At 61.6% G+C, this 57,242-nt stretch carries 47 protein-coding genes (2 of these 47 running past the window's edge); 23 read left to right on the top strand and 24 right to left on the bottom strand.

Translation table 11 applies throughout. The annotated features are described in order from the left end of the window. Together K6T12_RS00510 and K6T12_RS00505 are read right to left on the bottom strand one after the other, a co-directional pair. On the bottom strand, nucleotides 1-358 hold the 5' end (the start) of the coding sequence (locus tag K6T12_RS00510) for a universal stress protein (protein ID WP_222218376.1). 392 nt of this gene lie to the left of the window's left edge; the window shows 358 of its 750 coding nt (coding positions 1-358); its start codon is at nucleotides 356-358; its stop codon lies off the left edge, out of view. Between the two features lie 4 nt (nucleotides 359-362). Beyond that, nucleotides 363-2,768 carry a Lon protease family protein gene (locus K6T12_RS00505; RefSeq protein WP_222218374.1) on the bottom strand — a complete coding sequence of 802 codons (2,406 nt, stop codon included), beginning with the start codon at nucleotides 2,766-2,768 and terminating at the stop codon, nucleotides 363-365. A 205-nt stretch (nucleotides 2,769-2,973) separates the two neighbouring features. Here K6T12_RS00505 and K6T12_RS00500 point away from each other — a divergent pair, with 205 nt between their 5' ends. From K6T12_RS00500 to K6T12_RS00490, 3 genes are read left to right on the top strand one after another with little or no spacing between them, the layout of a single operon-like run. After that, nucleotides 2,974-3,906, top strand: a complete 933-nt coding sequence (locus K6T12_RS00500) for a universal stress protein (RefSeq protein WP_222218372.1) — start codon at nucleotides 2,974-2,976, stop codon at nucleotides 3,904-3,906. A gap of 25 nt (nucleotides 3,907-3,931) precedes the next feature. Then, nucleotides 3,932-4,852 carry a universal stress protein gene (locus tag K6T12_RS00495; RefSeq protein ID WP_222218370.1) on the top strand — a complete coding sequence of 307 codons (921 nt, stop codon included), beginning with the start codon at nucleotides 3,932-3,934 and terminating at the stop codon, nucleotides 4,850-4,852. Between the two features lie 15 nt (nucleotides 4,853-4,867). Further along, nucleotides 4,868-5,341 (top strand): phosphate-starvation-inducible PsiE family protein, encoded by a 474-nt coding sequence (locus K6T12_RS00490; protein WP_222218368.1) that lies wholly within the window; start codon nucleotides 4,868-4,870, stop codon nucleotides 5,339-5,341. Nucleotides 5,342-5,461: 120 nt separating this feature from the next. Here the strand turns inward: K6T12_RS00490 and K6T12_RS00485 are convergent, their stop codons facing one another. The 8 genes from K6T12_RS00485 to K6T12_RS00450 all read right to left on the bottom strand — a co-directional run bounded on the left by K6T12_RS00485 (nucleotide 5,462) and on the right by K6T12_RS00450 (nucleotide 15,024). Next, nucleotides 5,462-7,153, bottom strand: coding sequence for an AMP-binding protein (locus K6T12_RS00485; protein WP_222218367.1), 1,692 nt, complete (start codon nucleotides 7,151-7,153; stop codon nucleotides 5,462-5,464). A gap of 54 nt (nucleotides 7,154-7,207) precedes the next feature. Then, the gene (locus tag K6T12_RS00480; protein ID WP_222218365.1) at nucleotides 7,208-7,789 is read right to left on the bottom strand and encodes a peroxidase-related enzyme; all 582 of its coding nucleotides are present in this window, start codon (nucleotides 7,787-7,789) and stop codon (nucleotides 7,208-7,210) included. Between the two features lie 102 nt (nucleotides 7,790-7,891). Next, nucleotides 7,892-8,815 carry a hydroxymethylglutaryl-CoA lyase gene (locus K6T12_RS00475; RefSeq protein ID WP_222218363.1) on the bottom strand — a complete coding sequence of 308 codons (924 nt, stop codon included), beginning with the start codon at nucleotides 8,813-8,815 and terminating at the stop codon, nucleotides 7,892-7,894. Then, nucleotides 8,815-10,809 carry an acetyl/propionyl/methylcrotonyl-CoA carboxylase subunit alpha gene (locus K6T12_RS00470; protein WP_222218361.1) on the bottom strand — a complete coding sequence of 665 codons (1,995 nt, stop codon included), beginning with the start codon at nucleotides 10,807-10,809 and terminating at the stop codon, nucleotides 8,815-8,817. The genes K6T12_RS00475 and K6T12_RS00470 overlap by 1 nt, the downstream gene beginning before the upstream one ends. Nucleotides 10,810-10,815: 6 nt before the next feature. Beyond that, nucleotides 10,816-11,610, bottom strand: coding sequence for an enoyl-CoA hydratase/isomerase family protein (locus K6T12_RS00465; RefSeq protein ID WP_222218359.1), 795 nt, complete (start codon nucleotides 11,608-11,610; stop codon nucleotides 10,816-10,818). A 12-nt stretch (nucleotides 11,611-11,622) separates the two neighbouring features. Beyond that, nucleotides 11,623-13,230 (bottom strand): carboxyl transferase domain-containing protein, encoded by a 1,608-nt coding sequence (locus K6T12_RS00460; RefSeq protein WP_222218358.1) that lies wholly within the window; start codon nucleotides 13,228-13,230, stop codon nucleotides 11,623-11,625. A 151-nt stretch (nucleotides 13,231-13,381) separates the two neighbouring features. Further along, entirely contained in the window at nucleotides 13,382-14,548 is a 1,167-nt protein-coding gene (locus tag K6T12_RS00455; RefSeq protein WP_222218356.1) for an isovaleryl-CoA dehydrogenase, read from the bottom strand. A gap of 59 nt (nucleotides 14,549-14,607) precedes the next feature. After that, nucleotides 14,608-15,024, bottom strand: coding sequence for a MerR family transcriptional regulator (locus K6T12_RS00450; protein ID WP_222218354.1), 417 nt, complete (start codon nucleotides 15,022-15,024; stop codon nucleotides 14,608-14,610). Nucleotides 15,025-15,479: 455 nt separating this feature from the next. Between K6T12_RS00450 and K6T12_RS00445 the strand changes: the two genes are divergently transcribed. From K6T12_RS00445 to K6T12_RS00420, 6 genes are all read left to right on the top strand, one after another. Further along, nucleotides 15,480-16,289 carry an ABC transporter ATP-binding protein gene (locus K6T12_RS00445; RefSeq protein WP_222218352.1) on the top strand — a complete coding sequence of 270 codons (810 nt, stop codon included), beginning with the start codon at nucleotides 15,480-15,482 and terminating at the stop codon, nucleotides 16,287-16,289. Continuing rightward, complete coding sequence (locus K6T12_RS00440; RefSeq protein ID WP_222218350.1) at nucleotides 16,286-16,996, top strand: ABC transporter ATP-binding protein; 711 nt, start codon at nucleotides 16,286-16,288, stop codon at nucleotides 16,994-16,996. Before K6T12_RS00445 ends, K6T12_RS00440 begins: the two co-directional genes overlap by 4 nt. A gap of 90 nt (nucleotides 16,997-17,086) precedes the next feature. Continuing rightward, a complete protein-coding gene (locus K6T12_RS00435; protein ID WP_222218348.1) occupies nucleotides 17,087-18,292 on the top strand; it encodes an ABC transporter substrate-binding protein in 1,206 nt (401 codons plus the stop codon). A gap of 144 nt (nucleotides 18,293-18,436) precedes the next feature. After that, nucleotides 18,437-19,324, top strand: coding sequence for a branched-chain amino acid ABC transporter permease (locus tag K6T12_RS00430; protein WP_222218346.1), 888 nt, complete (start codon nucleotides 18,437-18,439; stop codon nucleotides 19,322-19,324). Between the two features lie 17 nt (nucleotides 19,325-19,341). Beyond that, a complete protein-coding gene (locus K6T12_RS00425; RefSeq protein ID WP_222218344.1) occupies nucleotides 19,342-20,271 on the top strand; it encodes a branched-chain amino acid ABC transporter permease in 930 nt (309 codons plus the stop codon). Nucleotides 20,272-20,359: 88 nt separating this feature from the next. Beyond that, the gene (locus K6T12_RS00420) at nucleotides 20,360-21,538 is read left to right on the top strand and encodes a thiolase family protein (protein WP_222218342.1); all 1,179 of its coding nucleotides are present in this window, start codon (nucleotides 20,360-20,362) and stop codon (nucleotides 21,536-21,538) included. A 59-nt stretch (nucleotides 21,539-21,597) separates the two neighbouring features. Here K6T12_RS00420 and K6T12_RS00415 read toward each other — a convergent pair whose 3' ends face one another. After that, entirely contained in the window at nucleotides 21,598-22,509 is a 912-nt protein-coding gene (locus K6T12_RS00415) for an AraC family transcriptional regulator (protein ID WP_222218340.1), read from the bottom strand. 199 nt (nucleotides 22,510-22,708) lie between these two features. Between K6T12_RS00415 and K6T12_RS00410 the strand changes: the two genes are divergently transcribed. From K6T12_RS00410 to K6T12_RS00380, 7 genes are all read left to right on the top strand, one after another. Continuing rightward, the gene (locus K6T12_RS00410) at nucleotides 22,709-24,202 is read left to right on the top strand and encodes a CoA-acylating methylmalonate-semialdehyde dehydrogenase (RefSeq protein ID WP_222218338.1); all 1,494 of its coding nucleotides are present in this window, start codon (nucleotides 22,709-22,711) and stop codon (nucleotides 24,200-24,202) included. Between the two features lie 69 nt (nucleotides 24,203-24,271). Further along, nucleotides 24,272-25,429, top strand: coding sequence for an acyl-CoA dehydrogenase family protein (locus tag K6T12_RS00405; RefSeq protein ID WP_222218336.1), 1,158 nt, complete (start codon nucleotides 24,272-24,274; stop codon nucleotides 25,427-25,429). A 20-nt stretch (nucleotides 25,430-25,449) separates the two neighbouring features. Beyond that, a complete protein-coding gene (locus K6T12_RS00400) occupies nucleotides 25,450-26,226 on the top strand; it encodes an enoyl-CoA hydratase (RefSeq protein WP_222218334.1) in 777 nt (258 codons plus the stop codon). 53 nt (nucleotides 26,227-26,279) lie between these two features. Continuing rightward, a complete protein-coding gene (locus tag K6T12_RS00395) occupies nucleotides 26,280-27,386 on the top strand; it encodes an enoyl-CoA hydratase/isomerase family protein (protein ID WP_222218332.1) in 1,107 nt (368 codons plus the stop codon). Nucleotides 27,387-27,468: 82 nt separating this feature from the next. Next, nucleotides 27,469-28,359, top strand: a complete 891-nt coding sequence (gene mmsB / locus K6T12_RS00390) for a 3-hydroxyisobutyrate dehydrogenase (RefSeq protein WP_222218330.1) — start codon at nucleotides 27,469-27,471, stop codon at nucleotides 28,357-28,359. A 153-nt stretch (nucleotides 28,360-28,512) separates the two neighbouring features. Then, nucleotides 28,513-30,405 (top strand): propionyl-CoA synthetase, encoded by a 1,893-nt coding sequence (locus K6T12_RS00385; protein ID WP_222218328.1) that lies wholly within the window; start codon nucleotides 28,513-28,515, stop codon nucleotides 30,403-30,405. A 334-nt stretch (nucleotides 30,406-30,739) separates the two neighbouring features. Further along, entirely contained in the window at nucleotides 30,740-31,501 is a 762-nt protein-coding gene (locus K6T12_RS00380) for an SDR family oxidoreductase (protein WP_222218326.1), read from the top strand. Nucleotides 31,502-31,594: 93 nt separating this feature from the next. On the opposite strand, the gene K6T12_RS00375 is transcribed toward K6T12_RS00380, so the two are convergent. Genes K6T12_RS00375 through K6T12_RS00355 form a run of 5 tightly spaced genes read right to left on the bottom strand, consistent with a single transcriptional unit; the run spans nucleotide 31,595 to nucleotide 36,580 of the window. Continuing rightward, complete coding sequence (locus K6T12_RS00375) at nucleotides 31,595-31,924, bottom strand: cytochrome C oxidase subunit IV family protein (RefSeq protein WP_222218324.1); 330 nt, start codon at nucleotides 31,922-31,924, stop codon at nucleotides 31,595-31,597. Between the two features lie 19 nt (nucleotides 31,925-31,943). Beyond that, on the bottom strand, nucleotides 31,944-32,624 hold the full coding sequence (locus tag K6T12_RS00370) for a heme-copper oxidase subunit III family protein (RefSeq protein ID WP_222218322.1): 681 nt from the start codon (nucleotides 32,622-32,624) through the stop codon (nucleotides 31,944-31,946). A 5-nt stretch (nucleotides 32,625-32,629) separates the two neighbouring features. Continuing rightward, nucleotides 32,630-33,304, bottom strand: a complete 675-nt coding sequence (locus K6T12_RS00365; protein ID WP_222218320.1) for a cytochrome c oxidase subunit 3 — start codon at nucleotides 33,302-33,304, stop codon at nucleotides 32,630-32,632. Next, the gene (gene ctaD, locus K6T12_RS00360; protein WP_222218318.1) at nucleotides 33,301-35,103 is read right to left on the bottom strand and encodes a cytochrome c oxidase subunit I; all 1,803 of its coding nucleotides are present in this window, start codon (nucleotides 35,101-35,103) and stop codon (nucleotides 33,301-33,303) included. Before ctaD ends, K6T12_RS00365 begins: the two co-directional genes overlap by 4 nt. 10 nt (nucleotides 35,104-35,113) lie before the next feature. Continuing rightward, complete coding sequence (locus K6T12_RS00355) at nucleotides 35,114-36,580, bottom strand: cytochrome c oxidase subunit II (RefSeq protein WP_222218317.1); 1,467 nt, start codon at nucleotides 36,578-36,580, stop codon at nucleotides 35,114-35,116. A gap of 354 nt (nucleotides 36,581-36,934) precedes the next feature. Between K6T12_RS00355 and K6T12_RS00350 the strand changes: the two genes are divergently transcribed. The 3 genes from K6T12_RS00350 (at nucleotide 36,935) to K6T12_RS00340 (ending at nucleotide 42,306) form a co-directional block, all read left to right on the top strand. Continuing rightward, nucleotides 36,935-37,597, top strand: a complete 663-nt coding sequence (locus K6T12_RS00350) for a TetR/AcrR family transcriptional regulator (protein ID WP_222218316.1) — start codon at nucleotides 36,935-36,937, stop codon at nucleotides 37,595-37,597. Between the two features lie 277 nt (nucleotides 37,598-37,874). Continuing rightward, nucleotides 37,875-39,083: an efflux RND transporter periplasmic adaptor subunit gene (locus K6T12_RS00345; protein WP_222218315.1), complete on the top strand. Its 1,209-nt coding sequence runs from the start codon at nucleotides 37,875-37,877 to the stop codon at nucleotides 39,081-39,083. Nucleotides 39,084-39,138: 55 nt separating this feature from the next. Beyond that, the gene (locus tag K6T12_RS00340) at nucleotides 39,139-42,306 is read left to right on the top strand and encodes an efflux RND transporter permease subunit (RefSeq protein ID WP_222218314.1); all 3,168 of its coding nucleotides are present in this window, start codon (nucleotides 39,139-39,141) and stop codon (nucleotides 42,304-42,306) included. Between the two features lie 28 nt (nucleotides 42,307-42,334). Here K6T12_RS00340 and K6T12_RS00335 read toward each other — a convergent pair whose 3' ends face one another. The 4 genes from K6T12_RS00335 to K6T12_RS00320 all read right to left on the bottom strand — a co-directional run bounded on the left by K6T12_RS00335 (nucleotide 42,335) and on the right by K6T12_RS00320 (nucleotide 46,687). Next, nucleotides 42,335-42,931 (bottom strand): nucleotidyltransferase family protein, encoded by a 597-nt coding sequence (locus K6T12_RS00335; RefSeq protein WP_222218313.1) that lies wholly within the window; start codon nucleotides 42,929-42,931, stop codon nucleotides 42,335-42,337. Beyond that, nucleotides 42,928-43,950, bottom strand: coding sequence for an XdhC family protein (locus tag K6T12_RS00330; RefSeq protein WP_222218312.1), 1,023 nt, complete (start codon nucleotides 43,948-43,950; stop codon nucleotides 42,928-42,930). The genes K6T12_RS00335 and K6T12_RS00330 overlap by 4 nt, the downstream gene beginning before the upstream one ends. A 72-nt stretch (nucleotides 43,951-44,022) precedes the next feature. Beyond that, nucleotides 44,023-46,215 carry a xanthine dehydrogenase family protein molybdopterin-binding subunit gene (locus tag K6T12_RS00325; protein ID WP_222218311.1) on the bottom strand — a complete coding sequence of 731 codons (2,193 nt, stop codon included), beginning with the start codon at nucleotides 46,213-46,215 and terminating at the stop codon, nucleotides 44,023-44,025. 13 nt (nucleotides 46,216-46,228) lie between these two features. After that, the gene (locus K6T12_RS00320; protein ID WP_222218310.1) at nucleotides 46,229-46,687 is read right to left on the bottom strand and encodes a (2Fe-2S)-binding protein; all 459 of its coding nucleotides are present in this window, start codon (nucleotides 46,685-46,687) and stop codon (nucleotides 46,229-46,231) included. Between the two features lie 220 nt (nucleotides 46,688-46,907). On the opposite strand from K6T12_RS00320, the gene K6T12_RS00315 reads away from it, so the two are divergent. Next, on the top strand, nucleotides 46,908-47,789 hold the full coding sequence (locus K6T12_RS00315) for an AraC family transcriptional regulator (protein ID WP_222218309.1): 882 nt from the start codon (nucleotides 46,908-46,910) through the stop codon (nucleotides 47,787-47,789). Nucleotides 47,790-47,798: 9 nt separating this feature from the next. Here the strand turns inward: K6T12_RS00315 and K6T12_RS00310 are convergent, their stop codons facing one another. Together K6T12_RS00310 and K6T12_RS00305 are read right to left on the bottom strand one after the other, a co-directional pair. Next, the gene (locus K6T12_RS00310; RefSeq protein WP_222218307.1) at nucleotides 47,799-50,675 is read right to left on the bottom strand and encodes a cation:proton antiporter; all 2,877 of its coding nucleotides are present in this window, start codon (nucleotides 50,673-50,675) and stop codon (nucleotides 47,799-47,801) included. 21 nt (nucleotides 50,676-50,696) lie between these two features. Then, nucleotides 50,697-52,034 carry an ABC transporter substrate-binding protein gene (locus K6T12_RS00305; RefSeq protein WP_222218305.1) on the bottom strand — a complete coding sequence of 446 codons (1,338 nt, stop codon included), beginning with the start codon at nucleotides 52,032-52,034 and terminating at the stop codon, nucleotides 50,697-50,699. 145 nt (nucleotides 52,035-52,179) lie between these two features. Between K6T12_RS00305 and K6T12_RS00300 the strand changes: the two genes are divergently transcribed. Together K6T12_RS00300 and K6T12_RS00295 are read left to right on the top strand one after the other, a co-directional pair. Next, a complete protein-coding gene (locus K6T12_RS00300) occupies nucleotides 52,180-53,940 on the top strand; it encodes an adenylate/guanylate cyclase domain-containing protein (protein ID WP_222218303.1) in 1,761 nt (586 codons plus the stop codon). A 35-nt stretch (nucleotides 53,941-53,975) separates the two neighbouring features. Next, nucleotides 53,976-55,124: an ABC transporter substrate-binding protein gene (locus K6T12_RS00295; protein ID WP_222218301.1), complete on the top strand. Its 1,149-nt coding sequence runs from the start codon at nucleotides 53,976-53,978 to the stop codon at nucleotides 55,122-55,124. Between the two features lie 156 nt (nucleotides 55,125-55,280). On the opposite strand, the gene K6T12_RS00290 is transcribed toward K6T12_RS00295, so the two are convergent. Next, a complete protein-coding gene (locus K6T12_RS00290) occupies nucleotides 55,281-55,964 on the bottom strand; it encodes an FMN-dependent NADH-azoreductase (RefSeq protein ID WP_222218299.1) in 684 nt (227 codons plus the stop codon). Nucleotides 55,965-56,048: 84 nt separating this feature from the next. Between K6T12_RS00290 and K6T12_RS00285 the strand changes: the two genes are divergently transcribed. After that, nucleotides 56,049-56,960 (top strand): LysR family transcriptional regulator, encoded by a 912-nt coding sequence (locus K6T12_RS00285; protein ID WP_222218297.1) that lies wholly within the window; start codon nucleotides 56,049-56,051, stop codon nucleotides 56,958-56,960. Nucleotides 56,961-57,043: 83 nt separating this feature from the next. Here K6T12_RS00285 and K6T12_RS00280 read toward each other — a convergent pair whose 3' ends face one another. Next, nucleotides 57,044-57,242, bottom strand: the 3' end of a protein-coding gene (locus K6T12_RS00280) for a sigma-54-dependent Fis family transcriptional regulator (protein WP_222218295.1). The gene runs 1,769 nt beyond the window's last position; 199 of the gene's 1,968 nt are visible here — the last part of the coding sequence; the start codon falls outside the window, past its right edge — the gene reads right to left on this strand; its stop codon occupies nucleotides 57,044-57,046.

The following is a 57,242-nucleotide window of genomic DNA, read 5'->3' as shown; positions in this document are numbered from 1 at the left end:
CGCCGCTGCACTCCTTCAGCAGTTGGCAGGTCTGGCCGCTGTAGACCACGAACGAGCCCTGTAATCGTGTGGTCTGCAAGGTCTGCTCGAAAAGCTGGCGCAACCGTCGTTCCAGCGAACGCCGGCTGCGGCCGAGCTGCTGAGCCGACAACAACTGCTCACGGCTGGAGCTGAATGATACCTCGCGCAGGAACGGCAAATCCGCGATCTGCTGTAACGGGTCGTCCAGCCCGAACACCAGGTGCAGTTCGGCGCCCTGTGCCCGCGCCAGGTCGGCCGCCGCCGCCAGGGCATCCTCCACCGGGTGGCTGATATCGACCGCCAGCATCACCCGCTTGATCTTGGCTTTGCGTACCATTGCACTAATCCTTATCTGCCCCAGGGGGCTGGTTCAAGCGCTGCTGAATGCTCCCGAACTCCAACAGCTGCTCCTGCACACTGGCATTGAAGCTGCCTTCAGGGTAGTTGCCGACCGGGTCGGGTTCGCCGGCCACAGTGCCGGTGAACAGCGCGATGGCATCGTTCAGGGTACTCAGCGGATAGATTGCGAACTGGCCCTGCTCGCAGGCGTCGACCACCTCCTTGCGCAGCATCAGGCGGCGCACGTTACCGGCCGGGATCGCCACGCCGTGGCTGCCATCCAGGCCGCGGGCCTTGCAGATATCGAAATAGCCCTCGATCTTCTCGTTGACGCCGCCTATCGGTTGTACCTGGCCCAACTGGTTCAACGAGCCGGTTACCGCGATTGACTGCTTCAGCGGAATCCGGGTGATCGCCGACAGCAACGCCAGCAACTCCGCCACCGAGGCGGAGTCGCCGTCGATCGGCCCGTAGGACTGCTCGAACACCAGCGACGCGGACAGCGCCAGTGGCGCCTGGCGGGCATAGCGCGATGCCAGCAGTGCGCTGATGATCATTACCGCCTTGCTGTGCAGGGTGCCACCCAATTCACTCTCCCGCTCGATATCGACCACCTTGCCGCGACCGAGCCGGGCGGTGGCGGTTATCCGGGACGGTCGACCGAACATGAAGTCACCCAACTGAATCACCGACAGGCCATTGACCTGGGCCACCTGCTTGCCGCTGGTGGCGATCATCAGGGTGCCCTTGTCGATCTGCTCCTGCAGCAGCTGCTGATAGCGGTTGCTGTGCCAGAGCCAGCGTTCCAGCGCCGCGTCCACATGGCGCCGCTCGATTCGTTCGCTATGCTCGAGCCGCGCCTCGTGTTCCGCCTTGTGCACCAGGTCGATCAGCTGGGCGCGGTGCAGCGACAGCTTGTCGGTGTCCTCCACCAGTCGGGCGCTGAATTCGATGATCCGGGCGACGCCGCCGGCGGTCAGCGGCAGCAGCTTCGATTGCAGACAGATGCCAGCCAGTAGCCGTGCGTACAGCTGGCAGGATTCGGCGGTGCGGTCGACGCTTTCCGATAGGTCCGCCTGAACCTTGAACAGTAGGCCGAATGCGGGATCGTAGGCTTTCAGCATGTGGTAGAGCAGCCGGTCGCCGCAGAGCACTACCTTCAGGTTGGCCGGAATCGGCTCAGGCTCCAGGGTGGTGGTGGAGGAGAGGCTGAGGATCTGCTCGATCGATTCGAGCCGGATCTCGGCCGACTGCAGCACCCGTTTCAGGGCGCCCCAGCTGAAGCCGTTACTCAGCAGCTGCAACGCATCGATGATCAGTACGCCGCCGTTGGCCTGGTGCAGCGCGCCGGGCTGGATCAGCGTGAAATCGGTGGTCAGGGTACCCATGCTGGACTGATGTTCGATGCGCCCGGTCAGGTTCTGCAGGGTGGGGTGATCAAGGTAAAGCTGTGGCGTGGTTGCCGTATCGCTGTTATCGACCAGCACGTTGATCTGGTACTTGTGGAAATGGCTAAGCCGGGATTTCTTCGGTGCCGATTCGACTGTTTTTTCATTTGTATCGGTAAAAAAGTCCCAGGCGTTCTGCTCGATATCGCTATGCACCGCCTCCAGATGGCGCAGTACGCTCGGATAATCGCGGTAACTCTCCTTCAATACCGAGATGGCCGGTTCCACCGCCTGCTGGACGAACTCCTGGTTCCGCGTTTTGACCCGCTGGAACGCCTCCTCCTGCCAGCTGTTGATGGTGCGGACGCTCTCTTTCAATTGGGCGTTGATCTGCTCGATATTCTTTTTGACCTGTTGCTGGGTCGATTCCGGCAGCCGGTTGAACTCCGTCGAACTGATCAGCTTTCCATCCTTGATCGGGGCGATGGTGTAGCCTGATGGGGTACGGATCAGCGTCAACTCCATCTCCTTGGCGCGCTTGCTCAGGTTACTGAACAACTCCTCCTCACGCTCCTGGAACTCCTCCTGTACCTCGTTGATCCGGCGGTGATATTCCTCGCTCTTAAAGGTGGCTGGCAGGGTCACCAGTAAGCGCTCCAACAGGGTATCCATATCCCGGCGCAATTTGCTGCCCATCCCTTTTTCCAGCTTCAATACCTGCGGTTTGCGGGGGTGCTTGAAATTGTTGACATAGCACCAGTCGAATACCGCGCCATCTTCGAACGGGTACCGCCTGAGCAGATCGCGCACCATGGTCAGCTTGCCGATGCCGACCGGACCGGCGACATAGAGGTTGTAACCGGGGTGGCGCATATCGATGGCGAAGCGGATCGCGTCTTCGGCCCGCTGCTGACCGAATGGAATATCGATCGCCTCCAGCTCTTCGGTCGATTCAAAGCCCAGGGTGGTTTCGTCGCAACGGCGGTACAGCTGGCCGGCTTCGAGCGGTTGGATCTCCATCAGGAACGCCTCCTGCGTGGCTCAGGGGACTCTCAAAGTAATCTTGAGTATATATGCCATCGCCTGGTAGGCACCGACTACGGGCCGTCCACTGGGCACCGCTTGCAGTTGTTGTGATCAATTGGCTACCAGCTGCTATTTTAAAGGAAATGGCGCAGGCGTAGGGACGCGGCCATAAGAGAGCTAGCCACCCGGGAGAGGAAAGATGACCAAGCTTAACAAAGTCTTGTTCGCCACCAACGGATTGCGCGATGAAACGGCTCACCTCAGCGAGATGCTGTATCTGATGGGAGATACAATCGCCGAGCTTAGTGTGCTGGCGGTGGTTCCACCGATTCCGGATGAGTTGCTCAAGTATAGTGACGGGTTTGACCAGTCCATCCGCGCAAAACTGGAGCGCTGCTACCAGGCTGCGGTCGGCAGTCATCCCACGCAGACCTGTCGGCCTGAGTTCGAGGTGGTGCACGGTCGGCATGATTTCATCCTGTTGGTCCAGAAGGTGCTGCGTGAGAAATACGACCTGGTCGTCAAACAGGCGGAAGCCTCCAGCCGGACGGTCGGCTACGATGCGCTGGATATGAGTTTGCTGCGTAAATGTCCCAAGCCATTATGGCTGCTCAAGGGCGCATCGGGCACGCCGACAAGTCATCCCAAGATCGCCGTGGCGATCGACCCCGAATACGAAGAGCAGTGTGGCTACGATCTCTCGATCGCGCTGCTACAACATGCAGACCGGCTGGCGAAGCAGCTGACAGTCGAGGTCGATATCGTTGCCTGCTGGCGATCACAGCTTGAAGGCGCGCGGGAAAATGCGTTCGTCCGGATCACCGACGAGGATATAGAGGCCGATTCGCAGACCCGGAAGAGAAAACACCGTGCCATCGTCGAAGCCCTTGTCAAGACAGCGCAATTCACCTCTCAATACAGCCTGACGCAGCTGCATGGCAAGGCCGAGCAGTTGATACCGGATTACACCAAGGAGAAAGCGATCGATCTGCTGTTTATGGGAACCGTAGCCCGTACCGGCATCCCGGGCTTCTTCATCGGCAATACCGCTGAAAATATTCTCCACCAACTTTCCTGCTCGGTTGTGGCGATCAAGCCTCCGGGATTTGTCTCGCCAATTAAGGCTTACTGACCGTTAGCAAAACGGGTAGGGAATCATGTTCAAAAATATTCTTTATAACGTTTCGCATACCAGAACCGAAAGACAGGCGCTGGCCAACGCCTTGCTGTTGGCTGAAAAAATGGATGCGGAACTGACTTTGCTGGCCACTTATTCTGCTCTTGACGACGAACTGATCGGTTACCAGGAGGTTCTGAAGGACAGTATTTACCAGTATTCTGAGCAGTTGCTGCAAGAGGCAGCAGCGATAGCGGGGGTGTCCGGTTTAACGCCAGAGATCAAGGTGATTTCATCCGAGCATAACTTCGTTGATGTGGTTAGGTCGGTCATTGAGTATGGATTTGATCTGGTGGTTAAAGAATATTCGAGAAACGACAATGGGTTTTATATTGTTTCTGACGATATGAGCATGCTAAGGAAGTGCCCCTGTGCGGTTTTTATGTTTCAGCCCGGCTGCCGTAAGCTTGATGAGGCGCTTATCTCCGTCGCCATAAAGCCACTGGAATTGGAGGAAACCTCTACCAATATAATGTCGCTGGCTCTTCTACAGACTGCGCATGAGCTCTGTGGTCTGTTCGGTCAAAAGGTCAACATTATTTCCTGCTACGATACGACCATGGTTGAGATGGTGAATGATTTCTCAATGAGCCGAATATCGGATGCTGAAATGAAATCTATAGAAAAAAACTATAAGCGGGCGCACAAACAGGAGATTGAAAATCTGATTGAGCTGGCTGCCGGGGACGATTATAGCTTCACCCAGCTTAAGGGTTTACCCAAGGAGGTTATCCCGGCTTATTTGAACCGGAAGAAGATTGATTGCCTGGTTTTGGGCACCATCGGGCGGAGCTGGATTCCGGGCCTTATTATTGGTAACTCTGCTGAAAGTATTGTAAACGAGTCAAAAAGCTCGGTTCTAGTATTAAAGCCGAAAGGGTTTGTTTCACCAATTACTTAATATTAGGTTTGAGTCATGAGTCAAACCAAAAGTGTCTTAATAGAAAAGCTTCAGGTGGTTATCCATTTTTCAGTTCGGGTTTTGGCTCTGTTGATGACTTTTGTTATTGTTATGGGGGTGGTGGATGTCGGTTGGACAATATATCAAAAGTTAATTTCTGCACCGGTTTTTATATTGACCATGAATGATATGCTGGCCACTTTTGGTGCATTTATGGCAGTCCTAATTGCCATTGAGATCTTTGTTAATATAACAATATATCTCAGGGATGATGTGATTCACGTCAAAATTGTGATGGCGACGGCGCTTATGGCGGTTTCTAGGAAAGTAATTATATTGGACTTGAAAGCCGTTGAGCCACAGGAAGTTTATGGTTTGGCTGCCTTGGTGTTTGGGTTAAGTATAGGTTATTGGCTGGTCAGGCAGTTGCCCAGTTATCACTTCAGCAAACAGACTGAAGATAAACCCTCAATCGAAGGGCATGAATAAACTCGTTTAGTAATATTATCCTGCTGCCAAAGAGAGTGTCTTTCATTACTTGCCACAGTCTGACGTGCCCAATGGAAAGTGCCCCCGGTGCGAACCTCCGGGGGCTGCGTATAACGCCGGTCAGATGTCGTCCAGGCCGAGTTCTTCGATGGAGATTTCGCGCATCTTGAACTTCTGAATCTTGCCGGTGACGGTCATCGGGAACTCGTCGACGAACTTGAAGTAGCGCGGGATCTTGAAGTGGGTGATCTTGCCCTTGCAGAACGCGCGCAGGTCGTCATCGGTGACCGCTTCGGCGCCCGGCGCCAGCTTGACCCAGGCGATCAACTCCTCGCCGTACTTCTTGTCCGGTACGCCGGTCACCTGCACGTCGGAGATCGACGGGTGGCTGTACAGGAACTCTTCGATCTCCTTCGGATAGACGTTCTCGCCGCCGCGGATCACCATATCCTTGATCCGGCCGACGATCTGGATGTAACCCTGCTCATCCATGGTCGCCAGGTCGCCGGTGTGCATCCAGCCGGCAGCGTCGATCGCCTCGCGGGTGGCCTGTTCGTTGTTCCAGTACTTCAGCATCACGCTGTAGCCACGGGTGCACAGCTCGCCGATCTCGCCACGCGGCAGGATCCGGCCGTTGGCCGGGTCGACGATCTTGGTTTCCAGGTGCGGCTGGGTGCGGCCGACGGTGGAGACCCGCTTGTCGAACGGATCGTCGGCGGCGGTCTGGGTGGAAACCGGGCTGGTTTCGGTCATGCCGTAGGCGATCTGCACCTCTTCCATATGCATCTTGCCGTTGACCGCCTTCATCACCTCGGCCGGGCAGATGGAGCCGGCCATGATGCCGGTGCGCAGGCTGGACAGGTCGTAGCCGGCAAAGTCCGGGTGGTCCAGTTCGGCGATGAACATGGTCGGTACGCCGTAAACTGCGGTGGCACGTTCCTCGGCGACAGCATCCAGCACCGATTTCGGTTCGAAGCCCTCATCCGGGTAGATCATGGTGGCGCCGTGGGTGACGCAGCCCAGGTTGCCCATCACCATGCCGAAGCAGTGGTACAGCGGCACCGGGATCACCAGCCGGTCCTGGTCGGTGAACTTCATGCTTTCGGCGACGAAGAAACCGTTGTTCAGGATGTTGTGGTGCGACAGGGTGGCGCCTTTCGGGAAGCCGGTGGTGCCGGAGGTGTACTGGATATTGATCGGGTCGTCGAACTGCAGGGTGGCTTGCAGATCGGCCAGCTCGTCGGCACCGATCTGGTCGGCCAGGGCGATGAAATCGGCCCAGCGCCACATGCCGGCGTGTTTCTCGTCGGCCAGGTTGATCACCCCGTTGAGGTGCGGCAGTTTCATCGACTTCAGCTGACCCTCGGCGCTGGCTTTCAATTCAGGCGCCAGCTCGAACAGCATCTCGGTGTACTGAGAGCTCTTGAAGCTGTCGGCGGTGACGATGAAGCGGGCTTCCGACTGGTTCAGTGCGTACTCCAGCTCATGCAACCGGTAGGCCGGGTTGATATTGACCAGAATCGCGCCGATCTTGGCGGTGGCGAACTGGGTGACGGTCCACTGGGCGCAGTTCGGTGCCCAGATGCCGACCCGGTCGCCGCGCTCGACACCGATCGCCAGGAAGGCGCGGGCCGCCTCGTCGACCTTCTGCTGCAGTTCGCGGTAGCTCCAGCGGATCCCCTGGTGACGTACCACCAGCGCGTCGTTGTCCGGGTAACGGTTGGCGATCTCATCGAACTTGTCGCCGATGGTCATGCCGATCAACGGCTTTTCACTGATGCCGCTGGTATAGCTCGGAAGTTGATTGCTCATCGTTGTATAGCCCCATGTTCTCTCATCGTTATTATGTAAATCGTTGACGAATGCTCAGCGACTGTGGCTGTGGTATTCCGGATTCGGTTGCATATCGACCGCACTGGCGACCCGGTTGGTCATGTTGTAGAAGCCGGCGATATTGGCGATATCCCAGATATCCCGGTCCGAGAAGCCGGCGTCGCGCAGCGCCTGACGGTCGGTTTCTTCGATTCGGTCCGGGGTTTCGGTCAGTTTGACGGCGAAGTCGAGCATCGCCCGCTGGCGCGCGGGGAGGTCGGCGACGCGGTAGTTCATCACCATCAGCTCGCCCAGCTGCGGATCGCCGGAGTACTCGCGTACCGCGGCGCCGTGGGCGACCTGGCAGTAATAGCAGCGGTTGCTGGAGGAAACCGCCACCGCGATCATCTCTTTCTCAAGGTCGGAGAGATCGCTGTCGCCAAACATCAGTTCATTGTAGAAGCGGGAAAAGACGTCAAGCTGGGCGCTGTTCTGGCTATAGGCCCGCAGCACGTTGGGCACCATGCCCAGCTTTTCTTCGCAGATGGCAAAGTATTTCTGGAATTGTTCCGGCAGCTGATCCCGCGTCGGGACCGGCAGGTCCAGCGCGGTGATATATTCCGGCTGTGATTTCATCCTGTACTACCTCGTGTTGCTTATTCTTATCGTCGAGGGGCAGAGCAGGGCGCCGGTGCGCACCTGCTGCGTCCGTGTTAGGGATATTACTTATAAGCTATTTCAACTTTCTGCGCAGCCCATTGCCAATGCGACCTTCGATCCATTGCCACGGCCGAGCTGGCCGGTTATCCAGTGGCCGGTGGCCACCAGCTTGTTAAGGTCGACACCGCTTTCGATGCCCAGGCCGTTCAACATGTAGACCACGTCCTCGGTGGCGACATTGCCGGATGCGCCCTTGGCATAGGGGCAGCCGCCCAGGCCGGCGGTGGAGCTATCGATCACGTGCAGTCCTTCCTCCATCACCGCGTAGAGGTTGGCCAGCGCCTGGCCGTAGGTGTCGTGGAAGTGAGCAGCCAGTTTGTCGATCGACACCTCGCGCTCAACCGCTTCCAGCATCTTCTTGACCCGCAGCGGCGTGCCGACGCCGATGGTGTCGCCCAGCGAGATCTCGTAGCAGCCCATATGCACCAGGTCGCGGGCCACTGCTGCCACCTGGGCCGGGTTGATATCGCCGGCATAGGGGCAGCCGATCACCGTGGAGACGTAGCCACGCACCCGGATGCCGTTTTCGCGGGCCAGTTGGATCACCGGTTCGAACCGCTCCAGGCTTTCACGAATCGAGCAGTTGATGTTCTTGCGGGTGAACGCCTCGGAGGCGGCACTGAACACCGCCACCTCGTCGACCTTGGCCGCCACCGCGCCTTCGCAACCTTTCAGGTTGGGAGCCAGGGCGGCGTAGGCTACCCCCGGCACGCGTTGGATAGCCGCCATCACCTCGGCGGCATCGCCCATCTGCGGCACCCACTTGGGCGATACGAAGCTGGCCGCTTCGATATGGCTCAGGCCGGCGTCGGCCAGCCGGTTGATCAGCTCGACCTTGGTCTCGGTCGGGATGATCGGCCCCGGCTCGTTCTGCAGGCCGTCACGGGGTCCCACCTCGACGATGCGAACCCGTTCCGGCAATCTGTGCGGATGAGTAATCATCACGCAGCCTCCTCGTCGTTGGCGGTCACGGCGATCAGCTCGGCACCTTCATCGACCAGGTCACCCTCAGCGAAGTAGATTTCGCCGACCACACCGTCATGCGGCGCCTGGATGCTGTGCTCCATCTTCATCGCTTCCATCACCACCAGGGTTTGCCCTTCGCTGACAGTCTGGCCGACCTCAACCAGGACCGCCACCACGGCACCGTTCATCGGTGCCGACAGCGAACCCTTGCCGGCATCCTCGTGCTCGCCGAAAGTCTCGCGGTACTGGCGGCAGCTGAACTGCTCGCCGTTGTGGAACAGGGTCAGGTCGTCACCGTCCTGGAAACCATGCACGGTCAACCGGTGGCCGTTGATCACCAGTTGCAGGGCGTCGTCGTTGAGCTGGCCGCTGACCTGGTAACTGGCGTCGTCGATGCTGATCTGGTAGCAGCCCTGCTGTTCCAGGATGCGCAGCTCATGAACCTGATCGCCCACGGCCAGTTTCATTGGCCGGGCGTAGCTGGAATTCAGCCGCCAGCTGTTCTCACGGGCAAACGGCGAGTAGGGGTCGCCGCTGCTGGTGCGGACCGCTTTCTGTTTTTCCAGCAGGAAGCAGGCGGCCATCGCCAGGCACTGTAGCGGGTCCAGCGTCGATGGCGGGAACAGCAGCGCCTGGTGCTTGTCGATAAAGCCGGTGTCCAGCTGCAGGTTCTTGAACGGCTGGGCTCCGGCCAGGTTACGCAGGAAGCGGGTATTGGTCTTCAGGCCGGCAATGCGGTACTCCTCCAGTGCCTGCTCCATGCGGGCGATGGCACGGTCGCGGCTGTCGTCCCAGACGATCAATTTGGCGATCATCGGGTCGTAGTAGACGCTGACCTCGTCGCCCTCGATCACCCCGGTGTCGACCCGCACATGGGCGTTCTCCTGCGGCGTGCGCAGGTAGCGCAGGGTGCCGGTGGCCGGCAGGAAGTCGTTGTCCGGGTCTTCGGCGTAGATACGGGCTTCCAGCGCGTGGCCGCTGATCCGGATCTGATCCTGCTGCAGCGGCAGCGGTTCGCCGTCGGCGATGCGCAGCTGCCACTCGACCAGGTCCTGGCCGGTGATCATCTCGGTGACCGGGTGCTCCACCTGCAGGCGGGTGTTCATCTCCATGAAATAGAACGAGCCATCGACGTCGTAGAGGAACTCGACGGTGCCGGCACCGACGTAATCGATCGCCTGGGCGGCACGCACCGCCGCATCCCCCATCGCCTTGCGGGTCGCGTCCGACAGGCCCGGCGCCGGCGCCTCTTCGATCACCTTCTGGTGGCGGCGCTGAACCGAGCAGTCGCGCTCGGCCAGGTAGACGCCATTGCCCTGCTGGTCGCAGAACACCTGGATCTCCACGTGACGTGGCTGGGTCAGGTACTTCTCGATCAGCATGTCCGGGTTGCCAAAGGCGTTCTTGGCTTCGCGGCAGGCGGATACCAGTGCTTCGTCGAACTCTTTCAGCGACTCGACCACCCGCATCCCCTTGCCGCCGCCGCCGGCGACGGCTTTCAGCAGCAGCGGGAAGCCGCATTTTTCCGCTTCCTGCTTCAGCAGGGCGGGGGTCTGGTCTTCGCCGTGATAGCCCGGTACCAGCGGTACGTTGGCGTGCGACATAATCTCTTTAGCGGCGGATTTGGAGCCCATCGCCGCAATGGCGGAGGCCGGCGGGCCGATAAACACAATGCCGTTGTCCTCACAGGCCTTGGCGAAGCCGGTGTTCTCGGACAGGAAACCGTAGCCTGGGTGCACCGCCTGGGCGCCGGACTGCTTACAGATCTCGATGATCTTGTCGGCGCGCAGGTAGCTCTCGCTGCTCGGCGCCGGGCCCAGCAGGAAGGCTTCGTCGGCCATCGCCACATGGCGGGCATTGCGGTCGGCCTCGGAGTAGACCGCGACGCACTTGATGCCCAGACGGTGGGCCGTCTGGATAACGCGGCAGGCAATCTCGCCACGGTTGGCGATCAGAATCTTGTTAAACATCGCGGCTCACTCCTGAATCCAGTTGGGTTTGCGTTTTTCGAGGAAGGAACCCAGCCCCTCCTGGCCCTCGTCGCTGACCCGGATGTCGGCGATACGGCGGGCGGTGTCGTCGATCACCGTTTGCTCGATCGGTTTGCCACTGACGGCGAACACCAGCTCCTTGGCGGCATGCATCGCCTGCGGGCTGTTACGGCGCAGCTGGCTGACGAAGCGCTGGCAGGCGTCGTCCAGCAGCTCCGGCGTGGCGACCACCTCATGCACCAGACCGTATTGCTGCGCCTGACGGGCGCTGAACGGTTCGGCGGTAACGAAATAGCGGCGCGCCTGGCGCTCGCCGATCGCCCGCACCACGTAGGGGCTGATCACCGCCGGAATCAAGCCGATTTTTACCTCGGACAGGCAGAACTGGCTGGTTTCGGCGGCGATGACGATATCGCAGCAGGCGGCCAGGCCGACCGCGCCACCGTAAGCGGCGCCCTGCACCAGGCCGATGGTCGGCTTGGCGTGGTTGTTCAATGTTTCCATCAGCCGTGCCAGCCGACCGGCGTCCTCGATGTTCTCCTGGTGGCTGTTCTGGGCCATCCGTTTCATCCAGGCCAGGTCGGCACCGGCGGAGAAGCTCTTGCCGTTGGAGCGCAGTACCAGTACCCGCACCTCGGGATCGCGGTTGGTCGCTTCCAGCTGCTCGATCAGCTGGTTGATCACGTCATCGTCGAAGGCGTTGTGCACCTCCGGCCGGTTGATGATCAGCTCGGCGACGCCATCGCTGCGTTTTTCCAGCAGTACGAAGTTGTTGCTCATCTTTACAGCTCCTTACATGCGGAAGACACCGAACTTGGTGTCGCCGATCGGTTTGTTCAGTGCCGCCGACAGCCCCATGCCGATCACGTCGCGGGTCTGGGCCGGGTCGATCACGCCGTCATCCCACAGCCGGGCGGAGGCGTAGTAGGGGTGCCCCTGATGCTCGTAGGTATCGATGATCGGCTTCTTGAAGGTGGCTTCTTCGTCCGCAGACCACTGCTGGCCGGCGCGCTCCATGCCGTCACGCTTGACGGTGGCCAGTACCCCGGCGGCCTGTTCGCCGCCCATCACCGAGATTCGGGCATTGGGCCACATCCACAGGAAGTTCGGGCTGTAGGCGCGACCGCACATGCCGTAGTTGCCGGCGCCGAACGAGCCGCCGATCAGGACGGTCAGCTTGGGCACGTCGGCGCAGGCCACGGCGGTCACCATCTTGGCGCCGTGCTTGGCGATCCCTTCCGATTCGGCCTTCTGGCCGACCATGAAACCGGTGATGTTCTGCAGGAACAGCAGCGGGATCTTGCGCTGGCAGCACAGCTCGATGAAGTGGGCGCCTTTCTGGGCCGAATCACCGAACAGGATGCCGTTGTTGGCGACGATACCGACCGGGTAGCCGTGAATGTGGGCGAAGCCGGTCACCAGCGTGGTGCCGTACAGCTTCTTGAACTCGTCGAATTCGGAGCCGTCGACGATACGGGCGATGATCTCGCGCACGTCGAACGGTTTCTTCAGGTCGGTGCCGACGATGCCGTAGATCTCGTCGGCCGGGTAGAGCGGTTCGCTCGGCGGCTTGATATCCAGGTCGAGCTGCTTGCGGCGGTTTAGGTTGGCGACGCAGCTGCGGGCGATCTGCAGCGCGTGCATATCGTTCTCGGCGTAGTGATCCGCCACCCCGGAGGTGCGACAGTGCACGTCGGCGCCGCCCAGGTCTTCGGCGGAAACCACTTCGCCGGTGGCGGCTTTCACCAGCGGCGGGCCGGCCAGGAAGATGGTGCCCTGCTGCTTGACGATGATCGACTCGTCGGCCATTGCCGGCACATAGGCACCGCCGGCGGTGCAGAGGCCCATCACCACGGCGATCTGCGGGATCCCCTTGGCGGACATCCGCGCCTGGTTGTAGAAGATACGGCCGAAGTGATCGCGGTCCGGGAACACGTCGTCCTGCTGCGGCAGGTTGGCGCCGCCGGAGTCGACCAGGTAGATGCAGGGCAGGTTATTCTGCTCGGCGATCTCCTGGGCGCGCAGGTGTTTCTTGACGGTCAGCGGGTAGTAGGTACCGCCTTTGACGGTGGCGTCGTTGGCGATGATCATGCATTCCCGGCCGGAGACGCGGCCGATACCGGCGACGATACCGGCGGCAGGGATCACATCGTCATAAACCTGATAGGCGGCCAGCTGGGACAGTTCGAGGAAGGCGGAACCTTCATCGAGCAGCACGTTGATGCGCTCGCGCGGCAGCAATTTGCCACGCGACAGGTGGCGCTCCTGGTATTTCGGGCCGCCACCCTGTTCGATGGTGGCGACCTTGTCGCGCAGGTCGCCAACTGCCTCGGCCATGGCCTCGTAGTTGGCACGGAATTCGTCTGCGCGCGGGTTGATCTTGGAGGTGAGAGTGGTCATACCGAACTCCTGCATCAGGGCGCAACTCGGCTGTGGCTGCGATTCCGCCCCGCTATTGGTTCCTTTTATATAGAGGGCGCCATCCCCGAATGAATTTAGACGGATGGCGCCTGATCCGGGCTGACGGCGGAGTCATCCCCGCCGGCCCCGCTTACTTGTTCAGGAACAGCTCTCGGCCGATCAGCATGCGGCGGATCTCGGAGGTGCCGGCGCCGATCTCGTACAGCTTGGCGTCGCGCAGCAGACGGCCGGTCGGGAATTCGTTGATGTAGCCGTTACCGCCCAGCAGCTGGATCGCATCCAGCGCGACCTTGGTGGCCATCTCGGCGGAGTAGAGGATGGCGCCGGCGCAGTCCTTGCGGCTGGTCTCGCCACGCATCGCCGCCTGGGCGACCATGTAGACATAGGACTTGGCGGCGTTCATCTGAGTGTACATGTCGGCGATCTTGCCCTGTACCAGTTCGAACTCGCCGATCGCCTGGCCAAACTGCTGACGGTCGCGGATATACGGCACGGCGATATCCATCGCTGCCTGCATGATGCCCAGCGGGCCGCCGGACAGTACCAGACGCTCGTAATCCAGGCCGCTCATCAGGACTTTGACGCCACCGTGCAGTTCGCCGAGGATGTTCTCCTTCGGTACCGGGCAGTCCTCGAATACCAGCTCGCAGGTGTTGGAGCCGCGCATCCCCAGCTTGTCCAGTTTCTGGTGGCGGGAGAAGCCCGGGTAGTCGCGCTCGACGATGAACGCGGTGATACCGCGCGGGCCGGCGCTGGTGTCGGTCTTGGCGTAGATCACGTAGGTGTGGGCGTCCGGACCGTTGGTGATCCACATCTTGTTGCCGTTCAGCAGGAAGTGGTCGCCGTTGTCGCGGGCGGTCAATTTCATCGATACGACATCGGAGCCGGCATTCGGCTCGGACATCGCCAGCGCGCCGATGTGCTCGCCGCTGATCAGCTTCGGCAGGTACTTCTGCTTCTGCTCTTCGTTACCGTTGCGGTGGATCTGGTTGACACAGAGGTTGGAGTGGGCGCCGTAGGAGAGGCCGACAGACGCGGACGCGCGGCTGATCTCTTCCATCGCGACCACATGGGCCAGGTAGCCCATATCGACACCGCCGTACTCTTCCTTGACGGTGATCCCCAGCAGCCCCATGTCGCCGAACTTGCGCCACAGATCGTTCGGGAAGGCGTTCTCGCGGTCGATCTCTTCAGCGCGCGGGGCGATCTCCTGCGCAGCAAAGGCATTGACCTGTTCGCGCAGCATGTCCAGGGTTTCGCCCAGACCAAAGTTCAGTTCGGAGTATTGTGCAATCATATATCCACCCATAGCTCTCAGGCCTTTGCCGGGTATCCGTCGCGACGCGCGGCGAGTACTCAGGAATCGGCGCTGATTTGTTGTTTTTGTCCAGTCAAATCGTTCAACGCCTCGCGACAACGCGCTTCGGCACTATCCAGTTCCAGCTGCACCATGGCGATATCCTTCAGCTGCTGATCCAGCTCGGCCCGCTTTTCGGCGATCTTGTCCAGCAGCAGTCGTAGCTGCTTTTCACTGCCGCTGGCGGTTTCGTCCCACAGCGAGAACAGCTCACGGATCTCCGCCAGTGAGAAGCCGAGTCGTTTACCCCGCATGATCAGTTTCAGGCGAACCCGGTCCTGCCGGCTGTAGATCCGGGTTTGGCCCCGGCGCTGCGGCGACAGCAGACCCTGATCCTCATAGAAACGGATGCTACGGGTGGTCAGGTCGAACTCTGTGGCGAGTTCGCTGATGGAGTAGGTCGTTTGATTATTCATGGTGTCCTTCTACTGTTTGATTCGAGTCTAGTTAAAGTTTACGTAAACGTAAAGCTGGCTTCGGCTGGGACCAAGGTCGAATATTCGGCTTACTGCTTAGTATAAGTGGCTGAATTCGCAGAGATATTCGGGTATTTACCGATTGTCGAACGGGCCCCTACGACTAAAGTTGTACTTGGCTTCCTGTAAGGGAAATTGCTAATTTCGATTCGTCGCTGACGTTGAGGTCAGCGTTCCCGGAGTCTGTCGGAGTTGACCGATCGTAGCGAGGGGAAACCGATTTGAGGCAGATTTGTCGGTCTTTTGAGGCGAATAGCTCGCCATTTACCGATAAAGAACGTGAAATCTGACCAAGCTCGTTTCCACGCAGTCGATCAGTGTTAGGTCCGAAAGACTCCCAGGCCAGGGCAATACAGCCCACAAATAACAATAAGAACGAGAGGCTTCGGTTTAGCATGAATGCTGACTACGTTCTGCAAACTCTTGACCTGCGTAAGGAGTTCAAGGGTTTTACCGCTGTAGACGATGTAAATCTGAACGTCGAGCGCGGCACCATCCACGCCTTGATCGGGCCCAATGGTGCGGGTAAGACAACCGTTTTCAACCTGTTGACCAAGTTCCTGACGCCGACCACCGGCCAGATTCTCTATAACGGCAACGACATCACGCGAATGAAGCCGGCGGCGATCGCCCGAATGGGTGTGATCCGTTCCTTCCAGATATCCGCTGTATTTCCCCACCTGACCGTACTGGAAAATGTACGGGTCGCCCTGCAACGCAAGGAAGGTAACAGCTTCCATTTCTGGAAAAGCCAATCGGTGCTGAACAAGCTGAACAGCCGCGCCGAAGAACTGCTCGATTCGGTCGGCCTGCTGGAGTTTGCCAACGCCACCACCGTCGACCTCTCCTACGGCCGCAAGCGTGCGCTGGAGATCGCCACTACGTTGGCGCTGGAGCCGGAACTGATGCTGCTGGACGAACCGACCCAAGGGATGGGCCACGAGGATGTCGGTCTGGTGGCGGACCTGATCAAGAAGGTCTCCGTCGGGCGTACCATCCTGATGGTGGAGCACAACCTGCACGTGGTGTCCAAACTGGCCGATCGGATCACCGTGCTGCAGCGTGGCGCGATCCTGACCGAAGGCGATTACGACACCGTGTCCGCCGATCCGCGAGTACGCGAGGCCTATATGGGCGTCGAGGCGGATGAAGAGGTGCCGGGTCAGACGACCGGTGCCAAATCAGCAGAGGAGGTCAGCGCATGAGTGCCGGTGACGAAAAGATCCGTATCAGCGACCTGCACGCCTTCTACGGCGAGTCGCACATCCTGCATGGCATCGATATGCACGTCAGCCAGGGTGAATTGGTCACCCTGTTGGGCCGTAACGGCGCCGGTCGCAGCACCACGTTGCGCTCGATCATGAATATGGTTGGCCGCCGTACCGGACAGATCAACATCAACGGCCGCGAAACCATCGGCATGCCGGCCCACAAGATCGCCCATCTGGGGGTGGGGTTCTGTCCGGAGGAGCGGGCAATCTTCTCGAGCCTGAACGTCGAAGAAAATCTGATGCTGCCGCCGGCGGTGCGTAGCGACGGCATGAGCGTTGAGGAGATCTACGAGATGTTCCCCAACCTCTACGAGCGCCGCACCAGCCAGGGCACCCGGCTGTCGGGCGGTGAGCAGCAGATGCTGGCACTGGCGCGAATCCTGCGTTCGGGCGCCAATATCCTGCTGCTGGATGAGATCACAGAGGGCTTGGCTCCGGTTATCGTCAAGAAACTGGGCGAGGTGCTGATGAGGTTGAAGGAGCGAGGTCTGACGATCCTGCTGGTGGAACAGAATTTCCGTTTCGCCGCACCGATTGCCGACCGCCATTACGTTATGGAGCACGGCCACATCGTGGAAGAGGTCCATGCTCAAGAGCTGGAAGCTAAATCCGAAATGTTGAACACCTACCTGGGGGTTTGACAGGGGCTTGCACGGGGAATTCGCCCTGTGCGGCGCACTGTTCGGAAAATGAGATCGATAAAAATAAAAAATCCAATCAGGAGAATAACGATGAAAGCAATGACCAAAACCTTGATGTCCGCTGCTATGGCCACCGCAATCGCCGCTACCGGCGCCCAGGCTGCCGGCCTGTCCGATGATAAGCTGAAGATCGGCGTGCTGGCGGATATGGGTGGCGTCTATGCGGATGTCTGTGGTCCGGGCTGTGTGACGGCGGTTGAGATGGCGGTTGAGGATTTCGGCGGCAGCGTACTGGGCAAGCCGATCGAGATCGTCACCGCCGATGACCAGAACAAGGCCGACGTGGGTTCCGCCAAGGTGCGTGAGTGGGTTGAAGACCAGCAGGTCGACGCGGTAACCGGCCTGGTGGCATCCTCGGTAACCGGTGCGGTAACCAAGGTGCTGACCGACAACAAGAAGATCGCGCTGATCTCCACCTCCGCGTCCAACGCATTCACCACCAAGGCCTGTTCGCCGTACAACGCACACTGGACCTATAACGTGGTCGCCCTGGCCAACGGTACCGTCAAGCCGATGGTTCAGTCCGGCAAGAAGAAGTGGTTCTTTATCACAGCCGACTACGCCTTCGGTCACGCACTGGAGAAAGTGGCGACTGGCGTAATCGAAAACAACGGTGGTGAAGTGGTTGGCGCGGTGCGCGCACCGCTGGGCACCACAGACTTCTCTTCCTACGTGTTGCAGGCACAGTCCTCCGGTGCTGACGTAGTGGCGCTGGCCAACGCCGGTTCCGACTTCGTCAACTCGCTGAAAACCGCCGCCGAGTTCGGCCTGACCGAGATGGTCGATGTGGCCGGCCTGCTGGTGTTTACGCCGAACGCCCAGGCACTGGATCCGGCAATTGCCGGCGGCATGAAGCTGACCACCGGCTTCTACTGGGATCTGGACGACGAGACCCGCGCCTGGAGCAAGCGCTTTAAGGAGCGTCACGGCTCCATCCCGGCGATGGGCCATGCCGGTGCCTACTCCGCCACCATGCACTACCTGAACGCGGTCAAGGCGACCGGTACAGACGATTCCGACACCGTCATGAAGCACATGAAGGCCAACAAGCCGAACGACTTCTTCGCTCGCAATGCGACACTGCGTGCCGACGGCCGGATGGTGCACGACATGTACCAGGTACGGATCAAGACCGCCTCCGAGCGTAAGAGTGAGGACGATATCTTCGCCGTGGAGAAAGTCATTCCGGGTGATGAGGCCTTTGCGCCGATGCTGGCTCAGTGCGAGTTCAAATAACGGCTCGGTGATCTTGGGAACGGCCTGGGCGCCGTTCCGCAAGACAGGCTAACCGGCCGGTTTCGAGGGGTGTCACAGCCTCTTGGGCCGGCCGGTTTTACCCCGGGGCCTTGGGGTGTTCTGTGCTGATTTCTGGGTGGTGTTATGGTGACGTTTCTTGGTATCAATCTGTTCGGTCTGTCCGGCCAGTTGCTGGTTGGCCTGATCAACGGCTCATTCTATGCGTTGCTGAGCCTCGGCTTGGCAATAATCTTCGGTCTTCTGAAAATCATTAATTTTGCGCAGGGCGCGCTCTACATGGTCGGTGCCTTCATCGCCTGGATGGCCCTGCAGTACATGGGTATCAACTACTGGGCGGCGTTGATCATCGTACCGCTGCTGGTGGGCGTCATCGGGGTGCTGATGGAGCGCTATCTGCTGCGACCGATCGCCAATGAGGATCACCTGTACAGCCTGCTGCTGACCTTTGGTATCGCGCTGATTCTGCAGGGGGCCTTTACCCATGGCTTCGGCTCCTCCGGCCTCTCCTATGCGATCCCCGCCGAACTGAAAGGCGGCACCAAGCTGCCGTTCATGTACCTGCCGAACTACCGCGCCTGGATCATCGTGGCGTCGATCACCGTCTGCTTCGGTACCTGGTGGATGATCGAAAAAACCAAATTGGGCGCCTACCTGCGGGCCGGCACCGAGAACCCGCAAATGATGCAGGCGTTCGGTATCAACGTACCGCTGATCGTCACCCTGACCTTCGGCTTCGGCGTGGCGCTGGCGGGGTTGGCGGGCGTCATGGCCGCACCGGTCTACGCGGTCAGCCCTGAGATGGGCTCCAATATGCTGATCGTGGTGTTCGCGATCGTGGTGATCGGCGGCATGGGCTCGATCGGTGGCGCCATCCTGACCGGTCTCGGCATGGGGGTGGTCGAAGGGCTGACCAAGTATTTCTATCCGGAAGCCTCGACCACCATCATCTTCCTGGTGATGGTTGTGGTACTGCTGCTGAAACCGGCCGGCCTGTTCGGTAAAGAAGCCTGAGAAGGGGAGTGGTAACAATGAAAATAAACAAACTTTACCTGGGTCTGCTGGGCTTTGCGCTGATCGCGCCGACCATTCTCTATCCGGTCTTCCTGATGAAGGTGCTCTGTTTCGCACTGTTCGCCTGCGCCTTCAACCTGCTGCTCGGCTTCGTCGGCCTGCTGTCGTTCGGCCATGCGGTGTTTCTCGGTACCGGCGGCTATGTCACCGGTTACCTGATGATGAACACCGGCATCACGCCGGAACTGGGTATTCTGTGCGGGACGGCGGCGGCCGCTTTGCTGGGCGCCTTCTACGGCAAGCTGTCGGTCAAGCGTGAAGGGATCTACTTTGCGATGGTGACCCTGGCGCTGGCCCAGCTGATGTTCTTCGTTTATCTGCAGGCGCCGTTCACCGGTGGTGAGGATGGCATGCAGGGCGTGCCGCGCGGCGAGCTGTTCGGGCTGATCGACCTGTCCGACAATATGGCGATGTACTACTTCGTGCTGGCGGTGTTCGTGTTCGGCTTCTGGCTGATCCACCGTACCATCCATTCGCCGTTCGGCCAGGTGCTGAAGGCGATCCGCGAGAACGAGCCGCGTGCCGTGTCGCTGGGCTATAACGTCAACGACTACAAGTGGGTGGCGTTCATTATTTCGTCGGCGCTGGCCGGACTGGCAGGTTCCACCAAGACCCTGGTATTCCAGCTGGCGTCGCTGACCGACGTGCATTGGCACATGTCCGGCGAGGTGGTGCTGATGACCCTGGTAGGCGGCATGGGCACCATTCTCGGCCCGCTGGTCGGCGCCGGCGTAGTGGTGGGCATTCAGAACTACCTGTCCGGTGGTGAGCTGGGTAACTATCTGCACATCATCATGGGCGCGATCTTCGTAATCTGCGTACTGGCGTTCCGCAGCGGCATCGTCGGTGAGATCAACAAGGTGATCAAGCGTAACTTCAGCTCCTGAGTCGGGGTGATGGACTGGTAAGGCGCAGTGGGCTAACTGCGCCTTTTTCTATAATCTATATATGACGTTTACGTAAACTGAGGTTTGTATGCAGGATTCCGTGGTTATTGTTAGCGCTGCCCGTACACCGATGGGTGGCATGATGGGTTCACTGAGTTCGGTACGGGCTCCTGAGCTTTGTGCCACCGCTATCAAGGCTGCGCTGGAGCGCGCCCATATCGTCGGTAGCGATGTCGATGAAGTGGTGATGGGCTGCGTGCTGCCGGCAGGCCTCGGTCAGGCACCGGCACGCCAGGCGTCGCTTGGCGCGGGTATCCCGGTCGATGCCGGCTGTACCACCGTTAACAAAATGTGTGGTTCCGGCATGAAGGCGGTGATGTTGGCGCACGACCAGATCAAGGCCGGCGAAGCCAAGGTGATGGTGGCCGGTGGTATGGAAAACATGAGCCAGTCGCCCTACCTGCTGCCGAAAGCCCGCGAAGGGATGCGGATGGGGCATCAGCAGGTGATCGATTCGATGTTCTTCGACGGCCTGGAAGACGCCTACCAGGGCGGCCTGATGGGGACTTTCGCGCAGCAGAGCGCCGACACGTTCAATGTGACTCGCGAGGCGATGGACGATTTTGCGATCCAGTCGCTGGAGCGCGCGCTTAAGGCGATCGAAACCGGCGCCTTTAAAGATGAGATTGCGCCGGTAACGGTAACCAGCCGCAGGGGCGAAACCCTGGTCGATACTGACGAGCAGCCGGGTAATGCTCGCATCGACAAGATCCGTCAGTTGAAGCCGGCCTTCAAGAAGGACGGTACCGTCACCGCGGCCAACTCCAGCTCGATCTCCGACGGCGGCTCGGCGCTGGTGTTGATGTCCGAGTCCGAAGCCCTGCAGCGCGGCCTGAAGCCGCTGGCCCGCATCAAGGCCCACTCCACCCACGCCCAGCTGCCGGAGGAGTTCACCATCGCCCCGATTGGCGCCATCCAGAAGGTGCTGGATAAAGCCGGCTGGAGCAAGGACGAGGTGGATCTGTACGAGATCAACGAAGCTTTCGCGGTGGTGACCATGCTGGCGGTTGACCAGCTGGGGCTGGATTACGACAAGGTCAACGTGCATGGCGGCGCCTGCGCACTGGGCCATCCGATCGGTTCCAGCGGCTCCCGTATCCTGGTGACCCTGTTGTACGCACTGCAGCAGCGTGGCCTGAGCAAAGGGGTTGCTTCGCTCTGTATCGGTGGCGGTGAAGCGACCGCGGTGGCGGTTGAGTTGCTGTAACTCAGCTTCTGGTTCTATTCCTGAAACGGGCCCTTGCGGCCCGTTTTTTGTTATAGCCGCTAGCGGCCATAAGGCACGCCGCCGACCCGCATCTGGCGGTACTGGCTCGGCGACAATCCCATGGTTTTCTTGAAGATTCGCGAGAAGTAGTAGGCGTCTTCGTAGCCGACTGCGAAGGCGATCTCGTTGATGTTCTTCTGTGTCACGTCCAATAGATGGCAGGCTTTTTCGATCTTCAGGTGGATGAAATGGTTGATCGGCGTAGTGCCGGTCAGTTCCTTGTAGCGCTTGACGAAATGGTACTTCGACAGGTTGACCGTCTCGGCCAGGGTGTCCAGATCCAGTTGTTCGTGCAGTCGCGACTGCATCAGGCTGTGGATCGCCTCCAGGTCAAAGCTGTCGGCGCTCTGCTGTTGCCGCGCCAGCGGCTGCAGAAGCGCAATATGTGACAGTATCTGGCGCAGCTGATTGGCCGCGTTGATATAGGCGTTGAGGTTATAGCTGGCCTGCCGGCTCTCCAGCAGGGCACTGAAATCGCTGACCAGTCGGGAGTGGATACCGAGACGGCTGACCGGACCGGCCTGGCCACTGCGGCTGCTCTGCAGGTGGGCGATGAAGTCGGCGGCGTCCTCGCCGTCGAAATGGACCCAGAAAATGGTCCAGGGATCCGCCTTGCCGGACTGGTAGGCGTGCGCGATACCGCGCGGAATCAGCATCAGATCGCCAGCGCGCACGGTATGGCGCTCTTCGCCGACGGTCAGCCGGCCACGGCCCTCCAGGCAGTAGATCAGCAGGTTGTCGTCATGTTCCTGGCGGGCCATATGGTGGCCGCTGGCCCGTTGATAGTAACCGATACCGAGCGGGTAGAGGCCCTTGCTTAGCGGATGTGCGGCCAACTGACTGATTGTGCGGCGCGGAATGACGAAGCGGCTGCTTTCCGGTGCCAGTGGCCATTGTGAGGGGCTGCTCATGGACTAAACTTATGTATAAGGGAAAACCATTAATGTATCGCAATATAATCCAGTATTCGCGCAACTTAATCAATCCTGAGGCTCTGGGGGCTGTGTTACAAATTCCTTAACAGCGCGTCGTTGCGAGAGTTCCAACTTTTCGGAAGCTCCAAAGACGACGTAACCAGGGTAAGCAAGATAACAACAAAAGGTAAACGTGATGACTCAGCAAGTCCCTCTTCTGATCAACGGTGAACTCGTCCAGAGCGAGTCCCAGAACCTGATTCCTGTTACCAACCCGGCCACTCAGGAAGTGATCGCGCAGGTGCCTTGTGCCACCGAAGCCGAGGTGGAGCGTGCCGTTGCCGCAGCGAAAGCAGCGTTCGAAACCTGGAAAGATACTCCGGTCGGTGAGCGGGCGCGTCTGATGTTGCGTTACCAGGCGCTGCTGAAAGAGCATCACGACGAGCTGGCAACCCTGCTGTCGCAGGAAACCGGTAAAACCTTCGACGATGCCAAGGGCGACGTCTGGCGTGGTATCGAGGTAGTCGAGCATGCCTGCAACATCGCTTCACTGAGCATGGGCGAAACCGTCGAGAACGTGGCCCGCAAGATCGACTGCTACAGCATCACCCAACCGCTGGGCGTCTGTGTCGGTATCACCCCGTTCAACTTCCCGGCGATGATTCCGCTGTGGATGTTCCCGATGGCGATCGCCTGCGGTAACACCTTCGTGCTGAAGCCGTCCGAGCAGGACCCGCTGACGCCGATGCGTCTGGCCGAGCTGTTCAATGAAGCCGGTGCGCCGGACGGCCTGCTGCAGATCGTGCACGGCACCAAAGAGGTGGTTGACCAGCTGCTGGTCCACAAAGACACCCCGGCGATCTCCTTCGTCGGTTCCGTCGCGGTCGGCGAGCATATCTATCGCACCGGTACCGATCATATGAAACGCGTACAGGCGTTTGCCGGTGCCAAGAACCACATGGTTGTGATGCCGGATGCCCAGAAGAACCAGGTGGTCAACAACATCGCCGGTGCCTCTGTCGGTGCCGCCGGTCAGCGTTGCATGGCGATCTCCGTGGCGGTATTCGTCGGTGAGGCTCGCGAATGGATCCCTGAAGTCCGTGATGCACTGGCCAAGGTACGTCCGGGCGCCTGGAACGATCCGGAAGCCGGTTACGGTCCGCAGATCAACCCGCAGGCCAAGCAGCGCGTTCTGAATTTCATTCAGGAAGGTAAAGAGGCTGGCGCCGACTGCATCCTGGATGGCTCCGAGTGCGTGGTAGAAGGTTACCCGGATGGTAACTGGGTCGGCCCGACCATGTTCCGCAACGTGACCACCGATATGTCCATCTACCAGGAAGAGATCTTCGGCCCGGTGCTGATCGCGCTGGAAGTGGATACCCTGGACGAGGCGATCGCGCTGATCAACGAGAACCCGTACGGTAACGGTACCTCAATCTTCACCGCTTCCGGAGCGGCTGCCCGCAAGTACCAGCACGAGATCAAGGTCGGCCAGGTCGGTATCAACGTACCGGTGCCGGTGCCGCTGCCGATGTTCTCCTTCACCGGCTGGCGCAAGTCGTTCTACGGTGACCAGCACGCTTACGGCAAGCAGGCGGTCAAGTTCTACACCGAGACCAAGACCGTGACCGCGCGCTGGTTCGAAGATGATATCGACCGTGGCGTCAACACCACCATCCATCTCAAATAATAACCAAGGCAGTTCTATGCTCGGGCCGACCTGACGGTCGGCCCGATTGTATGATTTCAGGAGAGAGCGATGGATTTCGAACTCAACGAAGACCAGATTGCATTCGCCGACATGGCCCGCGCCTTTGCGCAGAACGAGATGGAACCCCATGCCGCCGAATGGGATCAGGAACAGCTGTTCCCGGTCGAAGTATTGCGCAAGGCCGGCGAACTCGGCTTCTGTGGCCTCTATTCTTCGGAAGATGTCGGCGGTCTCGGCCTGAGCCGACTGGATGCCAGCATCATCTTCGAGCAGCTGGCGATGGGCTGCACCTCGACCACCGCCTTTATCACCATTCACAACATGGCGACCTGGATGATTGACGCGTTCGGCAACGAGCAGACTCGCCAGGCCTGGTGCCCGGATCTGACCGCCGGCCAGAAGCTGGCCTCCTACTGCCTGACCGAACCGAACGCCGGCTCCGACGCCGCGTCGCTGAAGACCAGCGCCCGTCGTGACGGCGACGACTATGTGCTAAATGGCAGCAAGATCTTCATCTCCGGCGCCGGCAGCACCGACGTGCTGGTGGTGATGGCGCGCACCGGCGAAGAGGGCCCGAAAGGGATCTCCGCGTTCGCCGTCGATGCCAAGGCGGCCGGCATCACCTACGGTCGCAAAGAGGACAAGATGGGCTGGAACAGCCAGCCGACCCGGATGATCACCTTCGAGGATGTGCGGGTTCCGGCCAGTGCACTGCTCGGCAACGAGGGCGACGGCTTCAAGATCGCCATGAAGGGGCTCGACGGTGGTCGCATCAACATTGCCACCTGTTCGGTCGGTACCGCCCAGGCGGCGCTGAACAAGGCCACCGAATACATGCATGAGCGCAAGCAGTTCGGCAAATCGCTGGCCAGCTTCCAGGCGCTGCAGTTCAAACTGGCCGATATGGCCACCGACCTGGTTGCTGCACGCCAGATGGTACGGTTGGCGGCCAGCAAGCTGGATGCCGGGCATGCCGACAAGACCACCTACTGCGCGATGGCAAAACGGTTTGCCACCGACGCCTGCTACGATATCTGCGATGAAGCGCTGCAGATCTTCGGCGGCAACGGCTACATCAAGGAGTACCCGATGGAGCGCTACCTGCGTGACAACCGGGTACATCGTATTCTCGAAGGCACCAATGAAATCATGCGTGTCATCATCTCTCGCCGCCTGCTGATGCAGGATGCGGCCGAGATTCTGTAAAGCGTTACGGAGAGCAGCACATGACGGACAAGTTGATTGTCGAAAAGCAGGGCCACACTGCGGTCATCACCATGAACAACCCGCCGGCCAATACCTGGACCGAAGAGAGCCTGAAGGGGCTCAAGCGGGTGGTCGAGGAGCTGAACCAGGATGACGAGGTCTATGCGCTGGTGATCCGCAGCCAGAGCGAGAAGTTTTTCTCCGCCGGTGCCGACCTGAACCTGTTTGCCGACGGCGACCGTTCGGTGGCGCGTGATATGGCGCGTTACTTCGGCGAAGCGTTCGAGACCCTGGCCCGTTTCCGCGGCGTGTCGATCGCCGCGATCAACGGTTTCGCCATGGGCGGCGGCCTGGAGGTAGCGCTGGCCTGCGATATCCGGGTGGCCGAGGAGCAGGCCCAGATGGCACTGCCGGAAGCCAAGGTCGGCCTGCTGCCGTGCGCCGGCGGTACCCAGAACCTGACCATGCTGGTCGGCGAGGGCTGGACCAAGCGGATGATCCTCTGTGGTGAACGCATCAAGGCGCCGCAGGCCAAGGAGATCGGTCTGGTTGAGGAACTGGTGCCGCAGGGACAGTCGTTCGAGCGGGCGCTGGAGATGGCCAAGATGGTCGAGCAGCAGAGCCCGACCGCCGTGGCGGCCTGCAAGCAGTTGATCCAGAACAACCGTAGCGGCCACTGGGACCAGGGTTACATCCTGGAGCGTGAGCTGTTCGTCGACCTGTTCCACACCGAAGACCAGCGTGAAGGGGTCAACGCGTTCCTGCAGAAGCGGGCGCCGGAGTGGAAAAACAAGTAATCGCACGGGCGGCCGAAGACAGCGGCCGCCTTTTTTGTTGCTGAGGATATCTGATGAGCTGCGTACTCTTTAATGAATTTCCGACCCGGGACGGCAAGAAGGTCGTCGAGGTATCGCTGAACGCCGAGCGCACGCTGAACGCGCTGACCCTGGAGATGATCGACCTGATCCAGCCCAAGCTGGATGCCTGGAAAGACGACGACAGTGTGGTGGCGGTGATCCTGGACAGTGCCGGCGAGAAGGCGTTCTGTGCCGGCGGCGACGTGGTCAATCTGTACAAGTCGATGGTGGGTGAGGGCGACGCCAACTTCCCGGAAGATTTCTTTACCCGCGAGTACATCCTCGACCATTGCATCCACACCTATCCGAAACCGATCATCTGCTGGGGCAGCGGTATCGTGATGGGCGGCGGCATGGGACTGATGAACGGCTGCAGTCACCGGGTGGTCACCGAGAGCTCTCACCTGGCGATGCCGGAGGTCACCATCGGCCTCTACCCGGATGTCGGCGGCAGCTGGTTCCTGAACCATATGCCGGGCAACACCGGCCTGTTCCTGGGGCTGACCGGCAACCCGATGAACGCGGCTGACGCGCTCTACCTGGGATTGGCCGACCGTTTCGTGATGAAGGAGTTGCGTCCCACCATGGTTGAACAGCTTCAGGCAGAGGACTGGAGCGGCAGCGCCACGGCGGCGGTCAACCGGGTGCTGCGCGCGCTGGAGCGGGAATCCCAGTCGCAGCTGGCCGAGCTGGAGAGCCAGGTACAGAAGCATGCCGAGCTGATCCGCCGGGTGACCGACCAGGATACCCTGGCCGAACTGTACGACGCGCTGATGGCGGAAGACTCCGAGGACAAGTGGGTGCGCCGGGCGCAGAAGGCGCTCAGCCACGGCAGCCCGCTGGCGGTGCATATCATCGCCCGCCAGATGGAGGTGACCCGACACATGTCGCTGAAGGAGATGTTCGAGAGCGAACTGGTGCTGTCGGTACAGTGCAGCAAGCACCGCGAGTTCCCGGAAGGGGTACGGGCGCTGCTGGTCGACAAGGATGGCAGCCCCGACTGGACCTTCAAGTCGATCGGCGAGGTCGATCCGGCGGTACTGGACGAGTTCTTCCAGTCGCCCTGGGACCGGAACCCGCTCAGCGGCAAGTTGCAATAAGCGATAACTAAGCGATACGGAAGACGGTGCCGGCCGGGCCGGCACCGCCTTGGACTGACCGAACAAAATAAGGACAAGAATCATGGCAACAATCGGATTTATCGGCCTGGGCAACATGGGTGGCCCGATGGCGATCAACCTGGTCAAGGCGGGTCACAGCGTCAAGGCGTTCGACCTGTTTGAAGAAGCAATGCAGCGTGTCGTCGCCGAAGGGGCGCAGGCCGCCAGCAGCGCTGTCGATGCGGCTACCGATGTCGACTTCCTGATCTCCATGCTGCCGGCCGGCAAGCATGTCGAAGGTCTCTTCGTGACCGGTGACCAGCCGCTGTTCGACGTGGTCCGCAAGGACACCCTGATCATCGACTCCTCCACCATCGACGCGGCTACCGCCCAGCGTGTTTCTGCGGCCGGTGCCGAGCGCGGTATCAGCTTTATCGACGCACCGGTCTCCGGCGGTGTTGGCGGTGCCAAGGCCGGTACCCTGGCGTTCATGGTCGGTGCCAGCGATGAGCAGTTCAGCAGCGCCAAGCCGGTGCTCGAGTGCATGGGCAAGAACATCTTCCACGCCGGTGACCACGGCGCGGGCCAGATCGCCAAGGCGTGCAACAACATGATGCTGGCAATCCTGATGACCGGTACCTGTGAAGCCCTGAACATGGGTATCAAGAACGGCCTGGATCCGGCGGTGCTGTCCGAGATCATGAAGCAGAGCTCCGGCAACAACTGGGCGCTGCAGGTCTACAACCCGGTACCGGGCGTGATGGACGGGGTGCCGGCCTCCAACGATTACCAGGGCGGCTTCCAGGTCGACCTGATGTTCAAGGACCTGGGGCTGGCGATGGATCTGAGCCAGCAGAGCGCTTCGCCGGTGCCGATGGGCTCGCAGGCGCGCGCGCTGTTCAACCTGCACAAGTCCAAGGGCAACGGCGGGCTGGACTTCTCCAGCGTGCTGAAGCTGTACCAGGATAGCTGATCCCGGTTGTTTATCGGGTCGGATTCTCCGGCCCGATAAACGCTATGAGGCGCCGGCTCAGGCCGCCGTGCGTCCCGTTCTCTCGTTAAAAACACATTAAAAAACAATTAAAAAAATAATTAAAAGAACAATTAAAAAAACAGCGGTGAAACGATGAGTTACAACGAAGAATACCAGGCAGCATTGGACAATCCTGAAGGTTACTGGGCCGGCCAGGTCGACCGTATCCAGTGGTTCAAGAAACCCGAAACCATCCTCAAGCAGACCGAATACGGCACCTACAACTGGTACAGCGACGGTGAGCTGAACAGCAGCTATCTGGCGCTGGATTGGCAGATCGAACAGGGCCGTGGCGAGCAGGTGGCGATCTACTACGACTCGCCGGTCAGCAACACCAAGCAAGCGATCACCTTCAACGAGCTGCGCGACCAGGTGGCCACCTTTGCCGGCGCGCTGCGTGGTCTTGGCGTCGACAAGGGCGACCGGGTGGTGATCTACATGCCGATGATCCCGGAAGCGGCGGTGGCGATGCTGGCCTGCGCCCGGCTCGGCGCGCCGCACTCGGTGGTGTTCGGCGGCTTCGCACCGAACGAGCTGGCGATCCGTATCGACGATGCCGAACCGAAGGTGATCCTGACCGCCTCCTGCGGTATCGAATTCGACAAACAGATCGCCTACAAGCCGCTGGTCGACAAGGCGGTCGAGCTGTCCGCTCACAAACCGAGCAACGTGGTGGTCTGTCAGCGGCCGATGCTGCAGGCCGAGCTCGATAAGCCGGGCGACCTGGACTGGTACGATTTCCAACAGGGCGCCGAGCCTGCCGATCCGGTCGCGGTGAAGGGCGAGGACCCGTTGTACATCCTGTACACCTCCGGCACCACCGGCCAGCCGAAGGGGATCGTGCGCGACAACGGCGGCCACGCGGTGGCGCTGAGCTACGCGCTGAACAACGTCTACGGCATGAACGCCGGCGATGTCTGGTGGGGCGCCTCCGATATTGGCTGGGTGGTCGGCCATTCGTTCATTGTCTACGGTCCGCTGATGGGTGGCTGCAGCGCGATCTTCTACGAAGGCAAGCCGATCAAGTGCCCGGATGCCGGCGCGTTCTGGCGGGTGATCGACGAATACGGTGTCAATTCGATGTTCTGCGCGCCGACCGCTTTCCGTGCCATCCGCAAGGAAGATCCGAACGGCGAACTGTCGAAGAAGTACGAGCTCAGCAGCTTGAAGTGGGTGTTCGTCGCCGGCGAGAAGCTGGATTCCTCCACCTATCAGTGGCTATCCGAGCTGCTGCAGGTGCCGGTGGTCGACCACTGGTGGCAGACCGAGACCGGCTGGCCGATGACCTCGCCGATGATGGGCTGGGATAACCCGTCCGAGCCGCGCCTCGGTTCCACCAACAAGCCGATCCCCGGTTACGATATCCGGGTGCTGGATGGTGATGGCAATGATGTCGAGCCGAACGAATCCGGTAATATCTGCGCCAAACTGCCGATGCCGCCGGGCGTGGCCTGGACCATCTGGAACAAGCCGCAGCGCTTCGTCGACTCCTACCTGACCGCCTTCCCGGGTTACTACCACACCGGTGACGGTGGATTTAAGGATGAAGACGGCTACATCTACATCACCGGCCGAACCGACGACGTGATTAACGTCTCCGGCCACCGCCTGTCCACCGGCGAGATGGAGGAGGTGGTCTCCGCCCATCCGGCGGTTGCCGAATGCGCGGTGATCGGCGCCAACGACCCGCTGAAGGGCCAGGTACCGGTCGGCCTGGTGGTACTGAAAGCCGGCGTCGAGGTGGATGAGGCCCAGGTCGAGGCCGAACTGGTACAGATGGTGCGTGAGCAGGTCGGTGCGTTGGCCTGCTTCCGCCGTGCGGTGATCGTGCAGCGATTGCCGAAGACCCGCTCCGGCAAGATCCTGCGCGCCATTCTGCGCAAGATCGCCGCCGCCGAGTCCTACAAGATGCCGTCGACCATCGACGACGAAACCATCCTGCCGGAGATCACCGGCATCATGGAAGAAGCCGGTCTGCTGAAATAAGCGGGCATGCCAAGCCCGCTGCTACGGAGCGTGGGCCCCGTAGCAGCGGGCTCCGACCGCGACAGAGTTGCGAATTACAGCGCCACCCGGGGCACCATCATCACAGGCGTGTCATCGATTGTGAAACGCCTGTCGGCGTTGGCCGGCCGAACCTACCCGGCCCTACAACCGGTGCAATGCCGCTTGAAGCTTGCCGCTTGCAGTCAAAATAAGGGAAAATACCTATATTTTTGTTGCCGCACTGCCGTTTTGCAGGTAATGTTTACGTTAACGTCAAAGTTAATCGGGTGGCTGGTGAAGCCCGCCGTACCCTTGAAGTGATGGGAGACTCCGTATGCAGATCAAAGACAACGTATTCGTAATCACCGGTGGCGGCCGTGGCCTGGGCCGGGCGATGGCGGTGCACCTGGCGGAACAGGGCGCCAAGCTGGCGCTGGTCGACCTGGACGGTGCTGCACTGGACGAAACGGTTGGCCTGTGTGCTGAGAAGGGCGCTGAAGCGCGCAGCTACATCTGCAATATCACCGACGAAGCCAAGGTCGAGCAGGCGTTCGCCCAGATCAAGCAGGACTTCGGCCAGATCAACGGCCTGGTCAACAACGCCGGCCTGTTGCGTGACGGCATGCTGATCAAGGTGAAGGATGGCGAGCTGGTCGGCAAGATGAGCCTGGATCAGTGGCAGTCGGTGGTCGACGTCAACCAGACCGGCACCTTCCTGTGCACCCGTGAAGCGGCCGGCATCATGGCGGTACAGGGCCAGGGCGGGGTGATCGTCAACATCTCCTCCGTTGCCAAGGCCGGCAATATCGGCCAGACCAACTACGCCGCCACCAAGGCCGCCGTGGCCAGCATGGTGGTGACCTGGGGCCGCGAACTGGCGCGCCACGGTATCCGCGTCGGCGGTATCGCGCCGGGTGTGATCTCCACCGATATGACCGCGCAGATGAAGCCGGAAGCGATCGAGCGGTTGGTTGCCGCGGTGCCGGTCGGCCGTCTGGGCGAGATGAGCGAGATGGCGCACACGCTGCAGTACATCATCGAAAACGATTTCTTCAACGGCCGCATCGTCGAGATGGACGGCGGCCTGCGAATGTAAGCAAGTCCTCTTTGACTCTTTTGCACCGGTACTGACTGGTACGTCGTTTGGGGAAGCCTTGCTTCCCCTTTTTTTTGTGAGCTCGCCGTTCAATTACTCATTTCCGCTGAAGAAATAGAGCCGGCTCAGCAAGGTGTAGTCCGCCTCGGCGGCCATCAGGCCGACCAGCACCAGGAGACAGCCCGGCGGCAGCAGGATGGCGTAGACGATCGCCAGCCGCTCCCAGGCCATATGCATGAAGATCGCCACGATCAGGCCGGCCTTCAGCAGCATGAACAGGATAATCAGCGACCAGCGCATCAGCCCCTGGAACTGAAAGTAGTCGACCAGGTAGGAGAGGGTGCTGAGCAGGAACAACAACCCCCATATCTTCAGATAGAGGCCGATCGGATGTTGCTGGCCTTGGGTGTGTGCGTGTGCCATGACCGTTCCTTTTTACCTGTTACCAGAGATAGAAAAACGCGAAGATGAATACCCACACCAGGTCGACGAAGTGCCAGTACAGGCCGGTAATCTCGATGATCTGGTAGTTGCCCCGCCGCTCGTAATCTCCGCGCAGCACCTTGAAGGCGACGATGCTCAGGTAGATCACCCCGACCGACACGTGCAGGCCGTGAAAGCCGGTGATCATGAAGAACGCCGCGCCGAACTGGGCGGCCCCCATCGGATTGCCCCAGGGGCGCACGCCCTCTTCGATCAATTTGGTCCACTCGAACGCCTGCATGCCGACGAAGGTTGCACCGAGCAGCGCGGTCGTCAGCATCAGTAACGCCGCCGGCAGTCGTCGGCGCCGGTAGCCGAAGTTGACCGCCATCGCCATGGTGCCGCTGCTGCTGATCAGGACGAAGGTCATGATGGCGATCAGGATCAGTGGGATGCTCTGGCCGGCGATGGTCAGCGCGAACACCTCGCTCGGATTGGGCCAGTCGGCGGTGGTACTGATCCGCACCGTCATGTAGCCGGTCAGGAAACAGGAGAAGATGAAGGTATCGCTGAGCAGGAAGATCCACATCATCGCCTTACCCCAGGAGACCTGCTTGAAAGCGTCCTTGTCGGAGGCCCAGTCACTGACCAGGCCGCGCAGGCCCGGCGGTTGTGGATTGGTAACGCTTTCGGTAGCCATCTGGTTCACCTCAGGCCGCAGAACGCGGCGATCGCCTGGTAGGTTTCCTGTGAGCGGGTCAGTACCAGGAACAGCAACAGCCAGAGCCCCAGCAGGAAGTGCCAGTAGCGGGTGCAGAGCTCGATCGCCAGCGGTTGTAAGGAGTGCTGCCGGCCGAATAGCCGGGCGGCGATCACCGTCCAGCCGACCAGCCCGCCGATCAGGTGCAGGCCGTGCAAGCCGGTCAGCAGGTAGAAGAAACTGTTGGCCGGATTACCGCTGACCAGGTAACCGTCCTCGACGAACCGCTGCCAGACCCACAGCTGGCCGGCCAGGAAGCTTAGCGCAAACAACCCGCCGAGCAGGAAGCTGGCGCGACAGAGGCTGGCCAGACCGTGCTGGGCGGCGGTCTTGGCCCACTGCAGGGCGAGGCTGGCGCATAACAGCAGCGCGCTGGTCAGCCACAACGGCCAGTTGTCCGCCAGCGGCGCACCGGACCCGACCAGCGATTGCCAGTCGGGCAGCTGGGCGCGGGCGATAAAGGCGATCAGGAACAGCAGGAACAGCGAGCTGATCACCATCAGCAACAGCCAGAGGCCGGTTCGGTAGATCCGCCCACGCAGCCGCTCACGGGCGGCGGGATCGGGCATGTGGCCGCCGTCGGCGCCGTTGTCGGTCACTCTGAATTGCAGGGTATTCATCTTTGGTCACCCGGTCCGGTCGGACGTTCGGCCGCTGGCTGTTCGCTGGCCGGCGGCTGGCCGCTCTTAAGCTGTGCCATTTGCTGATCGGAAATAGTTTGCGGCAGGTAATCCTGTGCCAGGCCCGGCACGCTGTAGTCGTACGGCCAACGGTGCACCACCGGCAGTTTCCGGCCCCAGTTGCCGTGCCGCGGCGGGGTCTCCGGGGTCTGCCACTCCAGGCTGTTGGCGTGCCAGGGGTTGGCGCCGGCCGGCTTGCCCTTGAAGGTGCTCCAGGCCAGGTTGAACAGGAACAGCAGTTGGGCAGTGCCGACCAGCAGCGCCGCGACGGTGATAAAGGCGTTCAGGTCGTGGGCCGATTGCGGGATGAACTCGTAGTTCTCGTAGGCGTAATAGCGGCGCGGCATACCGAGGAAGCCCAGGTAGTGCATCGGGAAGTAGATCGCGTAGGTGCCGAGGAAGGTGATCCAGAAATGCCAGCGGCCCAGCCGGTCGTTCAGCATCCGCCCGCTGATCTTCGGGAACCAGTGGTAGATCGCGCCGAACACCACCAGGATCGGCGCCACCCCCATCACCATGTGGAAGTGGGCCACCACGAAGTAGGTGTCCGACAGCGGCACGTCGACGATCACATTGCCGAGAAACAGCCCGGTCAGGCCGCCGACCAGGAAGGTCAGGATGAACGCCAGCGCGAACAGCATCGGCACCGTCAGGTGGATATCGCCGTGCCACAGGGTCAGCACCCAGTTATAGACCTTCAGCGCGGTCGGCACCGCGATCACCAGGGTGGTGAACGCAAAGAAAAAGCCGAAGTAGGGGTTCATGCCGCTGACGTACATATGGTGCGCCCAGACCACGAAACTGAGCACGCCGATGGCGATGATCGCCCAGACCATCATCCGGTAGCCGAAGATGTTCTTGCGGGCGTGGGTGCTGATCAGGTCGGAGACCAGGCCGAACGCCGGCAGCGCGACGATGTAGACCTCCGGATGGCCGAAGAACCAGAACAGGTGCTGGAACAGGATCGGGCTGCCGCCCTGGTGCTCCAGCGGCTGGCCCATCGAGATGATCGCCGGCATGAAGAAGCTGGTGCCTAGCAGCCGGTCGAACAGCATCATCACCGCGCTGACAAACAACGCCGGAAAGGCCAGCAGCGCCAGTACCGTGGCCATGAAAATTCCCCAGACGCTGAGCGGCATCCGCAGCAGGGTCATACCGTGGGTGCGGGCCTGCAGTATGGTGGTGACATAGTTCAGCCCGCCCATGGTGGCGGCGACGATGAACAGCGCCAGTGACACCAGCATCAGGACGATACCCCAGTCGGTGCCCGGCGTGCCCTGGGTGATCGCCTGCGGCGGGTAAAGCGTCCAGCCGGCACCGGTCGGGCCGCCCGGCGCGAAGAAACTGGCGATCAGCACCAGCACCGATAGCAGATAGAACCAGTAGCTGAGCATGTTGACGTAGGGGAACACCATGTCCCGCGCACCGACCATCAGCGGGATCAGGTAGTTGCCGAAGCCGCCGAGGAACAGCGCGGTCAGCAGGTAGATCACCATGATCATGCCGTGCATGGTCATCGCCTGGTAGTAGGCGGCCGGATCCATGAACTCGAGGCTGCCGGGGAAACCGAGCTGCAGCCGCATCAGGCCGGACAGCACCAGTGCGATCAGGCCGACGAAGATCGCCGTCAACGAGTACTGGATGGCGATCACCTTGTGATCCTGGCTCCAGATGTAGCGGGTCAGGAAGCTTTTCGGTTCGTGTAGCGCTTCGTTTTCTGCTTGTTCCGCGTAGGTCATCGGGTTACCTCTACGGTGACTCTCCCTGTCTCTCCTCTGTCTGTGAACTCTGCGTGTTATCCGCCGCCAGCGAGCGGAGATAGGCAAGCATCGCCTCAAGCTGCGCCTCACTCAGAGTATAGGGCGGCATGATCGGGCTATAACCCCGTACGATGGCGGCGTTGGGCGAGCGGATCGAATCCGCGAGATAGGCGTCGTCCGCAAGCAGCTCGCGACCGTCGTCAAGCGTTCTGCGGCTGCCGTATAGCCCCAACCAGCCGGGGCCGACCGCCGGACTGCCGTCGACGCTGTGACAGGCCAGGCAACCCAGGGTCTGGGCCAGTTGGCGACCCTGTTCGACCGGAACGGCCGAGCGATCGGGCTCGACGGCATCCTCCGCACCGCTCAGTGAGCGGATATAGGCCACCAGTGCGTCCAGCGTCTCGGAATCGAACGGGTAGGCGACCATCACCGGTGGATAGCCCTGAACCAGCTTGGCGTTCGGCGCGACGATCGATTCGATCAGGTAGGCGTCATCGACGGTCACTGTGCTGCCGTCCGCCAGGATTTCGGTTTTGCCGTACAGCCCCAGCCAGCCGGGGCCGAGGCTGGGCGTGCCGTCGATACTGTGGCAGGCCAGGCAGCCGTTCTGTTCGGCCAGCAGGCGGCCCTTCTCGACCAGCGGGTCGGCCGCGGGCGTGGCGGCGTCTGCCTGCAGTTGGGCGAAGGTCGGCTGCGCCGCCAGCCACTGCTCGAAGGTCTCGACCGGTTCGACGATCAGCTTGCCGCGCATGTTGTAGTGGCCGATGCCGCAGAACTCGGCGCAGAGGATCTCGAAACTGCCGGTGCGGGTCGGCTGGAACCATAAGTAGGACACCATACCGGGCACCATATCCATCTTGGCGCGCATCTGTGGGATGTAGAAGTTGTGCAGCACATCCTTGGAGCGCAATAGCACCCGTACCGGCCGGTCCAGCGGCAGGTGCACTTCGTTGCTGCGGATCAGCCGGTCGTCCTGGCCGTTGGGGTCGCCCGGGTCCAGCCCCAGCGGATTATTGGCGCTGACCCAGCGGATGCCGGTGCGGCCCAGCTCGCCGTCGTCACCGGCGAAGCGGAACGCCCACTGCCACTGCTGGCCGACAACCTCCAGCGGATAGGCGTTTTTCGGTACCCGGATGAAATCGTCGTAGACGATCAGCCCAGGCGCCAGCATTGCCACGATGCCGACCGAGGTGATGCCTATCAGCCACCACTCCAGCTTGCGGTTCTCCGGCTCGTAGGCGGCTCGGCGGCCGGGCCGGTGGCGGAAACGGATAATCGCGATGGCGACGAACAGCGAAATGGCGACAAAGAACAGCCCGGTGATCAGCACCGTCAGCAGCAGGGTGTCATCGATCGAACCCCAGTTGGATGCCGCCGGTGTGGCCTGCCAGGGACTTAGCAGGTGAAAAATCACCGAGCCGATAACCACCAGAATCAGAACGATTGCCAATGCCATGACAGTTACTTCCGTGAGCCGGGGAGCAGCGCTTGCCGGCGCTGATGATTCGAAACGGCCTCTCCGCTCCCGCATCGTGGCGGGAGTTGGTGAGTTGCTAAACTGCCGGCGGCAAGGCCGCGGACAAGGGTCATGGTTGTGCTCTGGACGTTGACCGGTCTGGGACAGGTAGCAAAATGACCAGTAGTTGGCCGTCAATGTCTAAAAGCGTAGTGCCGATCCTGAACGGCTGCCAAGCGCCCGGCTGAACTGGGGTGATGGTTCAGCGGTCCCCCGGTGGTTCACGGGGCACTATACTTGCACTATACCAACCGGTATGTATACTGCGCTGGACTCTCAGCGTCGGAGTAGATTATGCGTAAGCCAACCGATACCCGTGAGAAGCTTCTGGAAACCGCCATCGCCCTGATCTGGCAGAGCAGCTACGCCAGCGTCGGTGTGGCTGAGATCTGCAAGCAGGCCGGCGTCACCAAGGGAAGCTTCTACCATTATTTCACGAGTAAGGCCGAGCTGTTCTACGAAGCCTGCCAGCACCACTGGCAGGTTAAAAAGAAAGAGCTGGATGCCATCTATTCACCGAGCTTTACCCCGTTGCAGCAGCTGGAAAATCTCATCCGGTTCGTCATTGACCAACAGGAATCGGAAGCGGTGGACGAAAATCCGGTGTCCGGCTGCCCGTTCTTCACCGCCGGTGCCCAGAGCGGCTGCAGCGAGCTGAAAGTACGCCAGGCTGCCCAGGAGATGTCTGATAATGCGGTGACCTATAATGTCGCCCTGGTTCGCAACCTCAAGGCGGAGGGGCTGCTCAACGGCGACCCGGCTCCGCAGCAGATCGGGCGGCTGCTGCATGAGTTTATCCAGGGGCTGCTGGTTACCGGACGCGTCTACCGCAGCCTGGAGCTGGTCAAGCAGGACCTGCGCGAAGGGATATACCGGCTGGTCGACCTGAAGGCCGAATACCGCTGCCAGCCGGTCGCTGACGAAGCGCCGGTCGTTGCCGCCCCATTGCCGGCCTGACACTCCAACCATTCCTCCCATACAAATGCCCGTGTCGCCGGCGCGGGCCCGCCGCACCGCATCAGTTCCAGCGTTCGCCCTGATATGGGTGTCGTCCCATCTTTGGCATTGATCACCTGTACGTTCTCCGCGGGCTGTCGGAAATTCGATTGCCGCCACTTTTACGAACAGTCCGTCACCGATATCGCGTTGATCCATACCGACCGGTATGTATACTTTCGGCACAAGTCGCATACCGACCGGTATGTATATTTCGAGATTAGCCGGGAGCCTGACCATGAACGCCACTGCGCGAGTGAACAAATACCGTCCGACCCTGCTGGCGGTCGCCGTGATGGCGATGCTGGCCAGCGGGGTCGCTGTCGTCCGTTACCTGCCGTCCGCCGATGCCGGCCAGCAACCGGCGGGCGAACACGCCGCCCCGCAGCTGCCCAAAGTGGATGTGGTAACGCTGGCATCGCGCCCGCTGCGGTTGTGGAGCGAGTACTCCGGTCGACTGAGCGCGGTCAGTCAGGTCGCCGTGCGGCCGCAGGTGAGCGGTACCGTCCAGCAGGTGCTGTTCGAAGAGGGCCAGCGGGTGGCAGCGGGCGATCCGCTCTACGTAATCGATCCGCGTCCCTACGAGGCGGCTGTCGCCAGTGCCGAGGCGGCGCTGGCCTCGGCCAGGCACCGGTCGCGGCTGGCGGGGCTGGAGCTGAAGCGGGCGAAGGATCTGATCAACAAGCGCGTCATTTCGCAGCGCGCCTACGACACCATCGTCAACGACTATCGGGTGGCCGCCGCCAGTATCGATGCCGCCGAGGCGGCGCTGCAGCAGGCGCGGCTGAATCTGGAGTACGCCCATATCAAAGCGCCGGTATCCGGCCGGATCAGCCGTGCCGAGCTGACCGTCGGTAACCTGGTTCAGGCCGGCGCCAACGCGCCGGTGTTGACCACCATCGTATCCGACGACCGTTTCTACGCTGAATTCGAGGTCGATGAGCAGACCTATGTCCGGGCGGTTCGCCAGGGGGGGCTGTCGTCGGCGATGCCGGTCGAGCTGGTGTTGAGCGGTGACGACAGCGTGGTCTACCAGGGCCGGGTGCACGCCTTCGACAACCGGCTGGATACCCGGTCCGGCACCATCCGCGCTCGCGCGATCTTCGACAATAGCGACGGTGCGCTGGTGGCCGGCATGTATGCCCGGGTGCGGCTCGGATCCGCCGATCGGCCCGATACCCTGCTGGTCAGCGAACGGGCGATCGGTACCGATCAGGACCGCAAGTTTGTCTACGTGGTCGATGGCGAAGGCAAGGTGGCCTACCGCGAAGTGAGCCTGGGGCGCAGCGTCGATGGCCAGCGGGTGGTGGAATCAGGGCTCAACGCCGGCGATCAGGTGATCGTCAACGGCCTGCACCGGATCCGCCCCAATATGCAGGTGGCGCCGGTCGAGCTGGCGGCCAAATCCGCCGGCGCCGGCAAACCTGAGCAACTGGCGAGCCGCTGATCAGCGAATGAAACAGTACCTGGCGTACGCGTATTAATCCGGCGGAATCAAAAAGATGAACATTTCCAAAGCGTTTATTGATCGCCCCATCCTCGCCGCCGTGCTGTCGGTGGCGATCTTCCTGGCCGGCTTGATCTCGATGTTCAAGTTGCCGATCTCCGAGTACCCGGAGGTAGTGCCGCCCACCGTGGTGGTCAGCGCCTCCTTCCCGGGCGCCAACCCGACCGTGGTCGCTGAAACGGTCGCGACGCCGTTGGAGGAGGCGATCAACGGCGTGGAAAACATGCTGTACATGTCCTCCCAGTCCACCGCCGACGGCCTGATGACCCTGACGGTCACCTTCGAGATCGGCACCGATGCCGACCTGGCCCAGCAGCTGGTGCAGAACCGGGTCTCCCAGGCGCTGCCGCGACTGCCGAATGTCACTCGCCAGCTGGGGGTGACCACGGTGAAGAGTTCGCCGGATTTGACCATGGTGGTGCACCTGAACTCGCCCAACGACCGCTATGACACGCTTTACCTGCGTAACTACGCGGTGCTGAACGTCAAGGATCAGCTGGCGCGCATCGAGGGGGTGGGCCAGGTGCGGCTGTTCGGCGCCGGTAACTACGCCATGCGGCTGTGGCTGAATCCTGAAAAGATCGCCGAACGCGGTTTGACCGCCGGCGAGGTGATCGCCGCCGTACGCGAACAGAACGTACAGGTGGCGGCCGGTGTGATCGGCGGCGCGCCTTACGCCGGTGCCGTCGAGCTGCAACTGCCGGTCAATGCCAAGGGGCGGCTGGAAACGCCTGAAGAGTTCGAGCAGATCATCATCCGTGCCGATGAGGCCGGCAAGATTACCCGGCTGAAGGATGTCGCCCGGGTTGAGCTGGGCGCCTCCGAGTATGCCTTGCGTTCGTTGCTGGACAACAAGCGCGCCGTGGCGTTGCCGATCTTCCAGTCGCCGGGGGCCAACGCGATCGAGATCTCCAACAACGTCCGCGCCAAGATGGAGGCGCTGAAGGAGAACTTCCCGGAAGGGGTGGATTACAGCGTGGTCTACGACCCCACGGTGTTCGTGAAGGGCTCGATCAAGGCGGTGGTGAAGACCCTGTTGGAAGCGGTCGGCCTGGTGGTGCTGGTGGTGATTCTGTTCCTGCAGACCTGGCGGGCGTCGATCATTCCGCTGCTGGCGGTGCCGGTGTCGATCGTCGGCACGTTCTCGCTGATGTACCTGTTCGGCTTCTCGATCAATGCCCTGTCGCTGTTCGGCCTGGTGCTCTCCATCGGTATCGTGGTCGATGACGCCATCGTGGTGGTGGAGAACGTGGAGCGCAACATCGCCGAAGGGCTCAACCCGCGCGAAGCCACCTACAAGGCGATGCGCGAGGTCAGCGGGCCGATTATCGCCATTTCGCTGACCCTGGTAGCGGTGTTCGTACCGATCGCCTTTATCAGTGGCCTGACCGGCCAGTTCTACAAGCAGTTCGCGTTGACCATCGCGATCTCCACCATCATCTCGGCGTTCAACTCGCTGACCCTCAGTCCGGCGCTGTCGGCACTGTTGCTGAAGGAGGAAGGCGCGAAGAAGGACCTGCTGACCCGTACCATGGACACGCTGTTCGGCCGCTTCTTTGCCGGTTTCAACCGTTTCTTCAAGCGCAGCGCCGGTCAGTATTCCCGTGGCGTCGGTGCTATCCTCAGTCACAAGACCTCGTCGCTGGCGGTCTACGGCCTGTTGCTGGGGTTGACCTATTACGGCTTCAACCAGGTGCCGCAAGGGTTTGTGCCGATGCAGGACAAGCAGTACCTGGTCAGCTTCGCCCAACTGCCGGAGGGTGCGACGCTGGAGCGGACCGAAGCGGTGATCCGCGAGATGTCCGAGATCGCCCTCAACGAGCCGGGGGTGACCAGTGCGGTGGCTTTTCCGGGACTGTCGATCAACGGCTTCACCAACAGCTCCAGCGCCGGCATCGTCTTCGCTACTCTGGATGACTTCGACCAGCGCACCGATCCGTCGCTGTCGGGCTTTGCGATCTCGCAGCGTTTGCAGCAGAAATACGCCGCCGTCGAGGAGGCGTTCATCGCCATCTTCCCGCCGCCGCCGGTACAGGGGCTGGGCACCATCGGCGGCTTCAAGTTGCAGATCCAGGACCGTACCGACCAGGGCTACGAGGCGCTGAACAAGGCGTTGCAGGAAGTATTGCAGAAGGCCTATGCGGCACCGGAGCTGGCCGGGGTGTTCTCCAGCTACAAGATCAACGTACCGCAGCTGTTCACCGACCTGGATCGTACCAAGGCGAAGCAGTTGGGGCTGAATATCGACGAGATCTTCCAGTCCATGCAGATCTACCTGGGCTCGATGTATATCAACGATTTCAATCAGTTCGGTCGCACCTACCAGGTGGTGGCCCAGGCGGATAAGGAGTTTCGCTCGACGCCGGACGATATCCTGCAGCTGAAGGTACGCAACAATCAGGGCGACATGATCCCGCTGGGGGCGGTGCTGACCGTTGGCGAAAGCTTCGGGCCGGAAAGCGCCGGCCGCTACAACGCCTTCCTGGCGGCGGATATCAACGGCAATGCCGCGCCGGGCTACTCCAGCGGTCAGGCCCAGGCGGCGATGGCCAAGATCCTGGAGGAAACGCTGCCGCGGGGGATGGACTTCGAGTGGACCGAGCTGACCTACCAGCAGATCCTGGCCGGCAATACCGCGGTGTTCATCTTCCCGCTGGTGGTGCTGCTGGTGTTCCTGGTGCTGGCGGCCCAGTACGAGAGCCTGACGCTGCCGTTGGCGGTGATTCTGATCGTGCCGATGAGTCTGCTGTCGGCGATCGCCGGGGTCTGGTTGACCGATGGCGACAACAATATCTTCACCCAGATCAGCCTGTTCGTACTGGTCGGCCTGGCCACCAAGAATGCGATTCTGATCGTCGAGTTCGCCCGTGAACTGGAGAAACAGGGGCGCGATATAGTGACGGCCGCCATCGAGGCCAGCCGTCTGCGCCTGCGGCCGATCCTGATGACCTCGTTTGCGTTCATCATGGGGGTGTTGCCGATGGCCGTCTCCACCGGCGCCGGCGCCGAGATGCGCAATGCGATGGGGGTCGCGGTGTTCTCCGGGATGCTGGGAGTCACCTTCTTCGGCCTGTTCTTCACGCCGCTGTTCTATGTGCTGTTGCGCAAGTTGGCAAGCCGGAAGGCGGTGTCCGCGCACCGGCCGTTGAAAGAGGAGGGCTGAGTCAGCGACGCGATTGAGGGGCGGCCGATCAGCGGCGGTCAGACGCTGCCAGCCAGTGTGCCAGATCCTGCCGCCTGTCGATATCGATTGCCGCCGCCGCCAGCGGGCATTCGACCACGTCGATCCGCTGCTGATAGAGCAGCTGCTTGGCGCCCCGGTCGCCCTGCAGATGCTGCAGGGCGGCGAAGCTGTTGGCGCCGAAGATCGCCGGTACGCTACGGCTGTTTTGATAGTAGCTGCAGACGATATTGTCGCCGCTGAACTGGCCCTGCAGTTCGGCCAGATCGGCGCCGGTCAGCGCGATCTGGTCGGCCAGCATGATCAGGATCGCGTCATGGCGTGGGGCAAGCTGGCCGACGCCATAGGCGATCGAGTTGCCTAGCCCCTGCGCCCAGTCCGGGTTATGGATCAGCTCCACGCCCTGGATGTCACCGGCCTGCTGTGCCGCCCGCAGCTGCGGATGCCAGGCGCCGCTGATGACGTACAGGTCGTCCGGCCAGAGCTGGCGGGCGCTATCGATACTGTGCTGCAACAGCGGCTTGCCCGCCACCGGGGCCAACAGTTTGCAGCCGCCGAAACGCGCAGAGCGGCCGGCCGCCATGATCATTACCGCCAGGCGGCTCATCGTTCGATCACTGCGCTGAGCGAGCGGGCCGAACGCTTATTCAAGGCGGCGTGGCACTCCGCCAGGATCGCCAGTGCGATGCTCTCCGGCAGTTCGCCACCCAGGTCGAGTCCGGCCGGCCCGGCCAGCGGCTGGCGCAGTTGCGTTTCGCTCAAGCCGGCCTGCTGCAACACCCGGGCACGGCGGTTGGCCGGCCCCAGCATCGCTAGGTAGCGGAGCGGCACCTGCTGCAGGGCAGAAAGGGCGGCGGCGTCCAGCGCCACGTTATGCGCCATCAATACCGCGGCATCCACCGTCTGACGGCGGCAGTAGTCGGCCAGTTGCTCTGCCGGGCCGTCGAGCAGGCTATCGGCGCCGAGGAAGAACTCCCGCCGGCCGTTGGCCGGGCGGGGGTCCCACAGGCAGACCTGCCAGCCCAGCTCGGCGGCAATCGCCACCAATGGCCGGGCGTCGATACCGCCGCCGACCACCAGCAGGTGGGGCGCGGGCCTGATCCGGCTGACCAGCCATTGCTGATCGCCTTCCCGGATCAGTTGGCCATGCCGGCCGTCGGTCCGGTCCTGACCGTCTGCGCCGGCGATAAAACGGCTGTCCGCCTCGCCGGCAGCGGTCGGAATCCGCTGGTAGTAACTGCCGGCGGCGCGGCCGGTCAGTGCATGATGGACGCTGTCCAGTTGCAGGTAACGGTTATCGGCGTGGATCGGTTGCAGCAGGATATACACGGTGCCGCCGCAGCCGATACCCAGCTGGAACGACAGGTCATCCTCGTCGCTGCCGTCGTAACAGAGGGTGGCCGCTTTGCCGGTTTGCATCACGCGGCGGGCGTGCTGCTGGATATCGGATTCCAGGCAGCCGCCGCTGAGCATGCCGAACTGCTGGCCGAGGCCGTTCAACAGCATCATCGCACCGGCTTTGCGGTAGCTGGGGCCCTCGGTGCGGTACACCGTGCCCAGTACCCACTGCGTTGCGTCGCGCTGCGGATACCAGTGCCGCAGCAGTTGTGACAGATGATTCGACATCTTCTTTTTCTCAAATCGAAACGCACCCTGCTGCCGGGGCGCGGATTGCGGCCCGGCAACAGGGGAGTCGGATTAAGCCAGCTTCAACGGCAAGCTGTGGAAGCGCTGTCCGGTAGCCGCACTGAGCGCGTTGGCCACCGCCGGGGCGATCGGCGGGGTGCCCGGCTCACCGACCCCGGTGGGCGGTTCGGCGGAGGGTACGATATGCACCTCGACCGCCGGCATCTGGTCGATCCGCGCCACCTGGTAGTCGTGGAAGTTGGACTGCACCACCCGGCCCCGGTCCAGGGTGATGGCGCTGACCAGTGCCGGCGACAGGCCGTAGCCGAGGCCGCCCTCCATCTGGGCCCGGATCACGTCCGGGTTGATGGCGACGCCGCAATCCACCGCGCAGACCACCCGCTCGACCTTGAAGGTGCCGTTGTCGTCGACCGAGACCTCGGCCACCTGGGCGACGAAGGTGTTGAACGACTCATGCACCGCCACGCCGCGGGCGCGCCCCTTGGCCAGCGGCGTTCCCCAGCCGGCCTTCTCCGCCGCCAGCTGCAGCACGCCCCGATGGCGGGGATGGTTGGCCAATAGCTTCATGCGGTACTCGACCGGGTCCTGCTTGGCGAGCCGGGCCAGTTCGTCGATAAACACCTCGGTCGAGAAGGCGGTATGGGTACTGCCCACCGAGCGCCACCACTGGACCGGTACCGGCAGGTCGACGGTGTGCAGCTCGATCCGCAGGTTCGGAATCCGGTAGGGCAGGTTGGACGCGCCCTCCACCGACGTCGGGTCGATGCCATCCTTGATCATCCCCTCGAAGGGGCTGCCCTTGATGATCGACTGGCCGACGATGCGCTGCTCCCAGGCGACCGGATTGCCGGCGCTGTCCAGCGCGGCGCGCAGCCGGTGAAAGTACATCGGACGGTAATACCCGGCCCGGGTATCGTCCTCGCGGGTCCAGACCAGTTTGACCGGCGTGCCGGGCCGGGCCTTGGCGATCAGCGCCGCCTCCACCACATAATCGGCATGGGGGTTGGCGCGGCGGCCGAAACTGCCGCCGGCGTAGAGCATGTTGATCTTCACCTGCTGCGGCTGCAGGCCCAGCGCATTCGCCACGGCCAGCTGGTCGCCGGTCTGAATCTGGGCGCCGTACCAGAGCTCGCAGCCCTGCTCGGTGAGCTGGGCGACGCAGTTCATCGGCTCCATCGTGGCGTGGGCCAGGAACGGGAATTCGAAGCTGGCTTCCAGCACGGTTTCCGCCCCGCTCAGGGCGGTGCTGCTGTTGCCGTCATTGCGCGCCACCAGGCCCGGTTGCTCGGCCAGCGTTTTATAGTGGCTCATGATCTCGTCGGAGCTCAGCATGAAGGCCGCGCTCTCATCCCAGTCGACCTCCAGCAGGTCGCGCGCTTTCTTGGCGCTCCAGAAATCCTTCGCCAGCACCGCGATGCCGCTGGGGATCTGCACCACATCGACCACCCCTGGCGCCGTCCGGCTGCTGTCGGCGTTGAACCGGCGCAGCTTGGCGCCGAAGCGCGGCGGATGCGCCACCAGGGCCGTGAGCATGCCGTCCAGCTGCACGTCCAGCGTGAACAGGGCGGTGCCGTCGTTCTTGCCACGGTCTTTGCGCGGCAGCTGCTGGCCGATATAGCTGAACTGGTCCGGCTGTTTCAGCTTTAGCGACTCGGCCGGCGGTACCGGCTGCTGCGCGGCCAGCTCGGCCAGTTCGCCGAACCGGGCGCTGTTGCCCGATGCGGCGTGGCTGACCAGGCCGCGCTGGACGCCAATCTCGCTGGCGGGTACCTGCCATTTGGCGGCCGCGGCGGCAACCAGCATCGCCTTGGCGGCCGCGCCGGCCTGGCGCATCTGCATATAGGCGTTGGCGATCGCGGTGCTGCCGCCGGTGCCCTGGAACGGGCCCCAGAGCAGGTTGTTGTAGCGGGTGGCGTCGGCCGGTGCGGCCTCCGGCCGGATCTGCGCCCAGTCGGCATCCAGTTCTTCGGCGACCAGCGTCGCCAGGCCGGTGAAGGTTCCCTGGCCCATCTCCAGATGCTTGATCACCACGGCGACGCTGTCGTCCGGGTTGATCCGGATAAAGGCATTGGGCTCGAAGCCGCCGTCGGCGGTGGCGGTCTGGTCGGCCAGCGCGATCGGAAGATTGACCGCCAGGGTCAGGCCGGCGCCCAGGCCGCCCATCAGTTTCATGAATCCGCGGCGGTTGGTGACCAGCGCGGAGCTCACGTCGGTGTAACTTTTTGCTGTGTAATTGCGACGCATCGTGCTGCCTCCGTTAGCCGAGCTGCTTGGCAGCCTGTTTGATCGCGTTGCGGACCCGCGCATAGGTGGCGCAGCGGCAGACATTGCCGCTCATCGCGGCGTCGATATCCGCATCGGTCGGGTTGGGATTCTTTTCCAGCAGCGCGGTGGCCGACATCACCTGTCCCGACTGGCAGTAGCCGCACTGGGGCACTTCCAGCTCGTTCCAGGCCTGCTGCACCGCGCGCGCCGCCGGCGACTGGAGCCCCTCGATGGTGGTGATCGGCTTGCCATGGACCGCCGACAGCGGGGTGCTGCAGGAACGCACCGGTTGGCCGTCCAGATAGACGGTGCAGGCGCCGCACAGCGCCATGCCGCAGCCGAACTTGGTGCCGGTCAGGTGGATGTGGTCGCGGATTACCCATAGTAGGGGGGTATCGGGCGCCGCATCCACCGGATGGTCGACGCCGTTTACATTGATGGTGACAGCCATAACGCTCTCCTGAGCTTTCAGGTTGGTTATCCGGGCGGCTCTTCGGATATTCGGATAACAGATGATCCCTTCAACTATCGCTGCCCGGCGCATGAGTCGTTAGCACGATCCTCCAAAGTACTTGCCTAAAACTCCGCAATTGCCGCCACCGGATGGAGCATTGCCGTAGCTCAGTGCCATAATTCTCTGGCATGTGCGTTTATCTGAGTTGGGGGAAGAGGTGGTAATAGATTCCGACCTGGGCCGGGCAATCCTGCGTTTCGCCGATCAGGAGGGCGTCAACCCGACCTCTGTGGACGGGTTTACCCTGTATCGATCGGCCACCGCCATGCCGCGAATGCCGGTGGTCTACGAGCCATCCATCTGCGTGGTGGCGCAGGGGCGCAAGCGGATCTATGTCGGCGAGCAGGCCCAGGGCTATGACCCGGACAACTACCTGATCAATTCGCTGACCATGCCGATCGAGGCTGAGGTGCTCGATGCCAGTGCGCAACACCCCTATCTCGGGCTGAGCCTGACTATCGATCGCAACCTGGTTAGCCAACTGCTGTTGGAGATGGATGCGCAGCACGGTCGTGCGGAGCATGCGCGGTCGGCCGATATTGTCAGCGCCAGTGCGCTGACCGAGCGGCTGTTGTTAAGCCTTATCCGGCTGCTGGACACCCTCACCGACCCGATGGATCGGCAGATTCTGGCGCCGTCGCTGAAGCGGGAGGTCTTCTACGAGGTATTGAAGGGGCCGCACGGCCACCTGCTGCGCAACTGCGTTGCCAACCACGGCGGCGCCAACCGGATTGCGCCGGTGGTGCACTTCATCGAGCAGAACTACCAGCGGCCGCTGGATATCGACACCCTCGCCCGAATCGCCGGCATGAGCCCTTCGTCGCTGCACGAACATTTCAAGCAGGTCACCTCGATGCCGCCGATGCAGTTCGTCAAGAGCCTGCGGCTGCATCGGGCGCGCGCCATGCTGATGAGCGGCAATCAGGCCGGTGAAGCGTCCTACCGGGTCGGCTATAGCAGCCCGTCCCAATTCAGCCGCGAGTTCAAGCGGTTCTTCGGCGATTCGCCAAGCCAGGTGTTGGCCACTTCGGTGTCCTGATAGGCCCACTCAGCTGTTTCGACCGTTCGGTTCCTGCGCCAGCCGCCGACGGGCTTCCCGGTTTATCAGTGCTTCAATTTCCGGTTCATTGGCCATCAGTTGCTGGAAACCCTGTACCGGCAGTACCAGCAGCTGACAATAGCCGCTGGAGATCACGTCGGCGTCGCGCGGCTGTTCGGTCAGCAGGGCCAGTTCGCCGAAAAAGTCGCCCGGCCCCAGCCTGACCGGCTCAGGTTCCAGTTGCACCTCGACATTGCCGCCGGCGATAAAGTACATGCAATCACCGACAGCCCCCTTGCTGACTACCGGTTCGCCCGGTGCCGCCAGGTAGGGGGTCAGCAGCTTGGCAATCTGTTGCCGGTGACGTTCGTCCAAGCCGCTGAACAGGGGTACCTTGGAAAGCAGCGTATCGGGCTGCAGCCGCTCGGCGGCGATATGGGTGATCCGCCGTTGCAGATCCGGCTGGCGAGCCAGCAGCTGGTGGAAATCGCCCACTGCCAGCACCAGCAGCTGGCAGTAGGCCAGCGCGGTGACATCGGCGCTGCGGGGCTGCTGGGTCAGCAGCGCCAGTTCACCGAAGAAGTCACCGCTACCGAGCCGCACCGGTTGCGGCCGGGTACTGACCTCCAGCGCCCCGCTGGAGATGAAATACATTGCATCGCCGGCTTCCCCCTGGCTGATCACCCGTTCGTCCGGTACCACCAGGCGCGGCTTCAGCAGCCGCGCGATCTCGCCGATCCGCTGGGCGCCGAGATCGGCGAAGAAGGGCACCCGGGCGACCAGCCTGGCCGGCTGCAGGCCCAGATCCAGGCGCGGTTGGCGGTCCAGCGTCCGGCTGCGTTTGCCGAGATCGCGCATCAGGTCGTTGAACACCTCCTGGCTGATCATCCGCTCGTTCAGCATCCGCCGGTAGTTGGCTTCCTCCAGCCGTAGCGCGACCCGTGCCAGGTGACGTTTTTGCAGGGTCTCGGCATAACCCGGATACTGCAATCGTAGCGCGTCCAGCGCCTGGCGGGTGCGGCCTAGCCGGCCGTCCAACATCTCGTCCAACTGGTGGGCGAGACTGTCGCTGAGCAGTGCCGGCATCTTATCGCGGCAATGACCGCGCAGTCGGTGCAAAACCATCTCGCTGGCATGCAGGACTGCAAAACGGTTGGCCAGTTGCAGTGCCAGCGGCCGGGTAATGGCGGTTTTTCGCTGCAGCTGCAGCGACATACGCAGCAGCCGGCCGAAGCCGAGTTGGCGTTCGACCACCTCCAGATAGCCTTCCACGCCATCACTTTTGAGGCCGTCCAACAGGTCGTCGGCCTGGGCCAGCAGGGTGCGGGTGATGCGGGACGAGTCCAGCCCCTCGTTGAAACGTTCCAGGTAGAGCTGACGTTCGTAGTTGGTCAGCGCGCTCAGACCGACCTGTTGCATCACCGGATCAGGTAATTGGCCGGCTTGCGACAGGGTGGTTTCAATGGCCTGCAGCCGCTGGCGGTAATCATCTGTCAGCTGTTCGGTGATCTGGCTGCCGATCTGGTCGGCCTGGGCGGCCCGTACCAGATCACTGCTGATCTGGCTCATCGACAACGCCATCACCCGGTTGCGGATCGCCTGTTCCGCCGCCGGCAACTGGTCCAGTCCGAACAGCCGCATCATCAGCCCCATGGTGGGAGCGTTGACGAACAGCGTGAACAGCACGAACCCGGTCACCAGCGAAGCTACCAATATTTTTATCTCCGCTGCGATGCCGGGGGTCTCCAGGATCACCAGCGACAGCGCCAACGACACCGCGCCGCGCAAGCCGCCCCACAGCATCACGGTTCGGAACGGCAGGCTGATCTGCTGACCCAGCCCGATCCGGTTCAATGCCGGCAACAGCAGGTAGAGTACCAGCGCCCGCGCAATGAAGGCCGCCAGCGTCAGTGCCACCAATGCCAGCGCATGGCCGGCGGTGAAGTCGGCCATTACCCGGGGTACCAGCAGGCCGACCAGGAAGAAGATCAGCGAGTTGGCCCAGAACACCAGCTCCTCCCAGGTTTCAGTCAGTGCATGCCAGGTTTGCGGTGACACCTGGGTGCGGCCGAAGGAGTTGATCACCAGGCCGGCGGTGACCACCGCCATGACGCCGGAAACGTGCAGGTAGTGCTCGGCCAGCAGGAAGCTCAGGTAGGCCAGGCAGATGGTTAGTGTGATCTCCACCAAGGGCAGGTTGCGCAATCGGCCGATCAGCGCGGCGGTCAGCCAGGCACTGACCAGGCCGACCAGAATGCCGCCGCAGAACACCAGCAGGAACCGGCCGGTTGCCGACAGTGGATCAGCTTCGCCACTCCCGAGCAGGATCGCCGCCAAAATGGTGAAGGTGACGATGGCGGTGGCGTCGTTGAACAGGCTTTCGCCCTCGACCAGGATGGTCAACCGCTTCGGCGCACCCAGGTTCTTGAAGATGGCGATCACCGCGATCGGGTCGGTGGCCGAGACGATGGCGCCGATCAGCAGGCAGGCGACCAGGCCGACGCCGGTCAGCGGCCAGATCGTCAGGCCGACCAACAGCGTCGAGATCAACAGGCCGAGGACCGCCAGCAGCAGGATCGGGCCGATATCGGCCATCAGATGGCGGGCGTTGATGTTCAGTGCCGACTCGAAGATCAGCGCCGGCAGGAACACGAAGAACACCACCTCGGAGGTGATATCCAGCGCGTCCAGGGCATGCAGGAAGTCGCCCAGCAGACCGCCGGCCGGCATCTCGCCACGGGCCATCACCAGCGCGCCGAGCAGGCTGCCGGCCAGTGCCAGCAACACCGTGTAGGGGAAGTTGATCCGGTTGGCGATCGGCAACAGCAGGCTGGCGATGGTCAGCAGACCGATCAATCCGAGTACCAGTAGCAGCGTCTCATGCATGAGCTAGCCTCCGTGCGACCTTTACAGCCAGGGCGGCTGTCGAAATGCCTGCTCGGCATATTTGCGTGGCCAGATAACCCGGGCCTTGCCCTGGAACAGCTGTACCAGCGGAAAACTGAATCCCTCCATGAACGGCCCGGTCATGACTTCGTTGGCCGAACGGGCACGCGGACCGGGCTCGCTGGCGAACTTGTAATGGTTCCAGACACCCTTGTACGACATCCGCCGCAGGGTGCGTATCAACGTATCCAGCTCCAGCGTGCCGGCCGCGTTCAGTAGCCGTACCATCATCCTGGCATAGTCGTACTGCAGGCCGGCAGCGGCGATGGTGGGGTCCTCGCGGAAACGGCGCTTGAAGCGACGCACCCACCACTGCTGCCAGAGTGCGATGGGTACCGAATCCAGCGATATCAGGTAATCGGAGGCAGGCCCGGTCAATTTGTACCAGTCCTTGAACCAGCGAATACCATGGGCGATCAGCAGCGCCTTGATGCCCCGCTGGCGAAACTGCTTGACGAATTCCGCTGTCGCCAGGTTGCCGGTGTTGGTGAAGGCCACCAGCGAAACCTCCATCGCCTGGTACTTGTCCAATAACTGGCTGAAGTTGGTTTGCGTCAATTCGGTCAGGTCGTAAGGGAAGGTTTCGAGGCCCGCTTCCGACAAGCTGGCTTGCAGCGCTTCGCCCCAATCGCGGCCGAAGGCGGTGTCCTCTGTCATCACCGCCGCCCGGTTGTTGGCCGGTCGCCAGAGGCCCTGCTGCCGGAAGTACTGCAGTGGTTCGCCATAGAGTGCCGAGATATGTGTCGGCGACGGCCAGCATTTGAACCAGCCCCGGTAACGCTCCGGCTGCTGATTGAGCCGGTTGGCAATCTGTGGGGTTTCCGCCAGATGGCCAAAGTGCAGGATCTGCCAAGGCACCTCCGCCTCCATCAGCGCCAGGCCGACTTCCGAGTGCCAGCCGCCGAACATCATCTGCACCCCCTGTTGCTGGATTGCCCGGGTCAGGCCCGCCACCGCCACTTGCGGGTCGGAACGGCTGTCGATCCAGACGATCTCGATTTCGACCGGCTGACCATCGAGGGTGACCGGCAGTTCGCCGTCGGCGCGGGCGTCGTCCAATGCCATCTGGATACCTTGCTGCATCGCCCGGCCGGTCTGGGCGGCCGGGCCGCTGAACGGCCCGATGGCGCCGATCTTCAGTACCCCGGCGACCTGGCCGGTCGGTGTATCTGCAAGCGCCAGCAGCGGAAGCGAAAGGGCACCGAGCGCGCCGAAGGCCATGCCGGCCTGCAGTAGCTGTCGCCGGTGCAATCGGGCGGTTGAAATCAGGGGGCTTTGCTCCCTGAACGGGCGGGTCATCGCTATGCTCCCTGACGGGCGGCTGGGATTGCCGCTATATACTTAGATAAGTTTAGGGCCTGTTTGGCGTTGATGTTCGTCAGCGTTGGACACGGTCACAGCAGGTGGTTGCATGGGGCTGTTCAAGAAAAGCCTGAAAGCCAGAATGACGTTGTATTTTCTGCTGGTTTCGATGTTGGTGGTGGTTGCGCTGGCTGGGGTCACCTATGTGCTGGCGGCGGCCAGTCAGAAGCAGATGGCGATCTCCCGCTTCGACCTGGTGGCCGATCACAAGGAGTTTGAGATCAACCGTTTCGTCGCCGATCAGCGCAAGATCGTACAGAACATTGCCGGCCTCGACGACCTGCGCAAGGCGGCGGCTATCCTGCTGGCCGAACAACCCGGCACCGTCCAGCGGCAGGCAGCCTACGAGCATTTGGCCGAAGTACTGTTCTACGCCACCTTCCTTGAGCAGGGCACCACGCAGGCCACCGAGCTGACCGAAATCCTGCTGCTGACCGATGCCGGTGGCGGCGTGTTCTTTTCAACCGATACCCGCCATGAAGGCGAGTACCGGCTCAGCGATCGTTACTTCATCGAGGGGCGCAAGGGCACCTTCCTGCAGTCGGTTTACCCCTCGCCGGAAACCGGTGCCCCGATGCTCACCGTGGCCACGCCGCTGATCAGTCCCGATGGTCAACCGCTCGGCGTGCTGGCGGCTCACCTGCGGCTGTCGGTGTTGGTGGAGATCGTCAGTCGGCGGACCGGGCTGGGGGAGAGTGGCCTGTCCTACCTGGTTGATGCCCATAACCGCTACCTGTCGCTGGAAAGCTTTGGTCTTGAGGGCTATCCGCGCGGCGTGCATAGTCAGGGGATCGATCAGTCGATCCAGGGCATCAATGGCTCGGGCTACTATGACGATTACGCCGGCGTACCGGTGATCGGAAGTTACCGCTGGCTGGAGCAGTTGGGGCTGGCGCTGATCATCGAGATTCCCGCCAGTGAGGCACTGGCGCCGGCCTATCGGTTGGGCTGGATGCTGTTCGCGGTGGGGCTGCTGGCGGTGGCGCTGCTGAGTATCGGCATCTACCTGATTGCCGGTCGGATTGCCCGGCCGATCGTGGCGGTCAGCGATACCACCTGCAAAATCGCCGCCGGCGACCTGGAGCAGACCGCGCCGGTACTGACCGAAGATGAAACCGGCGTGCTGGCGACCAACTTCAACAATATGATCGGGCAGCTGAAATTCACCCTGGAGGAGCTGGCCGCCGAGCAGCAGAAATCGGAGCAGCTGTTGCTCAATATTCTGCCGGCGCCAATCGCCGAGCGTCTCAAGCGCGGCGAGGAGACCATCGCCGACAGCTTTGCCGAAGTGACCATCCTGTTCGCCGATATCGTCAATTTCACACCGATGTCGGCCGGCCTGCCGCCGGCGGAACTGGTCAGCCTGCTCAATGAGATCTTCTCCGAGTTTGATAGCCTCTGCGAGAAACGCGGCCTGGAGAAGATCAAAACCATCGGTGACGCCTATATGGTCGGTGCCGGCTTGCCGACCAAGTGCGACGACCACGCCCAGGTGGTCGCCGAGATGGCACTGGACATGCTGGCGGTGATCAAGCGCTTCAACCACCACCATCAGACCGACCTCAGTATGCGGATCGGTATCAACAGCGGGCCGGTGGTGGCCGGTGTCATCGGCACCAAGAAGTTTATTTATGATATCTGGGGAGATGCGGTCAACACGGCGGCCCGGATGGAGTCGCAGGGGCTCAAAGGCGGCATCCAGGTGACCGAGGCGACCTATAACTACCTGCGCGACCAGTACGAATTCGGTGATCGCGGGTTCATCGATGTCAAAGGCAAGGGCAAGATGCACACCTATATGCTGAAGGGGCGCAAGACCGCCGCCGTCGGTCACCATTGCTGAGCATCTCGGAATAATCGGCATCCATGGGAGGTCGAATGGCGCAACCCATTGTCAAGGCTGTCGGCCTGGTACTGGCTTTCTTGCTGCTGGTGACCGGCGGTTGCAGCGACCGCCAGGCGGAACCGGCGGAGTTGCATATCGGTCTGGTGGCGGCGCTCAGCGGGCCGATCGCCGGCATGGGCGAGGCTTGCCTGGCGGCGGCCGAACTGGCGGTTGGCGAGGTCAACAGTGCCGGCGGCCTGGAGATTGACGGTCGGCGTTACCGGCTGGTGCTGCATGTCGAGGACAACCAGGACAGCGCGGAACAGGCGACCAGCGCCGCATTGCGGCTGATCAACCAGGACAACGTTGTTGCGATCGTCGGCCCGCTGGCCAGCCGCAATGCGATTCCGGCAGCGCGCATCGCCGAGCAGGCGGGAATTCCGATGATCAGCCCCTCGTCGACCAATCCCGAGACCACGCGAGGCAAGCAGTGGGTGTTCCGGGCCGCCTTCATCGATACCTTCCAGGGGCGGTTGATGGCCCGTTTTGCCCGCCAGCAATTGGGCTTGAGCCGGGCGGCGGTACTGTTCGACGTTGCCAGCGAGTACAACCGGGGGCTAGCCGAGTATTTTCGCGCGACCTTCGAGGAACTCGGCGGCGAGGTGGTCGCCTACGAGGCTTATACCCGTGATGTAGCGGATATCAGCGAACAGCTACAGCGAATTAAAAATAGCGGCGCCGAGCTGCTGTTCCTGCCCAACTACTACAGCGAAGTACCGGATCAGGCTCGCCAGGCCCGTGAGATGGGGATCGATGCCCAGTTGATGGGGGGCGACAGCTGGGCCCAGATTCGACCGGTGGACCGGGTGCAGGTGGAGGGGGCATTCTTCAGCGGCCACTACGCGGTGGACAGTGTCGAGCCGGCGATCAGGGCGTTCGCCGATCACTTTCGCCAGCTCTACGGACGTGACGCCGATGGCGTGGCGGCGCTGAGTTACGATGCCTTCGGCCTGCTGTTCCGGGCGATGCAACTGGGCGGCGTCGAACCCCAGGGCATCCGCGACGCCCTGCTGGCGATGCCGCCGTACGAGGGGGTGACCGGCCGGATCGACTACCTGGACTCCGGCGACCCGGTGCGCAGTGCCGTGGTGCAGGAAGTGCGCGACGGCAGCTTCCAGTTCCGCGCCTGGGTGGAGCCCTGAGGTTGTGCAGTAACATTGCTGCTGGCGGTAGGATGGGGGCGTTCGGCGCAGCCCGATATCAGCAAAGCTGTATGTTTCCGCTGGGGGATCGCCGAGTCCACCGCCAATCGGCTGCCGTCGCTCCAGGGCTGTTACCGGTTCCGGTCAGGGGGCTGATCAGCAAACCGTTTCGCGCCGCAGCCCCGTCAATTGCGCTACCAATCTGTCCACGGATCGATAGGCCTGCTCGATGGAGTGCCGGTGTCGCTGATCGCCGAACTCCTGGTACTCGATCCCTATCTCGTGAAACCGTTCCACCCCCAGATATTTGCTCAGGGTGCGGATATGTGGCCCGAGGTGGTTCATCTCCGCCCGAATGCCGCCGGGCGTAAAGCCGAACTCACCGCAGGAGGTCAGCAAGACCAGTGTTTTTCCCGATAGCGTGGGGGCCAGCGGAAAGTCGCCCCGCGCCAGATCAAAATCGAAGGTCTTGTTGATCCGCACAACCTGGTCGAACCAGGCTTTCAGGCAAGCGGGCATGCCATAGTTGTACATCGGGCTGGAGATCAGTATCAGGTCGGCCTGCGCCACTTCGTCGATCAACTGGTCGGACAACGCCAGCAAGGCTTTCTGGGCGTCACTGCGTTGCTCCTCCGGCCGGAAGACCGCCGCAATCCAATCCTCGCTGATGAATGCCGGCGGCATCAGGCCGACATCGCGATGGATGAAATTTACTTTATTATGATCTGTGGCCAACCGGTCGCAAAAGTGCCGGGCCAGAGAGCGGGACAAAGAGCGGTGCCTGGCTTCGGGAAGATCCAAGGTGCGCGCGCTTGCGTCTATTTTCAGGACTGTTTTCATGCTTGCCTCCATAGGTATGGGTGGGGGTGGGCTAAGCATCCGCTCGATAACGGCCGTTGACAAAAGGTCTTTTTAAACTTAAAGATGAATTTAAATCATCTATGTGGGAGAGGTATGAAGATCCCTGCCAACCTTAACAGCATGCGGGTATTCGAGACTGCAGCACGACTTGGCAGCTTCAAGTTGGCCGCCGAGCAGTTGCACCTTACCCCCACGGCGGTATCCCACCAGATCCGTAAGCTGGAAACAGAGTTGGGCGTAGCGTTGTTTGAACGCCGGGTCCGGGCGGTGGCGTTAACGGACAGCGGCCGGCAATTGGCGGATGCCGCCCGGCTGGCGTTGCGGACACTGGACAGCGCCGTTGAGGAGATTGCCGCCAGTCAGAGTCTGTTAACCGTGAATACCACCTCGTCCTTTGCCGCAATCTGGCTGGTACCGCGGCTGGCGGCTTTCCATCGTCTGCACCCGGATATCCGGATACGCCTGCAGAGCGATGAGCAGCCGATCAGCCTCAAGCGGCAATCCGCGGTGGATGTCGCCATTCGTTATGGGTTTCAGCCTGAAGATCAGAATGCCGAGCTACTGATGACGGAAAAATTCGGCCTGTTCGGCACCCAAAGCGTATTGCGGGATTTTAGCGAAGGACGACCGGTGACCGTTTATGAAACGGAGTGGAAGAACCCACATCTGCGGCAGATTGCAGCACAGCAATGGTTGGCGGAGTTTGCGCCTCGAACAGCGGCTGTCCAGAGCCATAGCTTCGACCAGGAGCTGCATGTCATCCAGGCGGCGATCGCCGGGGATGGGCTGGCGTTCGTAAGCGACCTGCTGGCGGAGGGCGCTGTCAGACGCCACTGGTTGGAGCCCTACCGCCCGGAGTGGCAGTTACCGGGCTTCGGTTACTATTTGCTCATTCGTAGCGGGGAAGGGCGGACTGTACCAGCAAAAGTAACCAGGTTCCGCGACTGGCTAATGCGCGAGCTGGCAGAAACTTGAGTGTCGGAACCTGATGAGGTTCGCTGTGCCCGCCAGCGGGCCTCGCACCGTTAGCCCAAAACTGTCAACTGGACGCTGTTTGCTCAGCACTCATGAAGGCCGTATTTCTTGATCTTGCGGTGCAGGGTGGAGCGGCTGATACCGAGCGCTTCGGCGGCCCGCAACACCACCCAGCGGTGCTGTTGCAAGGCGGCCAGTATCCGGGCCCTTTCATCCGGCGCCAGCGGCCCCGAGCCATGCGGCTGAGCTAATGAAACCAGTCTTTGCGGTGGCGCTTCGTTG

Source organism: Marinobacterium arenosum, from assembly GCF_019795155.1.
GTDB lineage: Bacteria > Pseudomonadota > Gammaproteobacteria > Pseudomonadales > Balneatricaceae > Marinobacterium_C > Marinobacterium_C arenosum.
This window is presented reverse-complemented; position numbering and strand designations above follow the sequence as displayed.

Excerpts from the sequence above, each read along its gene's own strand:
- K6T12_RS00505 (WP_222218374.1), bottom strand. The coding sequence starts at position 2,768 with ATGGAGATCCAACCGCTCGAAGCCGGCCAGCTGTACCGCCGTTGCGAC.
- K6T12_RS00500 (WP_222218372.1), top strand. The coding sequence starts at position 2,974 with ATGACCAAGCTTAACAAAGTCTTGTTCGCCACCAACGGATTGCGCGAT.
- K6T12_RS00495 (WP_222218370.1), top strand. The coding sequence starts at position 3,932 with ATGTTCAAAAATATTCTTTATAACGTTTCGCATACCAGAACCGAAAGA.
- K6T12_RS00490 (WP_222218368.1), top strand. The coding sequence starts at position 4,868 with ATGAGTCAAACCAAAAGTGTCTTAATAGAAAAGCTTCAGGTGGTTATC.
- K6T12_RS00485 (WP_222218367.1), bottom strand. The coding sequence starts at position 7,153 with ATGAGCAATCAACTTCCGAGCTATACCAGCGGCATCAGTGAAAAGCCG.
- K6T12_RS00480 (WP_222218365.1), bottom strand. The coding sequence starts at position 7,789 with ATGAAATCACAGCCGGAATATATCACCGCGCTGGACCTGCCGGTCCCG.
- K6T12_RS00475 (WP_222218363.1), bottom strand. The coding sequence starts at position 8,815 with ATGATTACTCATCCGCACAGATTGCCGGAACGGGTTCGCATCGTCGAG.
- K6T12_RS00470 (WP_222218361.1), bottom strand. The coding sequence starts at position 10,809 with ATGTTTAACAAGATTCTGATCGCCAACCGTGGCGAGATTGCCTGCCGC.
- K6T12_RS00465 (WP_222218359.1), bottom strand. The coding sequence starts at position 11,610 with ATGAGCAACAACTTCGTACTGCTGGAAAAACGCAGCGATGGCGTCGCC.
- K6T12_RS00460 (WP_222218358.1), bottom strand. The coding sequence starts at position 13,230 with ATGACCACTCTCACCTCCAAGATCAACCCGCGCGCAGACGAATTCCGT.
- K6T12_RS00455 (WP_222218356.1), bottom strand. The coding sequence starts at position 14,548 with ATGATTGCACAATACTCCGAACTGAACTTTGGTCTGGGCGAAACCCTG.
- K6T12_RS00450 (WP_222218354.1), bottom strand. The coding sequence starts at position 15,024 with ATGAATAATCAAACGACCTACTCCATCAGCGAACTCGCCACAGAGTTC.
- K6T12_RS00445 (WP_222218352.1), top strand. The coding sequence starts at position 15,480 with ATGAATGCTGACTACGTTCTGCAAACTCTTGACCTGCGTAAGGAGTTC.
- K6T12_RS00440 (WP_222218350.1), top strand. The coding sequence starts at position 16,286 with ATGAGTGCCGGTGACGAAAAGATCCGTATCAGCGACCTGCACGCCTTC.
- K6T12_RS00435 (WP_222218348.1), top strand. The coding sequence starts at position 17,087 with ATGAAAGCAATGACCAAAACCTTGATGTCCGCTGCTATGGCCACCGCA.
- K6T12_RS00430 (WP_222218346.1), top strand. The coding sequence starts at position 18,437 with ATGGTGACGTTTCTTGGTATCAATCTGTTCGGTCTGTCCGGCCAGTTG.
- K6T12_RS00425 (WP_222218344.1), top strand. The coding sequence starts at position 19,342 with ATGAAAATAAACAAACTTTACCTGGGTCTGCTGGGCTTTGCGCTGATC.
- K6T12_RS00420 (WP_222218342.1), top strand. The coding sequence starts at position 20,360 with ATGCAGGATTCCGTGGTTATTGTTAGCGCTGCCCGTACACCGATGGGT.
- K6T12_RS00415 (WP_222218340.1), bottom strand. The coding sequence starts at position 22,509 with ATGAGCAGCCCCTCACAATGGCCACTGGCACCGGAAAGCAGCCGCTTC.
- K6T12_RS00410 (WP_222218338.1), top strand. The coding sequence starts at position 22,709 with ATGACTCAGCAAGTCCCTCTTCTGATCAACGGTGAACTCGTCCAGAGC.
- K6T12_RS00405 (WP_222218336.1), top strand. The coding sequence starts at position 24,272 with ATGGATTTCGAACTCAACGAAGACCAGATTGCATTCGCCGACATGGCC.
- K6T12_RS00400 (WP_222218334.1), top strand. The coding sequence starts at position 25,450 with ATGACGGACAAGTTGATTGTCGAAAAGCAGGGCCACACTGCGGTCATC.
- K6T12_RS00395 (WP_222218332.1), top strand. The coding sequence starts at position 26,280 with ATGAGCTGCGTACTCTTTAATGAATTTCCGACCCGGGACGGCAAGAAG.
- mmsB (WP_222218330.1), top strand. The coding sequence starts at position 27,469 with ATGGCAACAATCGGATTTATCGGCCTGGGCAACATGGGTGGCCCGATG.
- K6T12_RS00385 (WP_222218328.1), top strand. The coding sequence starts at position 28,513 with ATGAGTTACAACGAAGAATACCAGGCAGCATTGGACAATCCTGAAGGT.
- K6T12_RS00380 (WP_222218326.1), top strand. The coding sequence starts at position 30,740 with ATGCAGATCAAAGACAACGTATTCGTAATCACCGGTGGCGGCCGTGGC.
- K6T12_RS00375 (WP_222218324.1), bottom strand. The coding sequence starts at position 31,924 with ATGGCACACGCACACACCCAAGGCCAGCAACATCCGATCGGCCTCTAT.
- K6T12_RS00370 (WP_222218322.1), bottom strand. The coding sequence starts at position 32,624 with ATGGCTACCGAAAGCGTTACCAATCCACAACCGCCGGGCCTGCGCGGC.
- K6T12_RS00365 (WP_222218320.1), bottom strand. The coding sequence starts at position 33,304 with ATGAATACCCTGCAATTCAGAGTGACCGACAACGGCGCCGACGGCGGC.
- ctaD (WP_222218318.1), bottom strand. The coding sequence starts at position 35,103 with ATGACCTACGCGGAACAAGCAGAAAACGAAGCGCTACACGAACCGAAA.
- K6T12_RS00355 (WP_222218317.1), bottom strand. The coding sequence starts at position 36,580 with ATGGCATTGGCAATCGTTCTGATTCTGGTGGTTATCGGCTCGGTGATT.
- K6T12_RS00350 (WP_222218316.1), top strand. The coding sequence starts at position 36,935 with ATGCGTAAGCCAACCGATACCCGTGAGAAGCTTCTGGAAACCGCCATC.
- K6T12_RS00345 (WP_222218315.1), top strand. The coding sequence starts at position 37,875 with ATGAACGCCACTGCGCGAGTGAACAAATACCGTCCGACCCTGCTGGCG.
- K6T12_RS00340 (WP_222218314.1), top strand. The coding sequence starts at position 39,139 with ATGAACATTTCCAAAGCGTTTATTGATCGCCCCATCCTCGCCGCCGTG.
- K6T12_RS00335 (WP_222218313.1), bottom strand. The coding sequence starts at position 42,931 with ATGAGCCGCCTGGCGGTAATGATCATGGCGGCCGGCCGCTCTGCGCGT.
- K6T12_RS00330 (WP_222218312.1), bottom strand. The coding sequence starts at position 43,950 with ATGTCGAATCATCTGTCACAACTGCTGCGGCACTGGTATCCGCAGCGC.
- K6T12_RS00325 (WP_222218311.1), bottom strand. The coding sequence starts at position 46,215 with ATGCGTCGCAATTACACAGCAAAAAGTTACACCGACGTGAGCTCCGCG.
- K6T12_RS00320 (WP_222218310.1), bottom strand. The coding sequence starts at position 46,687 with ATGGCTGTCACCATCAATGTAAACGGCGTCGACCATCCGGTGGATGCG.
- K6T12_RS00310 (WP_222218307.1), bottom strand. The coding sequence starts at position 50,675 with ATGCATGAGACGCTGCTACTGGTACTCGGATTGATCGGTCTGCTGACC.
- K6T12_RS00305 (WP_222218305.1), bottom strand. The coding sequence starts at position 52,034 with ATGACCCGCCCGTTCAGGGAGCAAAGCCCCCTGATTTCAACCGCCCGA.
- K6T12_RS00300 (WP_222218303.1), top strand. The coding sequence starts at position 52,180 with ATGACGTTGTATTTTCTGCTGGTTTCGATGTTGGTGGTGGTTGCGCTG.
- K6T12_RS00295 (WP_222218301.1), top strand. The coding sequence starts at position 53,976 with ATGGCGCAACCCATTGTCAAGGCTGTCGGCCTGGTACTGGCTTTCTTG.
- K6T12_RS00290 (WP_222218299.1), bottom strand. The coding sequence starts at position 55,964 with ATGAAAACAGTCCTGAAAATAGACGCAAGCGCGCGCACCTTGGATCTT.
- K6T12_RS00285 (WP_222218297.1), top strand. The coding sequence starts at position 56,049 with ATGAATTTAAATCATCTATGTGGGAGAGGTATGAAGATCCCTGCCAAC.